The 51,833-nt window shown below is 64.8% G+C and carries 67 protein-coding genes (2 of these 67 only partly in view); 14 read left to right on the top strand and 53 right to left on the bottom strand.

All coding sequences use genetic code 11. The annotated features are described in order from the left end of the window. The 3 genes in view from HTY61_RS18010 to HTY61_RS18020 are tightly spaced (at most 60 nt apart) and all read right to left on the bottom strand, a layout consistent with a single transcriptional unit that may run on beyond the window. Positions 1-389: the start of a carbon-nitrogen hydrolase family protein gene (locus HTY61_RS18010; RefSeq protein WP_175278100.1), read on the bottom strand. It extends 457 nt beyond the left edge of the window; 389 of the gene's 846 nt are visible here — the first part of the coding sequence; the start codon lies at positions 387-389; the stop codon falls past the left edge of the window. 2 nt (positions 390-391) lie between these two features. Further along, positions 392-649, bottom strand: coding sequence for a glutaredoxin 3 (gene grxC / locus HTY61_RS18015; protein ID WP_175278101.1), 258 nt, complete (start codon positions 647-649; stop codon positions 392-394). A 60-nt stretch (positions 650-709) separates the two neighbouring features. Next, the gene (locus HTY61_RS18020) at positions 710-1,477 is read right to left on the bottom strand and encodes a ComF family protein (RefSeq protein ID WP_175278102.1); all 768 of its coding nucleotides are present in this window, start codon (positions 1,475-1,477) and stop codon (positions 710-712) included. 45 nt (positions 1,478-1,522) lie between these two features. Between HTY61_RS18020 and HTY61_RS18025 the strand changes: the two genes are divergently transcribed. Further along, the gene (locus tag HTY61_RS18025) at positions 1,523-2,374 is read left to right on the top strand and encodes a methyltransferase domain-containing protein (RefSeq protein ID WP_175278631.1); all 852 of its coding nucleotides are present in this window, start codon (positions 1,523-1,525) and stop codon (positions 2,372-2,374) included. On the opposite strand, the gene HTY61_RS18030 is transcribed toward HTY61_RS18025, so the two are convergent. From HTY61_RS18030 to HTY61_RS18055, 6 genes are all read right to left on the bottom strand, one after another. Further along, positions 2,371-2,538: a Flp family type IVb pilin gene (locus HTY61_RS18030; RefSeq protein WP_175278103.1), complete on the bottom strand. Its 168-nt coding sequence runs from the start codon at positions 2,536-2,538 to the stop codon at positions 2,371-2,373. The genes HTY61_RS18025 and HTY61_RS18030 overlap by 4 nt on opposite strands. Before the next feature lie 121 nt (positions 2,539-2,659). After that, positions 2,660-2,980: a hypothetical protein gene (locus HTY61_RS18035; protein WP_175278104.1), complete on the bottom strand. Its 321-nt coding sequence runs from the start codon at positions 2,978-2,980 to the stop codon at positions 2,660-2,662. Positions 2,981-3,094: 114 nt separating this feature from the next. Next, positions 3,095-3,529, bottom strand: a complete 435-nt coding sequence (locus tag HTY61_RS18040; protein WP_175278105.1) for a (deoxy)nucleoside triphosphate pyrophosphohydrolase — start codon at positions 3,527-3,529, stop codon at positions 3,095-3,097. Between the two features lie 7 nt (positions 3,530-3,536). Continuing rightward, positions 3,537-4,325 (bottom strand): GNAT family N-acetyltransferase, encoded by a 789-nt coding sequence (locus HTY61_RS18045; RefSeq protein ID WP_175278106.1) that lies wholly within the window; start codon positions 4,323-4,325, stop codon positions 3,537-3,539. After that, the gene (gene argJ, locus HTY61_RS18050) at positions 4,294-5,529 is read right to left on the bottom strand and encodes a bifunctional glutamate N-acetyltransferase/amino-acid acetyltransferase ArgJ (protein WP_175278107.1); all 1,236 of its coding nucleotides are present in this window, start codon (positions 5,527-5,529) and stop codon (positions 4,294-4,296) included. The genes HTY61_RS18045 and argJ overlap by 32 nt, the downstream gene beginning before the upstream one ends. Before the next feature lie 21 nt (positions 5,530-5,550). Next, positions 5,551-6,387: a peptidylprolyl isomerase gene (locus HTY61_RS18055; RefSeq protein ID WP_246272852.1), complete on the bottom strand. Its 837-nt coding sequence runs from the start codon at positions 6,385-6,387 to the stop codon at positions 5,551-5,553. Between the two features lie 315 nt (positions 6,388-6,702). Here HTY61_RS18055 and secA point away from each other — a divergent pair, with 315 nt between their 5' ends. The 3 genes from secA to HTY61_RS18070 all read left to right on the top strand — a co-directional run bounded on the left by secA (position 6,703) and on the right by HTY61_RS18070 (position 12,428). Further along, entirely contained in the window at positions 6,703-9,567 is a 2,865-nt protein-coding gene (secA, locus tag HTY61_RS19565; protein WP_175278109.1) for a preprotein translocase subunit SecA, read from the top strand. Between the two features lie 183 nt (positions 9,568-9,750). Further along, positions 9,751-11,160 (top strand): oligosaccharide flippase family protein, encoded by a 1,410-nt coding sequence (locus HTY61_RS18065; protein ID WP_175278110.1) that lies wholly within the window; start codon positions 9,751-9,753, stop codon positions 11,158-11,160. Next, the gene (locus tag HTY61_RS18070; RefSeq protein ID WP_175278111.1) at positions 11,160-12,428 is read left to right on the top strand and encodes a GNAT family N-acetyltransferase; all 1,269 of its coding nucleotides are present in this window, start codon (positions 11,160-11,162) and stop codon (positions 12,426-12,428) included. Before HTY61_RS18065 ends, HTY61_RS18070 begins: the two co-directional genes overlap by 1 nt. Here HTY61_RS18070 and HTY61_RS18075 read toward each other — a convergent pair. From HTY61_RS18075 to HTY61_RS18250, 36 genes are all read right to left on the bottom strand, one after another. After that, entirely contained in the window at positions 12,425-14,077 is a 1,653-nt protein-coding gene (locus HTY61_RS18075) for an AMP-binding protein (RefSeq protein WP_175278112.1), read from the bottom strand. The genes HTY61_RS18070 and HTY61_RS18075 overlap by 4 nt on opposite strands. 105 nt (positions 14,078-14,182) lie before the next feature. Continuing rightward, positions 14,183-14,995, bottom strand: coding sequence for a hypothetical protein (locus HTY61_RS18080; protein ID WP_175278113.1), 813 nt, complete (start codon positions 14,993-14,995; stop codon positions 14,183-14,185). 342 nt (positions 14,996-15,337) lie between these two features. Continuing rightward, entirely contained in the window at positions 15,338-15,910 is a 573-nt protein-coding gene (locus HTY61_RS18085; protein WP_175278114.1) for a hypothetical protein, read from the bottom strand. 9 nt (positions 15,911-15,919) lie between these two features. Further along, the gene (locus HTY61_RS18090) at positions 15,920-16,366 is read right to left on the bottom strand and encodes a hypothetical protein (RefSeq protein ID WP_175278115.1); all 447 of its coding nucleotides are present in this window, start codon (positions 16,364-16,366) and stop codon (positions 15,920-15,922) included. Further along, on the bottom strand, positions 16,363-16,641 hold the full coding sequence (locus HTY61_RS18095; RefSeq protein WP_428978270.1) for a hypothetical protein: 279 nt from the start codon (positions 16,639-16,641) through the stop codon (positions 16,363-16,365). The genes HTY61_RS18090 and HTY61_RS18095 overlap by 4 nt, the downstream gene beginning before the upstream one ends. After that, positions 16,616-16,984: a hypothetical protein gene (locus HTY61_RS18100; protein ID WP_175278116.1), complete on the bottom strand. Its 369-nt coding sequence runs from the start codon at positions 16,982-16,984 to the stop codon at positions 16,616-16,618. Before HTY61_RS18100 ends, HTY61_RS18095 begins: the two co-directional genes overlap by 26 nt. Further along, positions 16,984-17,136: a hypothetical protein gene (locus HTY61_RS18105; RefSeq protein ID WP_175278117.1), complete on the bottom strand. Its 153-nt coding sequence runs from the start codon at positions 17,134-17,136 to the stop codon at positions 16,984-16,986. The genes HTY61_RS18100 and HTY61_RS18105 overlap by 1 nt, the downstream gene beginning before the upstream one ends. A gap of 2 nt (positions 17,137-17,138) precedes the next feature. Then, on the bottom strand, positions 17,139-17,648 hold the full coding sequence (locus tag HTY61_RS18110; protein WP_175278118.1) for a lysozyme: 510 nt from the start codon (positions 17,646-17,648) through the stop codon (positions 17,139-17,141). 2 nt (positions 17,649-17,650) lie between these two features. Beyond that, positions 17,651-17,866 carry a DUF7940 domain-containing protein gene (locus HTY61_RS18115; protein WP_175278119.1) on the bottom strand — a complete coding sequence of 72 codons (216 nt, stop codon included), beginning with the start codon at positions 17,864-17,866 and terminating at the stop codon, positions 17,651-17,653. 63 nt (positions 17,867-17,929) lie between these two features. Next, positions 17,930-18,328, bottom strand: a complete 399-nt coding sequence (locus HTY61_RS18120; RefSeq protein ID WP_175278120.1) for a DUF4376 domain-containing protein — start codon at positions 18,326-18,328, stop codon at positions 17,930-17,932. A 13-nt stretch (positions 18,329-18,341) separates the two neighbouring features. Then, the gene (locus HTY61_RS18125) at positions 18,342-18,656 is read right to left on the bottom strand and encodes a hypothetical protein (protein WP_175278121.1); all 315 of its coding nucleotides are present in this window, start codon (positions 18,654-18,656) and stop codon (positions 18,342-18,344) included. Then, positions 18,656-19,375, bottom strand: coding sequence for a hypothetical protein (locus tag HTY61_RS18130; RefSeq protein WP_175278122.1), 720 nt, complete (start codon positions 19,373-19,375; stop codon positions 18,656-18,658). Before HTY61_RS18130 ends, HTY61_RS18125 begins: the two co-directional genes overlap by 1 nt. A gap of 57 nt (positions 19,376-19,432) precedes the next feature. Beyond that, positions 19,433-20,359, bottom strand: a complete 927-nt coding sequence (locus tag HTY61_RS18135) for a hypothetical protein (RefSeq protein ID WP_175278123.1) — start codon at positions 20,357-20,359, stop codon at positions 19,433-19,435. 10 nt (positions 20,360-20,369) lie between these two features. Further along, complete coding sequence (locus tag HTY61_RS18140) at positions 20,370-21,209, bottom strand: putative phage tail protein (RefSeq protein ID WP_175278124.1); 840 nt, start codon at positions 21,207-21,209, stop codon at positions 20,370-20,372. 6 nt (positions 21,210-21,215) lie between these two features. Next, positions 21,216-22,307, bottom strand: a complete 1,092-nt coding sequence (locus tag HTY61_RS18145) for a baseplate J/gp47 family protein (protein ID WP_175278125.1) — start codon at positions 22,305-22,307, stop codon at positions 21,216-21,218. After that, positions 22,282-22,812, bottom strand: coding sequence for a phage GP46 family protein (locus HTY61_RS18150; RefSeq protein ID WP_175278126.1), 531 nt, complete (start codon positions 22,810-22,812; stop codon positions 22,282-22,284). The genes HTY61_RS18145 and HTY61_RS18150 overlap by 26 nt, the downstream gene beginning before the upstream one ends. Continuing rightward, entirely contained in the window at positions 22,809-23,288 is a 480-nt protein-coding gene (locus HTY61_RS18155; protein WP_175278127.1) for a phage baseplate assembly protein domain-containing protein, read from the bottom strand. The genes HTY61_RS18150 and HTY61_RS18155 overlap by 4 nt, the downstream gene beginning before the upstream one ends. A 2-nt stretch (positions 23,289-23,290) precedes the next feature. Beyond that, entirely contained in the window at positions 23,291-24,346 is a 1,056-nt protein-coding gene (locus HTY61_RS18160; RefSeq protein ID WP_175278128.1) for a phage baseplate assembly protein, read from the bottom strand. After that, positions 24,343-24,927: a hypothetical protein gene (locus HTY61_RS18165; RefSeq protein WP_175278129.1), complete on the bottom strand. Its 585-nt coding sequence runs from the start codon at positions 24,925-24,927 to the stop codon at positions 24,343-24,345. Before HTY61_RS18165 ends, HTY61_RS18160 begins: the two co-directional genes overlap by 4 nt. A 12-nt stretch (positions 24,928-24,939) precedes the next feature. Continuing rightward, positions 24,940-25,401 (bottom strand): DNA circularization N-terminal domain-containing protein, encoded by a 462-nt coding sequence (locus HTY61_RS18170; RefSeq protein ID WP_175278130.1) that lies wholly within the window; start codon positions 25,399-25,401, stop codon positions 24,940-24,942. Further along, complete coding sequence (locus tag HTY61_RS18175) at positions 25,402-27,219, bottom strand: phage tail tape measure protein (protein WP_175278131.1); 1,818 nt, start codon at positions 27,217-27,219, stop codon at positions 25,402-25,404. 71 nt (positions 27,220-27,290) lie between these two features. Further along, positions 27,291-27,665: a hypothetical protein gene (locus HTY61_RS18180; RefSeq protein WP_175278132.1), complete on the bottom strand. Its 375-nt coding sequence runs from the start codon at positions 27,663-27,665 to the stop codon at positions 27,291-27,293. Then, the gene (locus HTY61_RS18185) at positions 27,665-28,036 is read right to left on the bottom strand and encodes a hypothetical protein (RefSeq protein ID WP_175278133.1); all 372 of its coding nucleotides are present in this window, start codon (positions 28,034-28,036) and stop codon (positions 27,665-27,667) included. Before HTY61_RS18185 ends, HTY61_RS18180 begins: the two co-directional genes overlap by 1 nt. Before the next feature lie 41 nt (positions 28,037-28,077). Next, positions 28,078-29,571 (bottom strand): hypothetical protein, encoded by a 1,494-nt coding sequence (locus HTY61_RS18190; RefSeq protein ID WP_175278134.1) that lies wholly within the window; start codon positions 29,569-29,571, stop codon positions 28,078-28,080. A gap of 10 nt (positions 29,572-29,581) precedes the next feature. Further along, a complete protein-coding gene (locus HTY61_RS18195; protein WP_175278135.1) occupies positions 29,582-29,803 on the bottom strand; it encodes a hypothetical protein in 222 nt (73 codons plus the stop codon). A gap of 6 nt (positions 29,804-29,809) precedes the next feature. Next, complete coding sequence (locus HTY61_RS18200) at positions 29,810-30,520, bottom strand: hypothetical protein (protein ID WP_175278136.1); 711 nt, start codon at positions 30,518-30,520, stop codon at positions 29,810-29,812. Between the two features lie 3 nt (positions 30,521-30,523). Then, complete coding sequence (locus HTY61_RS18205) at positions 30,524-30,919, bottom strand: head-tail joining protein (protein WP_175278137.1); 396 nt, start codon at positions 30,917-30,919, stop codon at positions 30,524-30,526. 8 nt (positions 30,920-30,927) lie between these two features. Beyond that, positions 30,928-31,260 carry a DUF2190 family protein gene (locus HTY61_RS18210; protein WP_175278138.1) on the bottom strand — a complete coding sequence of 111 codons (333 nt, stop codon included), beginning with the start codon at positions 31,258-31,260 and terminating at the stop codon, positions 30,928-30,930. A 103-nt stretch (positions 31,261-31,363) separates the two neighbouring features. After that, a complete protein-coding gene (locus HTY61_RS18215; protein ID WP_175278139.1) occupies positions 31,364-32,995 on the bottom strand; it encodes a phage major capsid protein in 1,632 nt (543 codons plus the stop codon). A gap of 98 nt (positions 32,996-33,093) precedes the next feature. After that, positions 33,094-33,744: an HK97 family phage prohead protease gene (locus HTY61_RS18220; protein WP_175278140.1), complete on the bottom strand. Its 651-nt coding sequence runs from the start codon at positions 33,742-33,744 to the stop codon at positions 33,094-33,096. Continuing rightward, a complete protein-coding gene (locus HTY61_RS18225) occupies positions 33,710-35,215 on the bottom strand; it encodes a phage portal protein (protein ID WP_175278141.1) in 1,506 nt (501 codons plus the stop codon). Before HTY61_RS18225 ends, HTY61_RS18220 begins: the two co-directional genes overlap by 35 nt. Continuing rightward, a complete protein-coding gene (locus tag HTY61_RS18230) occupies positions 35,215-35,412 on the bottom strand; it encodes a phage head-tail joining protein (protein ID WP_175278142.1) in 198 nt (65 codons plus the stop codon). The genes HTY61_RS18225 and HTY61_RS18230 overlap by 1 nt, the downstream gene beginning before the upstream one ends. Beyond that, positions 35,412-37,400 carry a phage terminase large subunit family protein gene (locus HTY61_RS18235; protein ID WP_175278143.1) on the bottom strand — a complete coding sequence of 663 codons (1,989 nt, stop codon included), beginning with the start codon at positions 37,398-37,400 and terminating at the stop codon, positions 35,412-35,414. Before HTY61_RS18235 ends, HTY61_RS18230 begins: the two co-directional genes overlap by 1 nt. Beyond that, positions 37,400-38,002, bottom strand: coding sequence for a winged helix-turn-helix domain-containing protein (locus HTY61_RS18240; RefSeq protein ID WP_175278144.1), 603 nt, complete (start codon positions 38,000-38,002; stop codon positions 37,400-37,402). The genes HTY61_RS18235 and HTY61_RS18240 overlap by 1 nt, the downstream gene beginning before the upstream one ends. A gap of 195 nt (positions 38,003-38,197) precedes the next feature. Continuing rightward, positions 38,198-38,725: a hypothetical protein gene (locus HTY61_RS18245; RefSeq protein WP_175278145.1), complete on the bottom strand. Its 528-nt coding sequence runs from the start codon at positions 38,723-38,725 to the stop codon at positions 38,198-38,200. A 200-nt stretch (positions 38,726-38,925) separates the two neighbouring features. Then, positions 38,926-39,798 (bottom strand): hypothetical protein, encoded by an 873-nt coding sequence (locus HTY61_RS18250; protein WP_175278146.1) that lies wholly within the window; start codon positions 39,796-39,798, stop codon positions 38,926-38,928. A 473-nt stretch (positions 39,799-40,271) separates the two neighbouring features. Between HTY61_RS18250 and HTY61_RS18255 the strand changes: the two genes are divergently transcribed. After that, positions 40,272-40,628, top strand: coding sequence for a hypothetical protein (locus HTY61_RS18255; protein ID WP_175278147.1), 357 nt, complete (start codon positions 40,272-40,274; stop codon positions 40,626-40,628). Positions 40,629-40,847: 219 nt separating this feature from the next. On the opposite strand, the gene HTY61_RS18260 is transcribed toward HTY61_RS18255, so the two are convergent. The 8 genes from HTY61_RS18260 to HTY61_RS18295 are packed head-to-tail and all read right to left on the bottom strand — an operon-like array spanning position 40,848 to position 46,343. Next, positions 40,848-41,012, bottom strand: a complete 165-nt coding sequence (locus HTY61_RS18260; RefSeq protein WP_175278148.1) for a hypothetical protein — start codon at positions 41,010-41,012, stop codon at positions 40,848-40,850. Between the two features lie 44 nt (positions 41,013-41,056). Beyond that, positions 41,057-41,308, bottom strand: coding sequence for a hypothetical protein (locus HTY61_RS18265; RefSeq protein ID WP_175278149.1), 252 nt, complete (start codon positions 41,306-41,308; stop codon positions 41,057-41,059). Beyond that, positions 41,305-41,763, bottom strand: coding sequence for a hypothetical protein (locus HTY61_RS18270; protein ID WP_175278150.1), 459 nt, complete (start codon positions 41,761-41,763; stop codon positions 41,305-41,307). The genes HTY61_RS18265 and HTY61_RS18270 overlap by 4 nt, the downstream gene beginning before the upstream one ends. After that, a complete protein-coding gene (locus tag HTY61_RS18275; protein ID WP_175278151.1) occupies positions 41,760-43,454 on the bottom strand; it encodes a DNA primase family protein in 1,695 nt (564 codons plus the stop codon). The genes HTY61_RS18270 and HTY61_RS18275 overlap by 4 nt, the downstream gene beginning before the upstream one ends. A gap of 11 nt (positions 43,455-43,465) precedes the next feature. Further along, complete coding sequence (locus tag HTY61_RS18280) at positions 43,466-44,323, bottom strand: DNA-methyltransferase (protein ID WP_175278152.1); 858 nt, start codon at positions 44,321-44,323, stop codon at positions 43,466-43,468. 10 nt (positions 44,324-44,333) lie between these two features. Continuing rightward, complete coding sequence (locus HTY61_RS18285; protein WP_175278153.1) at positions 44,334-44,810, bottom strand: hypothetical protein; 477 nt, start codon at positions 44,808-44,810, stop codon at positions 44,334-44,336. After that, a complete protein-coding gene (locus HTY61_RS18290) occupies positions 44,807-46,024 on the bottom strand; it encodes a DUF7146 domain-containing protein (RefSeq protein WP_175278154.1) in 1,218 nt (405 codons plus the stop codon). Before HTY61_RS18290 ends, HTY61_RS18285 begins: the two co-directional genes overlap by 4 nt. A 52-nt stretch (positions 46,025-46,076) precedes the next feature. Further along, the gene (locus tag HTY61_RS18295) at positions 46,077-46,343 is read right to left on the bottom strand and encodes a hypothetical protein (RefSeq protein ID WP_175278155.1); all 267 of its coding nucleotides are present in this window, start codon (positions 46,341-46,343) and stop codon (positions 46,077-46,079) included. Between the two features lie 122 nt (positions 46,344-46,465). Between HTY61_RS18295 and HTY61_RS18300 the strand changes: the two genes are divergently transcribed. The 9 genes from HTY61_RS18300 to HTY61_RS18340 all read left to right on the top strand — a co-directional run. After that, positions 46,466-47,122, top strand: a complete 657-nt coding sequence (locus HTY61_RS18300) for an XRE family transcriptional regulator (RefSeq protein ID WP_175278156.1) — start codon at positions 46,466-46,468, stop codon at positions 47,120-47,122. Positions 47,123-47,216: 94 nt separating this feature from the next. Continuing rightward, positions 47,217-47,486 (top strand): hypothetical protein, encoded by a 270-nt coding sequence (locus HTY61_RS18305; RefSeq protein ID WP_175278157.1) that lies wholly within the window; start codon positions 47,217-47,219, stop codon positions 47,484-47,486. A gap of 12 nt (positions 47,487-47,498) precedes the next feature. Further along, positions 47,499-48,026: a hypothetical protein gene (locus HTY61_RS18310; protein ID WP_175278158.1), complete on the top strand. Its 528-nt coding sequence runs from the start codon at positions 47,499-47,501 to the stop codon at positions 48,024-48,026. Next, a complete protein-coding gene (locus HTY61_RS18315; protein ID WP_175278159.1) occupies positions 48,023-48,646 on the top strand; it encodes a hypothetical protein in 624 nt (207 codons plus the stop codon). Before HTY61_RS18310 ends, HTY61_RS18315 begins: the two co-directional genes overlap by 4 nt. A gap of 18 nt (positions 48,647-48,664) precedes the next feature. After that, a complete protein-coding gene (locus HTY61_RS18320; RefSeq protein ID WP_175278160.1) occupies positions 48,665-48,976 on the top strand; it encodes a hypothetical protein in 312 nt (103 codons plus the stop codon). Positions 48,977-48,981: 5 nt separating this feature from the next. Further along, the gene (dnaN, locus tag HTY61_RS18325; protein ID WP_175278161.1) at positions 48,982-50,127 is read left to right on the top strand and encodes a DNA polymerase III subunit beta; all 1,146 of its coding nucleotides are present in this window, start codon (positions 48,982-48,984) and stop codon (positions 50,125-50,127) included. Positions 50,128-50,141: 14 nt separating this feature from the next. Then, positions 50,142-50,426 carry a hypothetical protein gene (locus tag HTY61_RS18330; RefSeq protein WP_175278162.1) on the top strand — a complete coding sequence of 95 codons (285 nt, stop codon included), beginning with the start codon at positions 50,142-50,144 and terminating at the stop codon, positions 50,424-50,426. After that, positions 50,423-50,611, top strand: a complete 189-nt coding sequence (locus HTY61_RS18335) for a hypothetical protein (protein ID WP_175278163.1) — start codon at positions 50,423-50,425, stop codon at positions 50,609-50,611. The genes HTY61_RS18330 and HTY61_RS18335 overlap by 4 nt, the downstream gene beginning before the upstream one ends. Next, a protein-coding gene (locus HTY61_RS18340; RefSeq protein WP_175278164.1) for a DNA cytosine methyltransferase crosses the window boundary here: on the top strand, positions 50,601-51,833 show its 5' portion. 330 nt of this gene lie beyond the right edge of the window; the window shows 1,233 of its 1,563 coding nt (coding positions 1-1,233); its start codon is at positions 50,601-50,603; its stop codon lies off the right edge, out of view. The genes HTY61_RS18335 and HTY61_RS18340 overlap by 11 nt, the downstream gene beginning before the upstream one ends.

Consider the following 51,833-nt stretch of genomic DNA (forward strand, 5'->3'; position numbering starts at 1 on the left):
CAGCTCTCGCCGTTGTCGAGATCGACATCGAACATGTGGATCTTGTCGTAGGCGGCGCGTCTCTTTCCGTCGGGTCCGAACAGAAAGGCACGGTTGGCGACCATCTCGCCGCCGAGCGCTATCGGCGTCGAGCCGACATGCAACCAGATCCCGAGTTCGCCCGAAAGCGCCGCCGCCGTCGCCACGATCGGATCCTCATCCTCCGGGAATATCGATTCGAGCAATGCGCCGCGATCTTTCTGGATCAGGCCGGTCATTTCCGGCGACTGCACATAGGTCGCGCCGCTTTGGGCGGCTTCGCGAACGAACCGCTCGAAATCGTCGCGATTGGCGGCGATCCCGGTCCCGGACCGCATCTGGATGGCGGCGCATTTGAGTGTGCGAGGCATGGTCAACTGCTCAGCAGGTTATCAAGTTTGCCCGCGCGGTCGAGGGCATAGAGATCATCGCAGCCACCGACATGGATGTCACCGATGAAAATCTGCGGGAAGGTGGTTCCGCCATGAGAGCGCTGGATCATTTCGCGTTTCAAAGCCGGGTCCGTGGTGGCGTCATGTTCCACATACGCCGCTCCCTTCCGATCGAGAAGCCGTTTCGCGGCGATACAAAATCCGCAGAACCGACGTGTGTAGATGGTGACATTGGCCATTGAAACATTCCTTTCCGACAGCGCTATATATGTGCGCCGCAATTTCCTGAAAAGACCGCCCTAGTATGCCGCCGGCCGCCGCGTGACGCCGGCAAAGTGGGGGACCACGCGCGAAAAGGTCAAAACGTCGACATGGGCAGCGCCCCCGCGCAATAGCGCGCGGGTCGCCGCTCCCAGTGTCGCGCCGGTCGTATAGACATCGTCGACCAGCAGGACCGACCGGCCGCAGACGGCGATCTCGTGGCCGGGCGGTACGCGAAAGGCGCCTCGCACATTGGCCTGGCGCTGTTTCGCGGTCAGACCGACCTGCCGGCGGGTCGGCCTGATCCGGACAAGCGCGGCGGGTTCGAAGGCGATACCGCCTTCCGCGGCGATCATGCGCGCGAGTTCTGCCGACTGGTTGTAGCGACGCGCCAAGTAGCGTCGTTTGTGCAGCGGTACGGGCACGACCACGTCGCACTCTTCCACCAGCAATCGGCCGGCGCGCAGCATCCATCGCGCCATCCAGGGCGCGAGTTCCGGCTGGTCGCCATATTTCAGCCGTTGCACCAGCTGGCGGGCGATGCCGTCATGCAGTACCGCGGCGCGGGCGCGGCGCCAGGGCTGAGGGTTGGCAAGCGCCTCGGCGCTGACCATGTCATCGCCGAAATCGTGCTGGAACGGGGTGCCGGTGACCGTGCATATGGGGTCGGCGATGAAATGAATCTGCCCCCAGCATTCGGGACACAGCGTCCCGCGTGCGGCAACGTGAGTGCGGCAGGCGAGACAGGTGTCGGGAAACAGTATCGAGGCGACCAGGCGACTTGCCTTTTGCACCGCGTTCTGCATGTGAACTCCAGGAAAAGTAACGTGAACAGTGTTACAGATGCCGGCATGACCGTCAAAACCATCATAGACTTGGGCCAAGTGCGGGCCAACCAGCGCCGCGCGGTCCGAATGGCGGCGGACGGCGCCGATTTCCTGTTCAGGGCGACCGCCGACGACCTGGCGTTGCGGCTGTCGGCGGTGACGCGGAAATTCGAGCGCGGAATCCTGTTCGTGCCGGATTCCGTGCCGGACAGCATTCTGCCGGAGATCGCCGGCCTCGAGAGATGGCGGGATCCCGGTGCCGGAGACGAGGTGCTGGGCCTGGAACCGGAAAGCCTCGATCTCGCGATCAGCCTGCTGACCCTGCACGAAACGAATGACACGCCCGGCGTTCTTGCGCAGATCCGCCGCGCGCTGAAGCCCGACGGGCTGTTTCTTGCCTGCGTTCCCGGCGGCGCGACGCTGGCGGAATTGCGGGACAGCCTGTTGGCGGCAGAGGTGGAACTCACAGGCGCGGCGAATGCGCGCGTGCTGCCGTTCATGGACGTGCGCGACGCCGGCGGATTGCTGCAACGGGCTGGGTTTGCTCTGCCGGTAGCCGATACGGAGCGACTGACTGTCCGTTACGATACGATGTTCGACCTGATGCGTGACTTGCGGTCGATGGGTGCCACCAATACGCTGGCGTCGCGCAGCCGCCGTTTCGCCTCTCCCCGGCTCTTCCAGATGGCGGCACAGCACTATGCCGGGAACCATGCCGACGCGGACGGACGGATCCGCGCCACATTCGAACTGTTGTGGATGTCGGGTTGGGCGCCGCACGAATCGCAACAGAAGCCGCTCAAGCCGGGCAGCGCCACGAAACGCCTCGCCGATTTCATCGGGGACAAGTCAATCCCGACGCGGGGCGGGCGCTAGTTCAGGCTCTTGGTGATCTCGGAATTGTTGTCCGACCAGAGCCACCTGACCGCTTCGAGAGCAAAGCCGATGCTACCGACGATGACAACCGACAGCACGGTGGCGATGATCCCGTATTCAACCGCGGTGGCCCCCGTCTCGTCGGCAATGAATGAATTCAGCATCGTACCACTCCCACAACATGCTACCGTGGTAAACGCACGTTATTAACGGCGTGTTGTGGAGAGGGTGACGTAACGTTATTTTTGGCGACTGTGTAATCGAACCGTTGCCGAAGACGGTTAATCAGCAGTCACCCGTGCGCCTGCCGTTCGTGTGGATGATGCACATCGAACCGGGATCGTTCTGCAGGACACTTCGGCGGATCGTATATTGGCGGGCGTTGTTGCGGATCGCGCCAGCCGTGGTGCGGTCGAGTCCGCCATAGACCACGGAAGCGGTAATGTCGGAGGATCCGCCTCGGTCGAGAAGCGGCGTCAGGAACATTGCGATTGCGACAGCGAGCGACCCGAAGAGAAGCGTGATCCGAATCATGCCCAGACCGGCTTCCGACACCGGAGAGCCGGATTGCGGGCGGATCTGTGCCCAATCACGATCATCACGCATTTCCCGATACCCCTTTTTGCCGACCAGACAATCCCCGTTTGCCCACCCGCGTAAACACACGCCAGCTTCATTTAAAATCGCACATTGAAATAAATGTTTGATTAACGACGTTTGTTAGCTGCCGCGAAAGGGTGGCAACAAGTCCTGAATTATTGGAACCAGCGGCAAATCTGCCGGTGGCATGGGGTAGTCACGCAATGCACTTGCACGCACCCATTTGAGCTTCTGGCCCTCGCGCGGGACCGGCATGCCCTGATACTTGCGGCACACGTAGAGCGGCATCAGCAAATGGAAGTCATCGTAGGCGTGGCTGGCAAAGCTCAGCGGCGCCAGGCATGGTTTCTCCGTGACGATCCCCAGTTCCTCGAAAAGTTCCCGGACGAGGGTGTCTTCCGGCGTTTCGCCGGCTTCCACCTTGCCGCCCGGGAACTCCCACAATCCGGCCATCGCCTTCCCCTCCGGCCGCTGGGCCAGAAGGATCCGGTTGTCGGTGTCGAGCAATGCGCAAGCGGCAACCAGCAGCAACGGCTTGTCGGCGGTATCATTCATGCGCCGGTCAGTCGCCTTTCTTGCGATACACATAGGTGTAGGCGGTTGCGAAGCCGAGCCGCTCGTAGAGGCTGACCGCCGGCTTGTTGGCGCTTACAACCTGGAGCCAGGCCCGCTGCGCGCCCTGCGCGGCGGCCCACCGCAATGCGACGCGGACGATGGAGCGTGCATATCCCTTGCCCTGCTGGTCGGCCCTCACGGCCACGTCGAACAGTCCGGCCAGATCGTTGTCATGGACGCAGAGCGCCGATGCCACGGGCCCGCCTTCGTCCTCCAGGACAAACATGCCGCTCGGAGGCCGGATCGACTCGACAACTTCGGTCAAGCCAGCCTTTCGGTCCGCTTCCGCCTGGCGAATGGCAATCGATGCATCGACATAGCGGCCTACATCCTTGAGCGGGATCTGGTCGAGACCGCTGTCCAGATCGATATCCTTCAGGTTCGCGATCATGACCCGGGTTTCGTCAAAGCGGCGCCAGCCATGAGCGTCGAAATGGGCACCGAGCTGAAGAGGCGCCAGCGGCGACAGGCGAAAGACGAGCGGACGGCCATAGGCGCCGAAACGCTTGGCCGCGCGGTTGATGCGCGTCTCTATGTCGCGATGATCGGCCGGATCGAGCGGGTTGACCGAATTCAGTCTCTTTGAGGGATGTCCGGCCGTAAGGCGCACGGCCCAGCTGCCGTCATAGTGTACCGATGCGGCCGGCCATGCCCTGAATCCGACCGCTTCCAGACGCCTGACGAGTGCTAGATCCGTCACCGGCTCAACTCCTGTAATCGCCGTTGATCGCGACATACTCCTTGGTGAGATTGCAGGTCCACGCCGTGAAGCGGCCGTCGCCCAGGCCGATATCGGCGCGGATCACGATCTCGTCGTTTTTCATGTAGGCGCTGGCCTCTTCCTCGGAATAGCCCGGAACGCGCTCGCCCTCGGAAGCGACAAGCAGGTCGCCGAACCAGATTGCCAGCCGGTCCCGGTCGGCCGGCTCTCCGGCCTTTCCGACGGCCATCACCACCCGGCCCCAGTTGGCGTCTTCGCCGGTGATCGCCGTCTTCACGAGGGGGGAATTGGCGATCGCCATCGCGATATTCTTGGCCGATACGTCCGATACCGCCCCGGTCACGTCCACACGCACGAGCTTGGTGGCTCCCTCGCCGTCACGGACGATCATCAGCGCCAATTCGTGCAGGCAATCTCCGAATGCGGTCGCGAATTCCGCCAGACGCGGGTCGGCCGGGTCGGTTATCGCGGGAGCATCTTTCGCCTGCCCCGTGGCGAACGCCAGCAGCGTGTCCGAAGTCGAGGTGTCGCTGTCCACCGTGATCGCGTTGAATGTCGTCGGCGTGAAACGTTCAAGCAAGGCACGCAGTACATTCGCGGAAAGCGCCGCGTCGGTCGCGACATAGGCCAGCATGGTCGCCATGTCTGGCGCGATCATGCCTGCACCCTTCGCGATGCCGTTGATGGTCACGGTGGCATCGCCGAGGTTCACCCGGCGCGTAACCAGCTTCGGGAACGTGTCGGTGGTCATAATGGCGCGTGCGGCGTCCACCCAGCCATCGGCCCGGGCACTGGCGGCCATGCCGTTCAGGTGGCGTTCGAAATGGGAATGATCGAGCGGCTCGCCGATCACGCCGGTCGAGGAAAGGAAGACCTCTCCCTCGTCGCAGCCGGCCGCTTCCGCCGCTGAGCGCGCCGCGACAGCCGTGGTATGGCGTCCCTTGCTGCCGGTGAACGCGTTGGCATTGCCGGCGTTGACGACAAGAATCCTTGCCTTTCCGCCGGGCAGGTTCTCCCTGCACAGCTCCACCGGCGCGGACGGACACCTGGAGCGGGTCAGCACACCGGCGACGGTGGTTCCCGTCTCGAAAAGCATTGCCAGGAGGTCGACGCGATCCTTGTACTTGATGCCTGCCTTGACAGTCGCGATGCGAACGCCGGGAACGACCGGCATCTCGGGTAGCGAAACGGGTGCTAGCGGCGAAACGGTACCGGACATGGGAAGATTTCCAGAAAGGCTCTACTGGGCGGACTGCTGGGAGGCTTGCGCCCTTTCATAGGCCTCCTTGAGGTCCGGATCGGTAATCTCGATCTCGGCCGCCTCGCGCAGCTCGCTGAGGACCTCGAAATAACGCTCCCGCAGCAGGACCGAGCGAATCTGGTTCTCTACCTCGCTGAAGGCCGGCGGCTGAACCTGGCGCTTGTCCTCAACCTTGATGACATGCCAGCCGAACTGCGTCTGCACCGGTTCGGTGGTATGAGCGCCGACATCGAGGGCGAACGCCGCTTCCTCGAATTCCGGTACCATCCGGCCGCGGGTGAAGTAACCGAGATCGCCGCCATTCGGTCCGGTCGGCCCGGTGGAATGCTCCTTCGCCAGCGCCTCGAAGTCGCCGCCATTGTCGAGTTCCTCGATGACCGCTTTCGCTTCATCTTCCGTCTCGAGAAGAATGTGGCGTGCATGTACTTCGTTCTGCGGTGGCGTGGCGGCTACTTCCTTGTCGTAGCGGGCACGGACGTCCTCGTCGGTAATCTTGTTGACGACCTCGTCGCGGAAATAGGCGTTGTGCAAGGCGCGTTCGCGCAGGAACGCCAGGCGGTCGATGAACTCCTCGGTCTTGTCGAGGCCTGCCGCTTCGGCCTTGGCAGCAAGTGCGCGGATGTCGATCAGGGCGGCAAGTGCGGCGGCGCGGCGATCCTCCGGCGGGACCTGCCCGAACTGATCCTGCAGGTCGCCCAGGGTCATGGCGAGATCGCGCTCGGTGATGGGGGCGCCGTTCAACGTGCCGACGACCTTGTTGGTTTCGTCCTGGGCCGCAGCCGGCAGGGCAATTGCGCCGATCGTCGCCAGCGCCATGACAGCGCGCCGGACGGCCGGCATTGCGGGAACTGCGGATCTGCTGCGGAGTAGGCTGGAAAACTGCATCGAAAACTCGCTTGGCTGCGTTTGAACCGTTCGCTTCGAAGTGACCGTGAGCCCCCGGAATACGCCGTCTTTCAGGCTATGCGGCGACGTTGACATCACTATTTGCCCCTCTTATCTGTCCTTTGCTATCGCGTCCACCTCCGAAACGTGGGGAGCGGGGCGCCATGGCCCCGGGAGAAGACGCTTACACGTGAATTTCAAAGGCCCGGCGAGAGCCGCGGCCCATTCGAAGAGAGGACCATTTTCATGGTCAATTTCGGCGGCCTAGCCCGCAAGATTTTCGGTTCCGTCAACGACCGCCGCCTGAAGTCCCTGCAGCCCAAGGTTGCTGCCATCAACGCGCTGGAAAGCGAGATGCAGGCGCTGAGCGACGAGCAGCTGCGTGCAAAGACGGATGAGTTTCGCGCGCAGATAGCCGAAGGCAGGTCCCTGGACGACCTGCTGGTTCCGGCGTTCGCTGTCGTGCGCGAAGGCGCGAAGCGCGCACTCGGCCTCAGGCCGTTCGACGTCCAGCTGATCGGCGGCATGGTGCTGCATGAAGGTTCCATCGCCGAAATGAAGACGGGCGAGGGCAAGACACTGGTCGCGACCCTGCCGGTCTATCTGAACGCGCTTGCCGGTCGCGGCGTCCATGTCGTCACGGTCAACGACTACCTTGCCCAGCGCGATGCCGAGTGGATGGGCAAGCTTTACAACTTCCTCGGTCTCTCCGTCGGCGTCATCGTCCATGGCCTGGACGACGCGCAGCGCAAGGCGGCCTATGATTGCGACGTAACCTACGGCACCAACAACGAGCTGGGCTTCGACTATCTGCGCGACAACATGAAGTACGAGCGCGCGCAGATGGTGCAGAGGGATCACGCGTTCGCGATCGTCGACGAGGTGGATTCGATTCTCATCGACGAGGCGCGTACGCCGCTGATCATCTCCGGTCCGCTCGACGACAAGTCCGAACTTTACATTACCATCGACAAGTTCATTCCCAAGCTGTCCGCCGAAGACTACGAGATCGACGAAAAGCAGCGCACCGCGACCTTTACCGAGGAGGGTACCGAGAAGCTGGAGCTGATGCTGGCGGAAGCCGGGCTGCTCAAGGACGGCGGGCTGTATGACGTCGAAAACGTCGCGATCGTGCATCACGTCAACAACGCGTTGAAGGCGCATACGCTGTTCCAGCGCGACAAGGATTACATTGTCAGAAACGACGAGATCGTCATCATTGACGAGTTCACCGGCCGCCAGATGCCCGGCCGTCGCTTTTCGGAGGGCTTACACCAGGCGCTCGAGGCCAAGGAGGGCGTGGCAATCCAGCCGGAGAACCAGACCCTCGCCTCGGTGACGTTCCAGAACTACTTCCGCATGTATGACAAGCTGGCCGGCATGACCGGCACGGCGGCGACGGAGGCCGAGGAGTTCGGAAACATTTACGGGCTCGACGTGGTCGAAATTCCGACCAATCTGCCGGTGCAGCGCATTGACGAGGACGACGAGGTCTATCGCACGGTCGAGGAAAAGTATGTCGCCGTGGTGATTGACATCATCGCCGCGCAGAAAAAGGGCCAGCCGGTACTGGTGGGCACGACCTCGATCGAGAAGTCGGAGTTGCTGTCGTCGATGCTCGGCGACGTGAAAAAGCTCAAGCAGATTCGCGATACTGTCCAAGGCCGCGTTGACGCCCTCAAGCCCGGGAAGGAACCCGAGCTTCGCGAATATCTCGAAACCGCAGTTGCGAATCTCGATGCGGCCATCAAGGCGGGCGGCGTAAAGCATGAGGTTCTGAACGCGCGCCAGCACGAGCGCGAGGCGCATATCGTCGCGCAAGCCGGCGTCCCGGGCGCGGTGACGATCGCGACCAACATGGCCGGTCGCGGCACGGACATCAAGCTCGGCGGCAATGTCGAGATGCGCATAGCCGACGAGCTTGCCGATGTGCCGGAAGGCGAGGAGCGCGACCGCCGCATAGCCGAGATCGAGGCAGACGTGGAACGGCTCAAGCAACAGGCGCTCGCGGCAGGCGGCCTCTACGTGCTCGCCACGGAAAGGCACGAAAGCCGACGCATCGACAACCAGCTGCGCGGCCGGTCCGGGCGCCAGGGAGATCCGGGGCGCTCCAAGTTCTTCCTGTCGCTGCAGGACGACCTCATGCGTATCTTTGGGTCGGATCGCATGGACGGAATGCTGCAGAAGCTCGGGCTCAAGGAAGGCGAGGCGATTGTCCATCCCTGGATCAACAAGGCGCTGGAAAAGGCCCAAAAGAAGGTCGAGGCCCGCAACTTCGACATTCGCAAGAACTTGCTGAAGTTCGATGACGTGATGAACGACCAGCGGAAGGTCGTGTTCGAGCAGCGCAAGGAACTCATGGACGGTACCGGACTGTCTGACACGGTCACGGAAATGCGCCATGAAGTCATCGAGGAGATGGTCGCCAAGCATATCCCGGAGAAGGCATATGCCGACCAGTGGGATATAGAGGGCCTGAAACAGGCGACGGTGGCACTGCTCAATATCGACGCGCCGGTCGACGAGTGGGCCGCCGAGGAAGGCATCGCGGATGACGATATCCGTGAAAGGCTTATCGAGGCGGCCGACAAGGCCGCGGCCGAACGGGCCGAGCGTTTCGGCCCGGAGATCACGGAGTATGTCGAGAAGTCGATCCTGCTGCAGACGCTTGACACGCTCTGGCGCGAGCATCTCGTCAATCTCGATCACCTGCGCTCGGTGATCGGTTTCCGCGGCTATGCCCAGCGCGATCCGCTGCAGGAATACAAGCAGGAAAGCTTCGAACTGTTCCAGGCCATGCTCGCCAACCTTCGCCAGGCGGTTACGGCGCAGCTCATGCGCGTCGAGGTCGTGCGCGAGCAGGCGGAAGCGCCGCCGCCGGAGATGCCGGCGATGGAGCCGCATCATGCCAACGCGACCACCGGCGAGGACGAGTTCGGGGCCGCGGCGCCCGAATACGGAGCGGCGATCGTGAGCGGCCAGGTCGATGCCGCCGACCGCGATCCGAACGACCCCTCTACCTGGGGCAAGGTCGGGCGCAACGAGGCGTGTCCCTGCGGGTCCGGAAAGAAATACAAGCATTGCCACGGCGCCTTCGCCCCGACGGCGTAGGCATCCGCGGGGAGGCGTGGCCCCGCGGCGCCCGGGATGGCTGCGCGCGGTCCCGGCGAAGTCCGCTCAATCCCGTGCTTGCGGCAGACCGACGACCGTCGATGCAGGGAATGCCAACGCTTTCTTAAGCCCAACCCGCTATTTCTCGGCAAGATTTGACCATCAGCCAGCGGACTTGCCGTCTTGCGTTTTTCTGCCATCGAAACAGCAGAGCATTGGCTCTCCACACCGTTGTTCGAGCGGGTGCGGCCATTCGCCTCGCGCATCGACGCAATAGCCAGCGGGGAGGATGATGCCGCAGTGGCCCAGCGCATGGCGGTCGTCGCCTTCGCGATCCGGGTTGCCAGTGCCGGGCTCCTGTTTCTATCCCAGGCCATCATCGCGCGATGGGCGGGAGCATTCGACTATGGAATCTATGTCTTCGTCTGGACCGCGATGATCATCCTGGGCAGCCTGTCCTGCCTCGGTTTCCAGACGGCGGTCATCCGGTTCCTGCCGGCCTATCGCAAGAATGGCGAGACGGACCTGCTGCGCGGCCTGATGACAACCAGCCGCCTCTTCGTGCTCGCCGTGGCGACGCTCATCGCCGTCGCGGGCGCGGCCGTCGTGTGGCTGCTCGGCGAGCGTATCGAGTCCTACTATGTCGTGCCTTTCGTGCTGGCATTCACCTGCCTGCCCATGCTCGCGCTCGGCGAGGTGCTGGAGGGGATCGCGCGGGCGAACAACTGGCCGATTCGCGCGCTGGCCCCGACCTATATCGTCCGCCCCACCCTCATGCTCGCGATCGTCGCGGCAACGCACGTGCTGGGATTCGAGGCGACGGCTTCCGCCGCGGTGTTCACGGCAGTGGTGGCGAGCTACCTGACCACCATACTGCAACTCTTCGTCGTCTCCCCTGACCTGGGGGGTACCGTCCCGCCCGGCCCGCGCAAAACCGACCTGGGCCAGTGGGTCACGGTCGCGCTGCCGATCTTCCTGGTCGAGGGCTTCTTCTTCATGCTCACAAATGCCGACGTGCTGATGGTCGGCTTCTTCCGCTCGCCGGAGGAGGTCGCCGTCTACTACGCCGCGGTCAAGGTTCTCGCGCTCGCGCATTTCGTGTTCTTCGCGGTGAAGACCGGCGTCGCGCAGCAGTTCGCCGCCAACACCGCCCCGGAGGAACGGGCCGCGCTGCGCGCATTCGCCGGCCAGACCGTCGGCTGGACATTCTGGCCGACCCTGGCGATCGGCGTCGTGATTCTCGTGTTCGGAAAATTCCTGCTGTCGTTGTTCGGATCGGGCTTCACCGAAGGGTATCCCCTGCTTTTCGTCCTTATCGCCGGGGTGGTCGTGCGGGCCAGCGTCGGGCCGGCCGAAAGCCTGCTCAACATGACCGGGCACCAGAATGCCTGTGCGGCGATTTTCGCCATCGTCCTGCTGCTCAATATCGTTCTCAACATGCTGTTCATACCCGTCTACGGGCTGATGGGAGCTGCCGCGGCGAGCGCGATCGCCACGGTGCTCGAGGCCGCGTTGTTGCTGCTGTTTTCATATCGTCGGGTCGGCGTGGTGATGTTCGTGTGGACGCCGAAACGGAACGCGGAGGCGGCCTGATGCACACATCCCCACTGTTGCGGCAGGACATCGAGCCGACCGACGCCTTCGTGATCCCGGCGCGTATGCAGACGGAGGCCGGGCCGCAGGAGACAAGCCGCCTGATCAAGGGCGACCGCCGACTCGTCATCTATCCGGCCGACAGCGGCTTCGACATCCTCGAGGACATCGACCGGGTGACGGACTACGCGCTGGAACCGAACATCTTCTTCGCGCCGCGCTTCCTCGTGCCCGCCATGCCTCGCGTCGACAACCGCGACGTCCGGCTGCTGCTGTTGCAGGACGGAACGGAGGCCGATGCCGAGACGCGCCTGCTGATGCCGTTCTCGGTGGAGAAGTCCGGCTTCAGGATCGGCCCGGAGGTGATGCGGGTGTGGGCGAACGAATTCGGCCCGAGCGGCGTGCCGATCGTCGAGCGGCGCGAATCCTCGCGCATCATCGACGACCTGCTGGCGACACTGGCCGATCCCGGCCTTGCTCTGCCGAAAATTCTCGTCCTGCCCGACGTCATGATGGACAGCGCCGTGATCCGGACGCTGCGCGGCGTCGCGATAGGGCGCGGACTGCCGGTACTGACGACGGGATCGGTCCAGCGGCCGTTCCTGCAAAGCGAACTCGACAGCATCGATTACCTCAACGCGAACATCAGCAAGCGGAGCCTGCGAAACTTCAGGCGGCTGCGGCGCCATCTCGAGGAGATGGGACGGTTCGAATACGAGATCGCACGGTCGCCGCGGGACGTGCGCATCGCCATGGAGGAATTCCTGCTGCTGGAGAATGCCGGCTGGAAAGGCCGGCAGCGGACCTCGCTGGCCGCCGACCGCTACCGCGCAGCCTTCGCGCGCGAGGCGGTCAACAACCTGGCCGAACGCGACCTCGTGCGCATCCATGCCTTCAAGCTGGACGGTCGGGTAATCGCCTCGCTGATCGTCTTCGTGCAGGCCGGACATGCATGGACATGGAAGACGACCTATGACGAGAGCCTCGCCCAGTATTCGCCGGGCACGCTGCTGATCATGCAGTCCACCGAGGTGCACCTTGAGGATCCGAACATCCAGGTGACCGACTCCTGCGCCGTCGAGGACCACCCGGTGGTGGGGCGGCTGTGGTCGGAGCGGCGGGAGTTCGCCACAATGGTGATCGGGCTGCGGCCCGAACTGGACCGCGAAGCGCGCCAGATCGTGCAGCAGATGGAACTGTACCGCTCCACGCGCAACGCGGCCAAGACCGTGCGCGACCGGCTGAAACAGGCGGTGAAGCGGCGCTAGCCGCCGCCGCGCCCGCGTTCCTTCTCCGCTTCCTCGCGCGCCCGCTCGCGAAAGACGCGGCGAATCACCTTGCCCGTCGTGGTCAGCGGCATCCCGGAGACGAACTCGATCTCGCGCGGGTATTCATGCGCGGACAGCCGTTCCCTCACATGGTCGCGAATCGCTGCCTTCAGTTCCTGCGACGGTTCCGCGCCCTCGCGCAGCACGACATAGGCCTTGACCAGCTCGCCGCGCACCGGATCGGGCTTGCCGACGACGGCGGCGAGCGAGACGTCCGGATGGCCGACCAGGCAGTCCTCGATCTCGCCGGGGCCGATTCGGTAGCCGGCCGACGAGATCACGTCGTCGTCGCGGCCGACGAAGAAGAAGTAGCCGTCGGCGTCCATCACGCCGCGGTCGCCGGTCAGCATCCAGTCGCCGACGAACTTCTCGCGGGTGGCGTCCGGGTTTCCCCAGTATTCGAGAAACATCACGGGATCGGGCCGGCGCACGGCGATCTCGCCCTGTTCGCCGGGCGGCAACTCGTTGCCCTCCCCGTCGATGACCGCGACGCGGTGGCCGGCGACCGGCCGTCCCATCGAGCCGGGGCGGACGACACCGAGCGCATCGCAGGCCGAGAGGACGAGATTGCACTCGGTCTGGCCGTAGAACTCGTTCACGGTGACGCCGAGATTCTCCCGCGCCCAGGCAAGGGTGCCGCGGCCGAGCGCCTCGCCGCCGGAGCCGACGGTGCGCAGGTCCAGCCTGAAATCGCGGGCGCGGGAGCCGAGCGCGGCCAACATGCGCAGCGCCGTCGGCGGCATGAAGGCGTTGCGGATGCGGGCCTTCTCCATCAGGGCCAGCGCCCATTCCGGATCGAAGCGGGCGGCGCGGGCGGCGACAACCGGCACCCCGCAATAGAGGCCCGGCAGCAGGACGTTCAGCAGCCCGCCCGCCCATGCCCAGTCCGCCGGCGTCCATAGCAGGTCGCCGGGCCGCGGCAGGAACTCGTGATGGGTCTGCACGCCCGGCAGGTGGCCGAGCAGGACGCGATGGGCGTGAAGGGCGCCCTTGGGATGGCCGGTCGTGCCGGAGGTGAAGATCATCAGGGCCGGGTCGTCGGCGGCGGTGTCCGCGGCGGCAAAGCCCGGCCGGGCATCGTCCAGGAGAGCGTAGAAATCATGCGCTCCCGGCGCGCCGCCGACGCAGACGACCGCGCGCAGTTGCGGGAAATCCGCATCGGCCCCGTCGAGTTTCGCCATGCCTTCCGGATCGAGGACGATGGCCTTCGCGCCCGACAGGTTCAGCCGGTAGGCGATCGCTTCCGGCCCGAAAAGGACGGCCATCGGCACGGCGACGGCGCCGAGCTTGTAGACGCCGAGATGGGCGATCGCGGTCTCGAAGCGCTGCGACAGCAGGATGGCGACGCGGTCGCCGCGCGTCACGCCGAGGCGGGCCAGCGCGGCGGCGAAACGGTCGGACCTTTCCGCCAGCTCGCCGCGGGTCAGCGTGACCGGCTCGCCGTCCGTCCAGTCGACGATCGCAGGGGCAGCGGGATCGCGCCGCGCCGGTTCGTCGGCACAGGCCGTCCCGATGTTGAAGCGGTCCGGAATCCTCCAGCGGAAGCGGGAATGGAGGTCTTCATGGGAAACGGGATCGTCCGGCAACATGGCAAAGCTGATGCATTGTTTCGGAATCCAGTCAAGCGCCGCGCGGCATCGGCCCCGCGGCGGCCGGGCGGGGATCGCGGTTCGCGCATTCCGGCGACACCGCGCTCACGACGTGTTCCAGGCGTCGAGGGCCAGGGTGTGGCATTCCTTCAGCACCTCCCCGATCTCGTTTCGCGGCCGCCTTCTCCATCCGGGCGGCAGGCCGGGCCGCAACGGGCGGAAACGCCATGGTGCGGGCTTGCGGACGGCATCCGGCGTCATGCCGGCGATCTCGCCTGCGTCGGCGGCGCGGATTCTCTCGATGGCCCGCTCGAAACGGGCCTTCCAGCGGGCAAGGCGGGCGGCCTGGCCGTCGAGATCGTCCAGCGCCAGTGCCAGCGCCCGGATGCGCCGCGACAGTCCGCGGGCGTCCACCAGCTCGTCGGGATCGCGCTCCGGGGCGGGCCAGCCTTCTTCCGGGTCGTCGTATTCGAGGAAGGCATGGCCGAAGGGGCCGTCCAGCCCGGTGACGTCGAAGAGGAAGGGCGCGTAACGCTTCCACGGGTCGAAGAGTTGGAAGGACGGACGGTCGCGGTACAGGTCGAGCAGCTCGGCGTCGGACGGTTCTGCGTCCGGCTCCCTGTCCGTCCCGGCCTCTGGCGCGATGTCCGATTGACCCTCACGGCTGCCTTCTGGCCGCTCGCCGCGTTCCGGGGAAAGCGCCACGTCCCGCTCCAGCTTGCAGGCGGCCATGACGATCAGTCGCCGGGCGGCGAACTCGGCGGGGCGCAGGATGGCGAGAATCCGGCTGCGCAGGGAACGCGGCAGGAAGACCAGCGACCGTCCGGTCCTTATCCCCGCCACCAGGAACAGCTGCGTGACGATCCGCAAGAGATCGTCCAGGTTCCTTTCCACCGCCCTTGTCCAGTCGAACTCCATGACCTTCTCCGTGACACCGGGGAGAAGGGTAAGGGAGGCCGTTGCGAGGTGGATAACTTTGCGCGGAAATGCCGGAAATTCGGGAAATCGGCGTCGAAATTATGCAACGGAACGGGCGGGTGAGGGTAAATCTCCTCTCTCGGGAGACACGGAGGAAGCCGGGCCTTGCCGGCGTGGCCGGTCGCATGCACCGCGACAAGGGATACAGGTCGGAGAAGAATGGTGCCTCTGGCCGGCGCGTTAGACGCCCTGAAACGCAAAAAATGTCAATAAAAACAATGATCGCTATTCGGGAATGTTGCCCGTTTTGTTGCCCGTTTTCGATCGCTAGACCCGGCGAAGCTATCCGGTCGGGCCGGCACGCGCAATCCGCTCGATCGCGGTGCGCAGCTTTTCAATGTCGCCATCATTGACGATCTCCGCGTCGACCGCGATCGCTCCCTGCTCGGCATCGGTGCAGATGCCGACCGGGCCGTCGACGCCCGGCCGCAGGATGCGCACGATGACCCCGCCGGCGGCGCGGATCGTCGGCGCTTCATACACAACCGACTCGACGACGATCGGCACGCCGGGATCCGACCGGCTGGCCGCGGCGAGTTCCGCGCCAAGCGTCCAGGCGCTACCCATTTCGACGCCCATGAACCGGCCGAACCGCTCGAGGAAATGGCGCGGTGGGACGCGATCCGGCAACAGGTCGGACGGCGCGTCGCGCAAATCGCCGTGAACCATGCGACATGCCTCGTCATGCGTCGCGCCAAGGTGCATGAAATAGCCGATCGCCGCGGCCTTGCCGCCGCCGAATGGATGAATTCGACCATAGCCGAGCATATCGACAAGGTGATTTGCGGCCTCGGTCTTGCCGACGCCGCGCTTGCCGGTCAGGCCGATCAGCGGCAGAAGGTGGCTTGCCCGCATTTCGGACTCCTATTCGGCCGGCGGAATGCGGTGCGCGCCGCTGGCCTGCGCCTCGACAAAGCGATCGAACTTGTCGCCGAGCCTGTTGACCGCGTCGAGGAGTCTATCCTCGAGCGCGGCCAGCGCCTCGTTTGTCGGAATCGATCGCGCGACCTCGATCCGAAATGCGTCGAGTTCCTTCGCGCTTTTTGCGCGAACGCTTTCGACGCGCTCGGCAACGAGCTTGATCTCGGCCTCTCTTGCCGCGACGTCCGTTTCCAGGTCGTCGATCGCGGAAGCATTCGCCTGCACCTGGTTCCGCACGGTTCCCCAAGCGACCAGCCCGCCGCCGAGAACGACCGCGACCGTCAGGATCGCCGCCATGTTGATTGTCAGGTCGACCTTGATGCCGCCCTCCTGCGCCAAGGCCGGCGATGCGGCCAGCATGGCCGCGAACAGCAGAATGCTCCGGATCATTCGTCGCCGATCCCCCCTTCGCCGGCCAGTGCGGCCATGATGTCGTCATGCGCACGCGCGCAGCGCAACGTGCGCGCATTCTGTCGATCGAGCGCATCCCGCTCGCGGTCGAGAATCACGATCTTGTCAACGCCCTCGACAAGCGCGGCGTGCGGCTCGGTACGCCTGCAATCGTCGGGCAGGCTCGCGGGTTCGATGCCGGCCGCAACCGCGCCGATACGCGCGGAAGCCGTGTCGATCCGCGCGAGATCACTCGCCGCGCCGCAGCCAGTCAATGTCGGTGCGATCAAGCAGGCAAGCACGGCCCGCACGTTCCAGTTCCCCGGCATAATTCACCCTTTCACTTTCGCGAATTCGTTCAAGGTCGGCGCGTTCCTTTTCGGCCCTTGCCAGCGCCACGGCATATCGGTCGCGCCATGCTGCGATTGCGTCCCGCTGGCGGCGCAGTTCCTCGAGTTCCGCCTCGAGCGCGATCATTTCGGCGCGCGCGACATAACCGGCCCGCGCTTCGCGCCGGACGCCGGGATCGTCAATCGAGATGTCGTAAAGCGAGAAAAGGCCGATGCCGGCAGTGACGCCGGCGGCAAAGGCTATGGCGGCGACTATCCGATCAAACATCACGGAACCAGGCGCACGGCGGCGTCGAACAGGCCGGACGGATCGACGCCCGCCGCCCATGCGCCGACAACGGCGACAAGCGCAATGACCAGCGACCAGACGTCGGCGCGTTTCCAGAACGGGCGCCCGGCATTCTCGATTTCATCTTCCATTGTCACAGCCCCTCGACACAAAGTTCGTATTCGCCGATGCGTTCGGCGTCGCCGGTCGTGCGGCGCAGGACGAGGCCGCGAATTCGCTTGCCGCCGGCCCGGTTAAACCAGGTCATCGCCTCGCAGCTACCGAGCCAGTCGCTCGACCGCGCGCGGCGGGCGGCTGTCGAACTGCAGAAGGCACCGGTTCCGATGTTCCACGACAGCGAAATCGCGGCAGCCTGCCAACTGACCGGCGCGGCGTCGAATGTCGCAACGCATTTCCGCAGCGCAGGCACGAATTCGCGCGTGATCCGGCGATGCGTTCGCTCGTCGCATCCCGCGTCGGTCTCCACCATGCCCGGCCGGACGTTTTGCGTGTCGCCGTCGCAGATGGTCAGGACGCCGACAATGTCGCGATAAGCGACATATTCGCGACCCTCCCAAGGCTGGATCAGCGCGGTCGTCGCAACCGCGATCGCGCCGGCGAGACCGGCAGCGCCGGCCAGCGCCTTTCTTGCACGCTTGCTCATGGTCAATCCTCCTGTTCCTGTTGCGCGAGAAGCCGCGCGACGAATGCGGCGGCGGTGACGAGGCCCGACGCGGCAGCGAATGCGCCGGGCGGAATGGCGGCCGCCTCGCCGATCAGCGGCAGGGCGACCTCGGCACCGGACAACAGCCCGGCGACGACGATCAGACGGATTGACCAGGCGCGCCGCAGGACGCGGCGCCAATCGCTCGAAAGGCGCATGCGATCTCCTCCGCCGGTCGCCCGGCGATGTTTCGAAATTTCAGCTTCGTGAAGGTTCGCCGATTACGGCCAGTAACGATCCGCGGCGAAGTCGGCAGGAATGCCGTCGGTGAAATCCCCGACGCCGTCTTTCATGGCCCATGAGACTGCCATCACAGCCTCGATCCAGGCCATGCCCGCGTCAACAAGCGCGACCATCTGCTCGGGCGTCAGGCTATGCGTCACGTTATCGGCGCCGCGCAGCGTCATGACCGGATCCGTTACGCCGGAATCCTGCAGGTCGCGCGCTTTCGATCGCAGCGCGTCCAAAACGATCTGATCCCGCACGGTGCCGGTAATCGGAATGTCGCCATAGCCGGCGATCGTGAAGGTGTTTCCTGCAGCGATCCGACGGTCGCGCTCGGCATTAACGGCAGCCCACAAGGCCGCCCGCTCCTGCTCCGCCTTCTTGTCGGCGGTCATGATTATTTCCGGGTCAGGCGCCCACATAGCCACCTCCATCGTGTCCGGGTAGATCGACCGGCCCGTTCGTCGCGACGACGGGCTCGGGAAACGCCACGTCATGCGAGGGCATCGGGCCGTGCGGCAAGATCAGCGTGACGCCAATTTCACCGCCTGTCCGCGCGATCGAGCCGATCACAAGATCGCAAGGGACATCGGCCGCGTCGATCGACGCGCCATCCGGCAAGGATGAAAAGTCGAACTGCTCGCCGTTGACGGTCAGGACATCGCCGGAAACGCTGGCCGTGACATGGTCGTCGCGCCGCTGCGGGCAAAATGAAATTCGCATCAGAACCACCTCCCGATTGCGACCGTGTGAACTGTTCGATTGGTTGCAAAAGAGCCGTAGGAATATGCCCTGACCGCCACTTCTCCGGTGTTTACAGGTGCGGCCGAAACCCAAATGCCATGCGATGCCCTGTCGCAAGCATAAACACCGTAGTCATCCGATATGAAAGCGGCAGGAAGAACAATCGTCACGGCGGACGCGCTGGCCTTTATGCTCCCGACCGTTGTCTCTATGGTTCCGACGCCAGTCGAGGGAACCAGGCATATCTGCGTCCCGTCCGCATAACGCACATATTCGCCGTTTGCATTGCTGCCGCGCTCGATGATTGCGCCCGTTGGCACGCCACCCGACTGGCCTACTGTGCCAATCAGATCACGGATGGCTGAATCGCCCAACTCCAGGGCGCCGCGCGCCGTCGCGGCATCATCGGCGCCAAACACCGCCGCGCCGGTTGTGCCCACGCCGAGAACGGCCAGAACCGCCGCCGCGGTTTCCGCCGCCGCAATGAGCGCGCCCACCGAACCGAAATCATCCGGCTGGATGGCGCTGTCAGCCTTTGCCCCCTGCGCGGCGCTCGCGTAGAGCGCGCCGGCGACGGCGGTGACGATATCGTGCAGGGTTGCCTTGCGGCAGCCTTCCGAACCGCTGTCGATGACGGCGAAATCGCCGCCATTCGGGGAGCCCTCGCCGGGCAGATCCTTGATGCGAATTTCTTCCATGTCCCGTTATACCCGGATGGTTTCTGTTTGGTTTGCCCGGTAACGCCTGCGCGCGCGTCAGGCCGCCGCACCGCCGCGAATTGAGGCCACCAGGCTACCAAAGCCAGCCGGCGTCGAATTCCAGTCGGTCATGGAGGAATGGCTGATCGCATAGCGCGTGAAGCTTTCCGCGATCACCCGGTTCGCCCCGCCCTGGACATAGGCCGTAGCCGCCTGTTGCGCGTAGACCTGCGACGCCACCGCCACGAAATCCGGCCGCCGCGACCAGTCGAGGGAAATCGAGAAGTCAGCCCGCCAGGAATTGTTTGAATACAGTTCCGGCTCCGCAGTTTCATAGACATAGGCGCGCAGCGACGCCCGGTTCGCAAGATTCGTTATCGTCGCGACGTTGCCGGCATCGGTCACGATGCGGGCGACCAGCATGTCGTCGTAGGTGGAATCGAAACCTGCATCGGATTCCGCCTTCACGTCAGGATTATAGGCGCCGTCGGCGAGATCCTGCAGGGCAAACCCGTCAACGGGATTCCACCGCAGATGATAGGTCTTGTTCGCATTCGTCGCGAAGGTCCGGTCGGCGAGATCGAAGTCGCTGGTCGACACGGGGAAAATCCCGCGATGCATGAACTGCACCGCCTCGGGGACAAGGATCGTGCCCGCGCCCGGACTGGTTACATTCATGCGGCCGTCACCGGTCATTATCTCGGGAAATATCGGCAACCGGGCACGCGCCTGCGACATCAGGATATAGGTTGACGATCCGCCGCCGCCCGTCGCAGCGTCAATCAGCGCCTCGATCGCCTTGCGCACCTGCTCGAGATCGGTCGCCGACGGAGTCAGGCCGGCATGCTCGATCAGGTGCGCAAGTTCGCGCTGCGGATGCTCGATGGCCGCCGCGGGAACGATCGAGCCCTTTTCGCCGGTATTGCGATTGCCGTCGACATAGGGCGCGCCGGGCAGCGCGCCGGCGGGTTGATTGTATTTCATCGGAAACCCCTTAGGACAGGTTTGAAGGCAGGAGGGAGACGACAAGGCCCTTGCCCGTCTCCGTTACGATCGCCGACCCGTCGCCCGTCTCGAGCGCGAGCCCGATCGGCTGTTCGGCATAGTTGAAAACAACCCGCGTCCAAGCGGGCGCGATCCGTCGGATTGCGCATTCAAGCCGACCGTTGTCGAAATCGAGAAGCCGCGACACGCCGGTCTCCGCGATCCCGGCCTCGAACTGCGAGGCCGGAACTTCCCGAACGATTACGACCCATTGCTGTTCCAGGTCGGAATTCGACAATTCGCCGAGCCCGGCGAGCGATGAAACGCCGGCGATGAATGCGTCCGGCTCCTCGATCGCCACGACGTAGCCGAGCCGGGCAGCTAGCATGACGATGTCGGCCGGCGTAACGCTTGGCAGCCCAGCGACCCGCGCCCGCAATGTCGCCATGCGGTCGGCCGCGGTCATTTCACCTGTCGAGCATGGATCCGGCAGGCCGAATTCGGCCTCCCATTCCTCCAGGCTGTCGACAATGCTTGCCGACCGCGCCTCCTCGGTCAGCCGCCATGCCCGCGCATAAAGGTCGGCGAACAGCGCCAGAATTGCGCTTGTCAGCCGTGCGAAAACGCTCGTCAGGGACGGCGCCTCCCCGTCGGGCGTCCCCCACGCCGCACCGCGCGGCCACAATGCGAGACCCGACGGCAACAGATCGTCGACGGTCGGGGCGGTCAGCGCATCGTCGGCAGTCACATTCGGATCCGCGAAATCTGCCGTCGCGTCGATCCATGTGACAGGACCGCCGTCGACCGCATGGAAGTCTGCCCATTCGCTGTTTACATGCCAGGTCGACATTTCGCCTCACGACCAGGTTATTTCGCCGAGCACAGGCAATTCGCCCGGCTGGAAAACAATATCATCAGCCGGGGACGCGAGAACGTGACTGGCTTCGCCGGCGACCGTCGAAATCGTTTCGGATATCCACGATCGCGACAGGGTGAACGGATCGTCGGGCAATCCGGGTCGGAGCCGGGTATCGGATCGCGTCGCATCAAAGAATTCGGCCAATGCCGCCGAAACGGCCGATCGCATCGCAACCGAGTCAGGTGTCAAGCGGATATCCATGTCGACAGGTTTCGCGATCGGCGCGGCCGCAGAGAAGCGCGCGCGGACCAATCGCTTGTCGGCAATATGCGCCTCGACCGCGGCAAGGTCCGCATCGGTCGGGATGCCATTCTCTCGACCGGCGAAAAGAACCCATGCGCCTATATGACCGAAGCCGCCGGAATAGTTGGCGGCCCACGCCGAAACGACGCCCGGAACCTCGAGCGCCCATGCCTCATAATCGGCCAGCGCGCCGCCCTGCGGCGGCGACGCCTTGCGCTTCAATGCACGTGCGCGCAAAGCCTCGATCGATTCCGTGTCCGCACCGCCGCCAAGCCCGCCGGCCGCAACCGTGACGACATCGGAAAGAGTCGGATAGAGCGCAGGATCGGCCAGCAACAATTGCGCGCCTTCGTCGCGGTTCGTATCCTCGCCCCCTGTCTCGGCCGTCACCGAGGCCGTGAATTCGCCAATCGCGTTGACCGTGAACGGCTCGGCCGTCAGGTAATTCACGCCTGCCGATGTGAAACGGATCCCGGCGGGATATGTCGCATGCGGCGTTCCGGCGCCCGAAATGTTGCCGGACGCCGGCGACGCCGGCTTGCGCAAAATCCCGTATTCGGCCGCATGCAGGCGGATGATCGCCTCGCTCGTCGCCGTCGTCAGAAAGATTTGGCGAAAAATCCATTGCAGCCGCAACTCGTATTCATAGCCGAGCAGCGCGACGACCTTCGCGATCACCGAAAGAACATTCTGTTTCAGGCTGGCGTCGGTACCCGGAAGATATTGCCGGAATGCTCCGCGCAGGCTGGCCGCGATCTCGTCAAGCGAGCGGATTTGATATGCCATTCAACTGATCCCAAAGAACCGCAAACTTCTGGTTGTAGACCTCGGCGCCTGCGCGGCCGTATGCCGTCACCTCGAGATCGAGGCGCCCGGCCGACCGGTTGGCCGTCGCCGTCACGTCGAATCGGGCGACGGCGCCCTGGTCGACGAGCGTCTGCAGCGCCTCGCGCGCATAGTCCTCCGCCAGCGTCTCGATTTCGGCGGTCAGTGCGCGGCGACGCAAAATCCACAACTTGGAACCGAGCGGCGGGTCGCCCGGATCGACGCCGAAGCTGTCGCCCGGCCAGCCTCGATTCTCGTCGCCGTCGCGCAATTCGCTTTCGTCGACGCGACGATCGGTCATGAGGCAGATCAGGACCGCCGTCGCCAGCGCCTGCGTTGCGCGCAGGCCGCCGGGATTCTGTTCGTCATCAAGCGATGTCGTCGCAAGGTCGCCGACAATCCCGTTCCAGGCGATATCGGGATCGAGCAACGGCTCGCGTCCCTGTTCGATCGGTATGATCTTCATTCGACGAAAACCTTTGTCGCGAGATTCGACACGTCCTCCGCGCCGGCCGTGTCGACCGTGCCCTGCGCGGATGCCGGGCGACTGGCCGATGCGCTTCCAAGCCTGACATTCCCCTCGAGAACGATCTCCGGCGCGACGATATGAATGCCGGTCGCGTGCACGATCCGCATTTCGCTGGCGACAATCGAAACGATGTTGCCGAGATGGTCATAAATCGCCGTTCCTCCCGCCTCGATCGAGGGGCGAAGCGAGGGGTTTTCGCCGCCGAACGCATAGGCGGAATCGCGACTCCCGCGCGCCGAGAACACGGCGGCGATCCCGCCGGCGACGGGATGGCTTGCAAATCCGTGCGGCTCGACCCGGTGCACGCGCTCGAAAGCGTCGCCGGCAAACCCCGTGCCGTTGACGAATTGCTGTCCGCCGCGATGCTCGACGGTGCCGTCGAGTTCCAGTCGCGTCAGGTTCCCGTCGAACATCGTCACCCCTCGCGATAGTCAGGCTCGAGCGTTTCCGGCGACGCCCATGCCGTATTCGACTGGCCGCGCGGGTTTTCGCCGCCGAGCGCGCGCGGATCCTTCAGTGTCAGGCGAGCGATCGTGCCGGACATCACGTCCTGCTCGAGCGACGCCGAGGCAATCACCATGTCCTGCGCGATACCGAGCCAGTCGTCGTCGATCGCGACAAGCCAGTTCGGCGACCATATCCTGCCGGCGGAATCGCGAAAGCCGGGAACGTCGACGGTGCAGGACACGCCTTGACCGGATGCGCGGCGCGCCTCCCAATCGGCGCGACGCTTCAGCCTGTCGGACGTTGCCTCACCCTCGAGCGTCAGGATCAGCGGTCGGGCGCGTGACGCCGTACCGCGCGCGACACCCTCCGGCCGCAAGGCCGCGCCGGTCGTACCGACCGACGCCTGCCCGCGTACCTTGACCGACGAGAAGTTTCGCGCACCCGACAGGCTGCCGGATGCCTGCAGGATATTGATGCCACGCGCCAGGCGACCGGCATGCCGCCCCTCCGCCTTGGCCGCCAGTTTCAACCTACCCCGCGGCGTGTCATAGACAAGCACGCCCTGCGCGCGAGCGTCCCGCTCGATCGTTTCGAACAACGTCTCCCCCGGCCGTATCTTGTGAACAGACTTCACAAGCGTCGCGACGCCGTCGGCCTCGATGCCGATGCCGAGCGTATCGAATTCCCGCGCAATATCCGCGAGATCTGCGTCACGCTTCAGCCCGGTCGGATGGTCAATCGAACATTCGGTCGCATCGCATGTTCGTGAAACCCACGTAACCTCATAATCCCGGTTATTCGCGCCGTGACGGCCGCGCACGTCGCGAACGTAGCCTGTTCCCCACAGTTCACCCGACACGGCTATTTCGGCCGGCTCGTCTGGAATGCACGGCAGGCCGCCCCCTGTCCACGCGACAGAGAATGTCGCCATCCTGACGACCTGCTCCGCCGAAGCGGATAGCGCGGCGCGCGTGTGCTGCAATGGACGCCCGTTGACCGTAAACGTAACCGTCTCGGTCGTCATTGTGTGACCGCCTCGAATTGCGTCGGCATCACAAGCGGCGTCGACACGCCGTTGCGGTCGACCAGTTCATCGGCTCGACTCGCGTCGCCGTAAAGATCGAAGGCGAGCAAGGTCGATGGCAGCGAAATTCCAGTCTCGACACGCACGACCGGCGCCCGCCGCGCCGCTACTGCGGAAAGATGCTCCACCGCCGCGCCGGCGAGCCCGACAAGCCAGTCGACAACGTCGGCGCCGAATTCGCCGGCGACCGAATAGGCGAGATCGGCGCGCGCGGACATGCGCGAACGTGCCGCCTGCGCATCCTGCCGCGCGGTGAAATCAGCGCGGACAACCGCAAAGCAGGCGACGACAAGACAGGCGACATGCGAAAACGCATCGACTGGCGGATACCGGTCAAGGGCGGCGATCGTACCTGCCGGATCCGCCGCCTCGCCGACCAGGCGGGCAAGGTCGAGGGCCGCTTGCGCCGCGCCGGCGTCGCCGGCGCCAGCCGCGACGGCTAGCCGATCGGCCCGGATCGCATCGTCGCCGGAAAGCAGATCGCCGGCAAGCGCGACCAGAATGTCAATCGTATCCTGCATGCTCGACCTCGATCAGAAACGGGCGGCAATGGCGGATGCAACGGCCGACAGGTCGACCGCGAACCGCTCGCGCAACAGGCCAAGGCCGGACGCGGCGAACCCGACCGCATCGGCCGCGACGATGAATTCAAGGTCATAGGCGACATACCCCATGCGATCGCGCCTGCGATTGCGGCTGCATGATGTGCAATGCGCCATCCGCGCCGGATCCATCGGCAGCACGAGCAGGGCGGCGCCCGCCGCCGAACACGCCGCCTCGAGCGCATGGCCGGCGGCGTCGGAAACGTCGCCGACAACATAGGCCGAAACCCATATGGTCGGCGTTGCCCGGCCCATATCTTCCGTTAGAACCGTTTCGCCGCCGGAAATTTCGTGCGCGACGACACGGCGTCCGACATTCGGCGAATCGCTGTCGACGTGAAACGGCACCCCGCGAAACGACGCGGCGCGCAATGATGCCTGCCAGTTCCGCATTTACATCCCCCCGGCGCTTTGTGGCTCGCCCGCATTCGGCATGGTGCGACCGGGTACGCCGGAAACATTCTGCCCCGAAGCGCCTCCGGCAAACCCGGACAAACGGGATTTGAAGCTTTCGGCGGCCAAGGCGCCGAAGCGGGCCGCGGCGCCCTCGATCGTCATGGCGAATGCGTCGCCCGCCCTCGATCCCGACCGCGTGATTGCCTCGGCTGCCCGGTTGCCGCCATCTGCAATGCCCTGCTCGACCTTGTCGGCAGCATCCTTCGCGGATGATGCCGTCGCGCTATAAAGATCATCGCTGGTCGTGTGCGCCAGGTCCGGCGTCGCGCGTGATCCGAAAATCTTGCTTTCGGCCCCCGCTAGGACATTCATGCCGAGATAGCCAGGCTGCACCGCCGCGCGCTCGGCAAGGCCGCCAGACGGCCCCGAATAGAGACTCGACGGCGGCGCGGCGGGAAGGCGCGGCGGCATCGCTGCAAAGGCCGTCGCCCGGTACATGGCCGGATCCTGCTTCGCCAACGCTTCGTCGCCGGGGATGACATATCCGCCAGACCGCGCAATCGCATCGCGCTCGGCCGCGCTCTTGTGGAACGTGAACGTCATGCGCTCCATCAGCGACGCATTCTGCCAATAGGTCGAGTTCCTGATCGCCCGGTCTTTCGTAAGCGCATTCGATGCGCCCTTCATGGCGGCGACAGCGGTCGGCGCGATCGACTTGCCGAAATCCTCCTTCAACGTTCGCCAGGCATTGCCCATTTCATCCATCGCGGATTGCGTGTCCGACTTGATGCGCTCGAGGTCGCGACTGACCGTCCCGGCCGCATCCGACATCGCCGCTTCATATTCCTTGATCGCATCCTTGTTCCGCAGGATTGCGCGCATGGCGATCAGCATTTGCTTGTCGGTGAACAGTTGCGGCAGCTTCGCAAGATCGCCGTTGACCGCCTCCTCGGAAAGCCGGATGAATGCGTCGAGAATATCCTCCCCTGCATCGCGTGCCGCTTGCAATTCCTCGCGCAGATCCACGCCGAACCGCTTCGCGAAATTGTTCGCGACCGTCTGCGATTCCATCTTCGTAAGAACATCCATGAAGGCGGTTGCCGCCTCGCCGGACGTGCCCGTTTCCCGACGAACGGTTTGCAGCATGGCCGCCAGGCGCCGAAGGCCGGCTTCGCCATCATAGCCAAGCGCGGCGAAGGCCGGGGCGAGCGACGGCAGATAGGACGCCATGTCCTTCAGTTCGAACTTGCCCTCCTTGCCGCCCTTGGCGACGATGTCGAACGCGCGCTCCATTTCGCCGGCAGCAATGTTGAACGAGTTCGCGATAGCGTCGGCCGTCGTCGCCATGTCGAGGAAATCGGCGTCGGCGGCCTGCGCGGCGGACGCAACGGACGGCAGAAGGTCGAGCGCCTCCTGCATCGTCGCGCCAGCGGCGACCATGCCGTCGAGCGCGTCGACGACGCCCTGCACCGGCGCCTGAACATCATTGGCGATCGAGCGCACGCGCTCGAGCGCGGCCTCGGTCTCCTCGGCAGATGCGTCGGCCGTGATCCCGATACGGTTCATGCGCCGCTCGATCGAGGCGAAGGATCGCGTCGCGGCCGTCGCGCCGGCCGTGATCGCTGCCGGTGCGGCATAGGCCAGCATCGCCGTGCGGACGCGGCCCGCTGTCGCGACAATCGCGGATTGCGAGCGATTGTAGGCTTTCGCCTTGCGGTCGATCTTGTCGAACTCGCTCGACACGCGGCTGAATGCCTGCATGTTGCCAAGCCGCGACGACAGCCGCAGGATCGCCTCGATCGTGCGATTTGCCATGATGCGCTATTTCCGGTTTTCGCGTTCCCAGGCGGCGGCCATGCCGCCATATGTGACGATCTGCCCGAACGTCAGTCGGCCGACTTCGTCGAACCCTTTTCCGTGCCGCCAGAGGAGGCGGCTTGCGGCGTCGTAGACGCGCGGGCCGTCGCGAAAAAATCACGAATGACCCCGTGAACCGAAAGCGCATCTTTCAGGTCAAGCACCTGCAGGTCGGCGGCCGTGCGCGGCGGCATGACCAGCCGCTCGGCATAGGCAGCGACGACGTCGTGATGTCGAATGACCATCGGCCGATGCGTTCCGTCGTCGCCCCCGACCGGCTGCCATTCCTCGATTTCTCCTAGATCGACGAAATCCTGCCATCGCGGTTCGCGGAAGGTCAGCGAGGAAAACGGCTCGCTGCCTTCGCCATAGGTGCGCGACAGTTCGATGGTTGTGCCCGGCATCACGCGATTTTCCGATATGCTTCGGCCATGATGCCAACGCCCGTTACCTCGCCGGTCAGCCTGTTGGCCGCAGGTTCACCGGTATAGAATGCCCGCGTGAACTGGTGAATAACCCCGGTGAATTCCTCGGTGATCGAGATATCTCGCCGCTCGTCGCCCATGAGGGCGGCGAGATCGACATTCTTGTCCGCGAATGCGATTTCGCAGCGCGGCGAGGTCGGCGTCGCGACCCGGTCGGCGCTTCCGTCCTGGTTTGTCATGCCCTCGATCGACGCCGTCGAGGGATAGACGGTGAAGGTGCCGCGCAGCGAAACATTGCGGCCGGCGGAATCGCGAAATTTCATCACGCCGCCGAAGTCTTTTCCGGCCATTGTGGACTCCTGTTTTCAGCGAAGGAAAGGGCGGGCGCCGATCAGGCGCTCGCGAACTGCGAATAGATGACCGCGTTTGCGGCGATCACGTCGAGCGGCTGCACCATGTCGAGCGGAGCATGGATGTCGACCCGGTTCGGGTTGTCGGCGTTTCGAGAAACCTCGATCACGTCTGCCGCCTGGCCGGCGTTCTCGAGGATGCCGCGCAAGACGAGTTCGTCATAGGCGTGCATGAATGTCGCCTTGATGTCGGTCGGCGTCGATACCGTGTCGAGGTTCGCGGGATTGTCGTCGGCAATCGCCTTCTGCCCGTGTTCATAGGTCAGACGCGAGCGGAAGTACCGCAGCGAATAGACGATCTGTCCGATCTTCTGAATATCGCGAAACGTCGTATCCGGCACGTCATTGAAGGTCCGCGCGGTCGTGATGATCTTGTCGATCACGACGTCGCCGCCCGTGTTGACCTTCCATGTCGACAGCCCCGAACCGAGAAAGGTTTCGCGCGTCGCGTAGTCGAGCCAGCCGGCCCGGTCGCGCGGCGCCTGCAGCCCCTCGACGACAAGGCCCGTCTGGTTTCGCGATGCGTTGCCCGTTCCGCCATCGGACAGCCACGGCACGATGCGGCCCGCAATCGCCGCCGCCCATTGCCAGACCGGATTCGGAGCGTTCGACGATGCAATGACCGGAATGACGGTCAGGTGCCGGTCGTCGAGCCCGAGGCCGTGCGTCGTCAGATTGGAGATCGTGTCGGACATCGGATAGAAAACATGCCCGTAAATCTGGCGGTTCCAGGCCCACCGACCGGACACGTCTGACATCAGGTCGGAATAGCGCCCGACATTGGTCGCATCGGAGAACGGCGACACGATCCAGTCGAATTCGTCGTCGCCGAGCGCCGCAAGAGCCGCCGAAAGATCCGGCGTTCCCGAACCGGACGTCGGCGCCGCGATCGAAAGCTTGCCCGAGGCGACATTCCCGCCGTCGAGCGCGGGAACGTGAATATCGATTCCGTTCATGATCGCGCCGTTATGGCGGGGCGTCAGCGTCACGACCTCGTCGGTCGCCGATGCCGTAAAGGGCAGGCTCGCGCCCGACAGGCCGTTGAAATAGCCATTGACGGCTGCCGCGATCGCGGCGGCGACATCGGAGTCCGCATCGCCGTCGGCGACGGTGAACTGCACCGGCTCGCCAGCAATCGAAACGACACCGAGACCGGCCGACGGGACGGAATCAACCGTGATCGTGCGGCTGCCTTTCGTGCCGCTGTCCGGCACCGCCATGATCCACAATTCTTGCGCCGGCGCGTTCTGGCGCACAAGCCGAACCATGTCGTCGAGCATGGATCCGGCACCGGCCAGGCGACGCCCCTCGGCGATCGACGGGCAGACGGTCGGCGTGTTTGCGTCGATCACGGCGCCGGAATTGGCATGGCCGATCAGGAGCAGGCGGGACCGGCTTTCGAACTGGCCGCCGGAATTGACCTCGAATGCGACGAGCGGCGCGACGATATTGCCGGGAATGGTGTTGAATTCCATGACGGTTTCCTCACTTGCGGTTGGCGGTGCCGCGCTTTGCACGGGCGGAATGATCGGGTTTCGTCTGCGGTCTCACCTCGGCGATGTCGCCGTCGGCCAGCAGGCGCGCGTAGTAATGTTTCGTGATGTCGACGGGCGCGCCGCTGGCCGGCATGATCCGGCCGCCGCGATCGGGCATCGGTATGCGCGCACCCTGTCGCGTCGGCGCATACAGTTTCGACTTGTGCGTCATCGTGTGTCACTCCGTTTCGACGGTGAATCCGGTTTGCCCGCCATCGCTGAAATCCACGCCGGCCAGCGGCGTTCGGCCAAAGGCCGAGAAATGGCCGGCCAACGCTTCAAGCTTCGCGCGCGCCGGCGATGTCGCCGGCAGGATCGCGGACAGCGTCGCGATCGGCTCCGGCAAGCCGCTGGCCTCGTCGAAAGTGTCGTCGGGCAGGGACAGTTCGAACCGCATCGTCACCCGGTGCCAGCGCGCGCCGATCTGCGGAACGGAAAATGTTTCCTCCGAAACCTGCCTCACATGACGGACAAAGCGGCGGAACAGATATCCGCGCTCGGTGAACTGCAGCGCCCGGCGGACCTGCGCGCAAAGCGCGGCCAGCACCAGCCGCGCATCCCAATCGTCGGCCGGCATGGCGTCCGCAAAGGCGTCGCCGTTTTCATCGGTCGCCGCGACGGCCAGTTCCGCCACCACCTCGAGCGTCGAGACGAGATCGACGTCGTCAGATGCCGCGATGTCGCCGCGCAATTGCGCGCTTGCGTCGGCGGTGAACAGCGAAACGACCGGCGTGAACTTCTGTTCCGGGTCCAGGTCGTCGATTACAGCCAGGCGCGTGTCGAGAATACGATCGCCGGCGAGCGTCGGAAAATCTTCGTTCCCCTCGAGCGCGGCCGTCGGGCAAAGTACCTCCAGGGCGGCAAGCCGTGCGCATTCTGCGGATAGCATGCGTTACCCCTTGGCGGCCGACAGGCCGAGAATGATGTTTCCGTTTCCGTCCGGGTCGCGCGTCTCGACCTGGTAGGTCGCGCCGGTCCCCGTCCGAACGATCCGGTCGCCCGTCGCGATTTCCGCGGCCGTCGAAACCGACGCAAAAATTTCAGGCGTCCGGTTCATGAGGCGGTCGCCCGATCGGCTCACAAGAGGTTGCGCCCGCTCGCGCGCCGCCCGTTCCGTGTCCTGGTAAAAGACCGCGGTGATTTCGACCTCGGGCCGCGTATCGGACGCCGAAAGCCTGCCATGCGGGCCGCGGGCGCGATCGAACGGTTTCAGGATCGCCGGCTCGCCGAGAACCTTGTCGACCGCATTGCGCGCAAGGCCGGCGAGCCGGGCGAAGTTGCTTGACACGGCTGCGCCTACAGCGTGTCGCCGAGGCAGATTTCGCCGGTCGTGTCGGCGGACGCGGCGGCGGCGGTGGCGAAGCCGAACAGGGTATTGCCGGATGCGGTCTTGTTGAACTCGGTGCCGCCCGACTTCAGATAGACCTTGTCGCCGACACTCCATGCCGTGCCGGCTTCCTTCGTGACGGTGAAAACACCCGCGCGCACGATCGCGACGTCCTCGCCCTCGGCGGCCGTTGCGGCCGCAAAGCCGCGCAGCGAACCCACGGCGACAGGCTGGCCGGACGTAACGCCGCCGGCAGGCGCCGGAACCGTGATCGTGTTTCCGGGCTCAACATAGTTTTTCATGGCTCGATTCCCTTGTCAGGAGCGGAAATGGTGAAGCGCGCCGCAGGCGCGTCGCCGGCGGATCACGCGACCCGCCGACGGCTCGATCGGTCAGGATGCCGGATCAGTTGCCGGGGTTCTTGTAGCCGAACCGGTAATCGGTCGCGCCGACACCGAAATCGTGTTCGACCGACATCGAAAAGCCCTGGCGGCCGAACGGCTCGTCCATGCGGACGCGCGGGGCTTCGTATCCCTCGAGCATGCCATAACGGTAATTCGACCAGCGGGAAGATGCGTCCGGCAGGAGATACCAAGCCTTGCTCGAGATCTGCGCCGTCTCGATCGGCGTCAGGCGGCCCGAGAAGATATTCACGTTCGACATGGTCGCCGGCGTGATCGAGGCGACCAGCTTTTCGGCCTCCGTGATCTTGTCCGGGCCGCACAGGATGATGTGCGGTTTGTTCTCAAGAAGCGGATATCCATTGAGCGATTTTTGCTTGGACATAGACGCTTTACCAAGCGCAACGCTGTCGACCGTGATCGCGGCAGCGGTGCCGATATTGTTGTGGTCGGCATGGTAAACCGCCTTGTTGTCGGAAAGCTTGCCCTCCAGCGCCTCCGCGTAGAACATGACCTCCTCGAACAACGCCACCGTGTCGCCATAGGATGCCAGTATTTCCGCGATCGCGCCGAGATCGTCATTGATGATCATCTGCCGCGAAACGGAAATCGCGCGGGCATAGGAGAACGCCTGGATCTGCTCGGCCCCTTCGCCGAAGGTGCCGTGCTTGATTTCGCCGTTCTCGGCGACTTTCGCCAGCATCGGGAAATCGCCGATCTTCACGGTCTTGTGCGGGCGGAAGTCGCGGAAGTCCGAACGCCTCGCGATGCGGCGATAGGTCGGCTCGGCAAGGGCGTAACGGGCCTCGAGCGCGCGATTGACCGCGCCCTCATAGATCGCCGGAAAGTCGCCGGTCGAATGCGCCGCACGATCGAACAGGTCGTCGATCGACCGAACGCTGTCGATCCTGCCCTCGTACCCGATCGCCTCCGCGATGAACGACGAGAACCGGCGGAATTGCATGAACTCGCGCGCGGGTTCTGTCGGGCCGTTTTCCGGCATCGGTGCGCCGAGGCGATAGGACAGCGCCTCGGTAAGCGCATCGCGGCGGGTTTCATCCTCGTCGCGGATGATCCGCGCCGGGGCGGTCGGATTGCGGCGCGACTGCTCGGCCAGGTGATCGAAGGCGCGAACCCGGAAATCCTCGACACTCTCGCCGGAACGGACGGCTGCGACGATGTCGTCATGCGCCATGCCTGCGCGGTTGCCGATTTCCATGATTTCCGCCGCCTGCGCACCGGTGAGGCCGCCGGCACTGCCGTTGCGCGCGCCGCCGGCGGGCATGTCGCGCCTTTCGTCGTCGGCCTCGGCCGATGCGATCTCCTCGTTTACCGCCTCGAGTTCGCGCAGGATTGCAGCATGTTCGTCCTCGATCGACCTGACCTGATCGGCCGTCATATCGTCGCGGATCTCCTCGAGCTTCCGCCGCGCCTTTTCCTTCAGCGCAGACGCCTTTTCGCGCAGCGCGACCAGGCCGACAGCATCCGCGAGGTTGAGATTGGAGAGCGCATCGCGCAGGCCGTCGGCGTTGTCGAGCAATGGCGCGGCATGCGCAGATTCGGGCATGAGCATGACAACCGCGCCGGCGATCAGCAGGGCGACGGCTGCCAGGTTAAGGAAAGCCATCCTTTTCATGGATTTCTCCTCTTGTGTGTTGTCCGGGGCGTAAACAACCGTCGCCCTGCGGCCCCGGTGGAGCGCAGGCGGTGTTCGGAAACTGGATGCGGCTTGCGTCAGTCGACGAGGCCGGCGGCCGCGGCCCGCAGCCGCATGCGGGCACGTGCGGCAGGGCCGGACGGTGCGCCGATCGTGCGGAACTCGCATGCGCTGGTCGGCACCTCGTCGGCGCGCACCTTTGCGGCCGGATCGGCCGGAACGGAAACGAACGATATTTCGAACGGCTCCCATTCGACGACCCGCCAGACTTTCGGGTCTTTCGACTTGTCGACCTCGATCTTCAGGCGACGGTAGCCGCATGACAGCCGCGTGATGATGCCATCGGCGATCTTGCTGAAAATCCGGTCGATCTCCTCGTCGAGACCTTCCTTGGGAAATCGAATCTTCGCGAGCCCCTTTCCGCCCTCGATCCATGCGCGCTCGACAACCGCAATCTGCGAATTGATGCCGAACCGAAAATGCGAGTCGAGAACAGGGCCGCCATTGTTGAGGCGATCGAGCTTTATCGCCTTGTCCGAAACGACCAGTTCCTCGACATAGCGGTCGCCCGTCCAGGGATCGACCCGCGGCACCGCCGCGCCGGCTGTCCAGACAACCTCGACCGTCCGCTTTTCGGCGTCGATCGAGTTGACCGGCGCCTCGCGCGTCTCGAGCGGGAGATCAGCCGAACCGTTAGTCGGCATCTTTCGCGTTTGCCTGTCCGTCATTGGCAGATCCTTTCATCTGTTTTCGCCCGTCTATGTCGAGCGACAGGTGATCCTTGTATTCGTCTACCGCCTTCCAGAAAGCCGCGGAGTCGGCCACGACCTTGCGCCAGTCGTGACCCCAGGCCGACACGAATTCCTGCGGCGACATGCGACCGGCCCTGACCGCCAGAATGTCAGCCTCGAGATCCTTTTTCGGGTCGATAGGCTCGACGGCCGGCATGATGTGATCGAGCGGATAGCCCGCGCGCCGATAAGGGAGCCGGCCGGCAATCACCGCCCGGTCGATCACCCGCTGCGCGACCGGCGCGATCAGTTGCGGAACAAGGACGGTCCATTGGATTTGCTCGACCAGTCGCCGAAACTCGATCTTGCCTGCGCGCAGCGACGAATAGTTCGCCTGGCTCAAATCGCCGGTAAGCTGGTCATATGTCAGCATCGCGCCGGCGGCCATCGCCTGCATCGACGTCTTGTAGACCTCGCCGAACGCCGTCTGCGACGACGGATTGGCAAAGGATATCTCGTCGTCTCCGATGTCCGCTATCATGCCCGGCTCGATCCGCGTGATCTTCTTGCCGTCCGCGTCGTCGTGCTGGCGGGACGCAAGCGGGCCGGGACCGCCGGACGCGCCGCGCCGGCGAAAGGCCGCGAAACACGCCTCGACGCGCGCCTTGACCAGAGTCGCGTCCATCAACTCTTGCACCTCGCGCGCGTTCAAAAGGATTGCAGCGAACCACGGCACGCCGCGCACCTGGCCGAACCGCAGCGGTCGATAGACATGCGACAGGCTTTCCCATTCGACGAGGTTCGACCGGCGCGACGAAAGCGTCATTTCGCCAGGATGATTTTCGAACAGGTGCAGACCGATGCGGCGCCCCCATTCGCCGAGTTCGACGCCAAGGCGAACGGTTCGCCCCTGCTTGCCGAAGGTGATATCGCGCGTCGTGTCGATCACGTCGCCCTCGAGCCCTTGCAGCCTGACGGGCACGGTGCGACCGGCATCGGCCAGCGGAATGTCGACATGCCTGACGACGACGTCGCCACCTTCGACCATCGACCGGACGGCAAGCGCCTGCATGCCGCCCCAATCGAGAACCCCCTCGACATCGGCATTCGCGGACCATTCCTCGAGAACGGCATTGACGCGACGGTCAATGCGATCGGACCCGGTGTTCGCAGTCGTCACGATGCCGGTTCCGACGACATGCGATGTCAGCACGTCGAGCATGCGAGCGCCGGCCCAGGAATCGCGAACAAATTCGCGCGACCGGTTGCGCAGTTGTGTCAGCGACGATCCGATTTCGGCATTCGCCGAGGTCGATCGCCCGGACCATGACTTGTTGCGACGGCCGTTGCGCGCGGCGGCATACGCCCGTTCGTGATTGTAGTGCTCGAGCAGTTCGCGCGCACCGGCCCGGCGCAGGCCGGCCTCCGGCGAGAAAAAGCCGATGACGCGGTCGATCGGGTTCGCCATCATTGCCCCCCGTCATATTCGGCGAAGGAAACCGACGGCCGTCGCGTTTCGTCGAGCGCGGCCGCGATCACGTCACGCGCCTTCAGCATGTCGGACATGGAATGATATTCGACCTCGTGATTCTGAAACTTCACGCGGCGCGCACCCGTCGCGATCGCCTCGTCGAGCTTGTCGAGGTCAGCTTGCGTCCAGGCCATCAATAATCATCCCAATAGGAACCGATGTCATCGTCGTCGCGATCCGTTCCCCGCGACGCTGGCGAAGCGATCGACGCGGCGTCCGGCGCCGGCGGTTTCTGCACCGCGAGCGGATCCGGCGAGAACAGATCCGGCCGCTTCACGACTTCCGGCGCGCACCGATCGGAGGCCAGCGCGGCCCATTCTTCCTGCGTCATGCGTGACAAGCCGAGATAGTCGGCCAAAGCGTCGTTATAGATCGTGCAATCGAGAAAATGGTTTTCCTCGCCGTTGCGCACCTTCCAGACGCGACGGACGCGACCGCGATAGTTTTCGTTCGCGAGGTATTCCGACGTGATCTGCCGGAAATAGACCTCGTCGAGCCATGATCCGAAATGGACATAGCCCGGCGGGTCGGTTTCCTTGCCAGACTTCTTGCCCTCTTTTCGCAGGTCGTCGTAATGCGCCGCCTTCAGCGGCCAGGTTCCGACCCCCCACACATGGACGCCGTTACGAATGCGCTTGCCGTTATAGTCGATGTCGACCGCCTGCCCCGTGCCAAGCGCAGGCCGCGACCATCCGTCCAGTCCTTTCAGCGCGAACGCGCCAACCCGGCCGCGAACCCACGTATAGACGACATGCGACCGGTAGCCGGAATCGACTCCGAACGCATCGACACGACGCGATCCGCCGTAAGCGTCAGGATAGGACCGCTCGAAAACCTCGGTCAACTTCAGGAACGCGCCGGCATGCGGATCGTTCGTGTCGCCCTCGAGGATCCCGGCATCGACGATCCATTTCTGCCGATCGGGACCGTAAGCCTTTATTTCGTAGTAGATGCCCCGCAACTGCACGTCGGCCGCGCCGGTCAGGATCAGGCCAAGCGGCGGAATATGCCCCCTGACGAGATCGCCGTCGCGCCGCTCGAGGAGGCGAACATGATCCGGCGCGTCGCCGCGAACCTCGTAGGGCAGGCCGAGCCAAAGATTGTAGAAGGTCTTTGCCTTGACCGGGTCGCCGTCGATCCCGCAGAACTTCTTGGCAATTTCATCCCAGGGCACAAGCGGCGACGACATCGCGTCGAAATGGTAGCTGCGGCCCGCGCCCGGCCGTTCGGCCGTCGGGATCCATTTGCCCGTCCTGTAGACCGCGTTCTTTTCGTGCCCCTCTATGATCGTTCCGCAGCACGGCGTGACGTAGTGCGCATTATAGGGCGGCTCGTCATTGAACCGAAAATGCTCGCGATCGAACTCGAAAACGAACCGGTCGCCGCAGCCCGGACATTTCACGTGCCAACGCCGTTGATCGCCGGCGAGATAGGCCGCCTCGATCTTCGACGCGCCCTTGATCGTCGGCGTCGACGCCTTAAGCCGTTTCCAGTCGCCCGACGCCAGAAAGGAGATCTGGCGCGCCTCGATCATGTCGATCGGGTCGCCCTGTCCGTCAAGGTCGTCGGGATATTCGTCGATCTCGTCGAGTAGCGTTTTCTTGATCGTTTTCGATCGCAGGTCGGCCGCCGACGAGGCGATTGCCAGGATCAGCGACCCGCCGGCGAACTGTTTTGACGTCGCCGTCGAGCCGTCGCCGGATCGCGACGATTGCGGCCTGACCTTTCTTGCCAGGACCGGCGACGCCTCGATCGCCGGCTGCAGCTTCTCCTTGTTGAAATCGTAAAGCGCGCCGGATGTCGGCTGCACAAGCATCATGCGGCACGGATCCCGGTCGATCGAGTATCCGGCCGCGATTATCAGCGCAGTCGTGAACGCCGTCTGCGCGGATTTCATGACCGCCGCCTCGTTAACCGGATTGTCCGGGTCGAACACGTCGACGATCTCGACCGTGTGCAGCGCCATGTCGCGCCGCCAGAATTCATTCGCGAGCGGGCCGTCGGGCAACTTCAGGTTCTTTTCGGCCCAGTCGGAAGGCGGCATCGGTGCCGGCGGCGCAACGGCCGTCGACATGGCGCCGGCCATGACGGAAAGCGCAGACCGCGCGAGACTGACCTGCATCATTCTTCCGGCAACAGTGTTTCGATCGGCCCGGCCTGTTCCGCCGCTTCGCCAACGGATGCGATCGCGGCCAGCATGTCCGCAATCTTTTGCCGTTCGGAGCGTGCAATGTCCTTCAGCACGCGACGCGCGCCGGTCGTTCCTTCCTTGCTGACGGCCGCCGCGATGTCGTCAGCGTACCGGGCGAGGCCGTCGAAGGATTTTGCCAACGCGACGCCAATGCGTGTCGCCGCGGCCTCGATCCCGTGTTCGCCGTCGATCGGCAACAGCTTGCGTTCACGCTCGGCAAGGTCGAGCGCCTTCAGCCGCGCCTCGTATTTGGCGCGCTCGGCCTGATGATCGCGCAGCGCAGGCGACGCCGGCTGGCGCGTCGTCTCGGCCGCCGATTCCTTCGCCGCGTCTCCGACCTCGTCGACGGCCCGGTCATAGGCGGCCAGTTCGACCAGGCGCGACCGGCCGCGCTTGCGTGTCTCGATCTTGCCTGCAGCCTCGAGACTGGCAACTCGTTTCGCAGCGGCTTGGCGTGATACACCCTTCCGCTTTGCTAGCTCGGCGACGGTGATCCAAACGCCGCCGTCATCGGCATCGGCGATCGGATCCATGCGCAGCCTTCCCCTTTCCATGTCAACCCGACGGCCGGATCGTCAACCTTGTCAACCCAAGATTCCGGCAGCCTATCTAGCGAAATTCCGGGCTCGCCCCGGCCCGTGCGGCGGGGGCGGCCCGGAAGGACCCGCGCGCCCTCGACCCTCGCCTGAAGCGGGGAACGAGGGGAGGGCGCGCGCACCGCTGCCCGGTCAGTCTGGCAGCAGCTGTTCGGTTTCGTGCAGGACGCGCGGCGCAAGCTTTTCCTCGATCACCTCGGCCAGCACCTCGAGATAAACCCGGTCATTGTTCGTGATGTCGTGCGCCGGGTTCGGGCCGAACAGTTCGCGGATCGGCAGCCTTGCAGCGCCTTTGCGCATGAACACGCCCCTGTGACCCGACGCCATCGTCGCCAGGAACGCATGACGATACGAACCGCGCGGCCTCACATAGACGCCGCGTGACGTTTGCGTTGCACTAAGCTTCGCAAGAGGTATCCATCCGGATTTGACGATTACCTCGCTCGTATTCCCACCCGCATTGAACCGGGCCGTAGTTAGATCCTTGATCACCTTCTGCGTCAGCTTCAGTCGCGGCGATGCCCGGCGCAGATATTGCGTCCGCGCCTGTTGCGTCACCCGACGCCCGGCCCGCGCGAATGCCTTCGCCTTGATGTCGCCGGGCAGGCGACGGAATGCACGCGACAGCGCGATATATTCCGTTGCGTCGGCGTAGATCATCGGCGAAGGCGTTCGGCGGTTTTGGCCGCCGGCATCATGACGACCTCCTGCGGCTCGGTTTGCGACAGGCAACAAAAAACCCGCCGGGCCGATGGCCGGGCGGGTTTTCGTGCTTTTCCTGCGTGACAAACAATGCGCCAAATTCCGGTCGCAGGTCAAGCCCGTTGCGGCGGCTTTTCACCATTTGCCTAAGCCATTGATCATAATTGCCTTTTCGGCGCGCCGCCGGGCCGCTTCGCCGCTTCCAGGTCCGGAAGGATTTTCGGCGTCCGGCGATTTTGCGCCGAATCCGGCGACTCGCACCACGGGCGCGCCGGCCATTCGTCGGCGACGATCTCTATTGTCTCGAGCCGGCCGGAAAGATCGCCCGCGAGATGCGTCATCGCCGCGGCAAAAATCTCGTATTCCGCCCGCTCGACCATCGCCGGCACCGGATCCGGGTCGAACTTCCGGCGCTGATAGGCGCCGGGCAGCGGCCGCCGCTTGCGCGACGACCAGCCGTCGACCTCGATCGTTTCCGTAACGATCCGGTCGCTGCCGTCCGGGTTCGTGCCGACGACGGTCGGGATTTCGCGCAGCACATACCATTTTGGGCGTCCGCCCTCGCCGATCTCGACCGTCGCTTCCGGCAGATCCATGCGCCATTGCGGCACCGTGCCGAGGATTGCATGCCGCACGACCAGGACGTCGGCGGCGACGCGGAACACCGTTTCGCCGTCGCGCTCGACAATCGCCGCGCGCAGCGTGTCTTCGACCGCCTTTCGCGCGAGGTCCGCGTCGATCGCCACCAGTTCCGGCGCCGGGTTCCATCCGTCCGGCACCTCGACGACAAGGCCGGCCAGCGCCTCGACGGCCTCGGCGATGCGCAATGCGTCCGCATGCGGCCAGCCCGCCACGTCGAACGGCACGCATCCGTACCGGTTCGGCTGGCGATCTATGACCGAATGCAGTTCGCCATAGCGCAGGATCGAGGCCCACGCGCTGGCCGCAGACAGCCCGGCGGGACGCTCGGCGGCGGGCATTTTCGGCAATTCGTCGCGCCAGGCCCATTGCAGCGCCGCCGAAACCGTCATTTTTCGCCGTTTCGCGCCCCCTTGCGTCCCTAGCGTCCCCGAAACCGGCCTTCCGTCCCTGTCATCCATCTTCCTTAACCTCCTGTTTTCCATAAGAAAAAAAATCGAATAGGGACGCTAGGGACGCTAGGGAGGGTAATTCCCGTATTACGTGAGAAAAATTTTCGCGCAGAAAACCCCGAACCCCCATACACGCGCATATAAAAAAGGTTCGGAACTTGCGTCCCTAGCGTCCCTATCGTCCGAAACCATTGAATTTTCGTGCTTTTCTCGCCCCTATCCCCGTTATCTTGCGTCCCTGACAGGGACGCTAGCGCCCCTATCGACCCTGTCAGGGACAAAAACCGCCCCTCGTCTCGCGGTGACGGCCGAAAGGGGAGAAGGGCAAAAGACGGCGCACAAGGCGCAGCAAGCGGCGGCTCGACATGCGCGAGGCAAGGGGCGATATTGCGAGCGCACGAAAGGAGACAGCGATGAAAGCCATGATCGCGGCAATCGCCCTGGTCGCATCGACAGCATCGGCGTCGGCGATCGAGGCGACGACCGAACAGCGAAACGTCATCGTCAACATAGCCGCAGCGACGGTGATCGCCGGCAAATGCGAAAGCGCGACGGTGAACACGCAGGTCGTCGCGGCCGTCATGGCCGCATGGCAGATGCCGGCCGACAGCTTCTCGCCCGGCGGCCCGTTCGAACCGGCCATGATCGAGGCCATGCAAAAGGCGCATGACGATGCGGCCGCGATCGACGGCCCGGCCGCCTGCGGAGTCGCGCGCGCCATGTTCGGACCGGACGGCGCCAACGTGCCGAATTTCGTCAGCTTCGACTAGCACGGCGCCCGCCTTTCCCGTCCCGAGACAGTTCGAAGGCAACGCGGTTGCGGATCCTGTCGGCGCAGGCGGCGACCGCGTCGCATGGCCGTTCGCGGCCCGTCGCGGCGCAGACGCACGCCCCGCCATTGGCGAACTCGCAGATAATGCGCCAGACGGGCGGCGGTTCTGGCGCCCCGGTCGAAAGTCGGCGCGGCCGACGAGGGGAAAGGGCCGACATCACCACAGCGGCTCCCGGCACGCGATCCCGTGCCTCTTGTAGAGAAAATGCAGCCGCCGGAAATGCGCCTTGCCCGGCAGGTTGCCGCGCCGCCGGGCGCGCAGATAGGGAACGATCATGCCGCCCTTGCGCCGGTGGATGACGACGGCCGACTCGTATGTCATCCCGCCCCGGCGGAATATCCGCCTTGTCCGATATGCCGCAAACATCACGCGGGCCCGCCGCGCGGTTGCCGGCGCAGCCGGTCGCCGATGACCGGCAGGATCGCATCGAGCAGTACGGATGCACGGTGCCTTGCGCTGGCGACGGCATTGACCAGGCGCGGGTAATTCTCCGGCGCGGCGGCCGTCATGTCGCGCGCCTGTTGCCACGTGCAGTTGAGCCCCGCACCGGCCGCCCAGGCGGAAAACAGTTCGCCGGCGGCGAGGTCGATCAGTTCCGGTGTCTTGACGATCTTCATTCCCGACCACCTGTCTTTTCCGGGCCGTAAGCCCAATCGTAAAGGGAGCCGCGATCGACGATCGTCAAAGGCTCGACCGGACCGGAGGCGAACTTGTCGCCGCGCGATATATCTGCGGCAGCGGCCATAGCGCGGGCCGCCCTGTCGATCGCCACCTCGAAAAACCCGATTACCCAATCGGACTCGAAATACACCCCTCCGTGCCGCAGCACGGCAAGCGCCTGCACCGTTCCAGGCTCGCAAAGAAGCACGCGGACACCAGGCTTGCCGACCTCGCGCAGCCTCTCCTCCAGGTGCCGCGCCACGGGGCGCGTCGCGCAATAGACGACATCACCATCGGATACCCGATCGACAAGGCGCGCTGTTCTGCCCGTCCGCCTGCAGCCCGCCTCGAATGCCGCCAACGCCGCGCGCAATGCCGCGGCGCACCCGAAATCGTCAATATTCCCGATCATGCGCTTTCCTCCTTTCCTGTCTGTTCGGCCACGCCCTGCGGCCACCATTCATGCTTGACGCGAATGCCGCGATAGATCGGCGCCCCGTTCGTCTTCGCCTTGTGGAATTGCTGCATGGTCTCGCCGTCGGGCGACGGCCATGTGCGCCGTGCGGCGTCCGGCAGGCGGCGATAGAAGGTCGTGTCCCGCACCTTCACCGTGCCGGTTTCCATCGCGTAGCGTTCATATGAGCGGTACAGGTCGAAGGGCTTTTCGCTGTCCTGGTCGTCGCCCGTGACCTCGCAGGCATTGCGGATGAACGATCCGATCGGATCCTCCTCCTCGCGATATTCCTGCGTAGCGTCGAGAATGTCGCGCGGCGGATTGAGCCCGCCGGAATTGAGCATCGCCAGCGCGCCGTCGACGGCCCATTTCAGGATCTGCGGCGCCTCGGCCAACAGCTTTTGCGGCAGTTCCTTGTCGACCTCGTCTTTCGCGATCTGGACATTCCAGGGCACGAGGTGGATGCGCCGCCAGATGCCGTCGTCATTGCCGACGATCACCGGCTTGTGGTTTCCCGAGACAATCAACGTGAATTGCGGATCGAACTCGAAAAAATCCTGGTGCAGACGCCGCACGGCCAGCGGCTCGCCGCCGGTCAGCCGTTTGATAAGGGCCTCCTTGAAGCGCACGCCCGATTCCGGCTCGGAAGCGGCGACGAGGCGGGCGCCGGGAAGGCGGGCAAGGTCGGGCGTCGCCTCGGAACCCGACCGGCGGTCCTCGCCGGCAAAACTGTCGATCGACAGCGTGACGGCATAGTCGGACAGGATCTTCGCCAGCGTGTCGACGAATGTCGACTTGCCGTTGCGTCCGATGCCATAGAAAAAGGCGATCATCTGCTCGGTATTGATGCCGAGCAGGGCATAGCCGGCCAGCCGCTGCAGATATTGACGCATTGCCGGCGACGGCTGCACGCGCGCGAGAAATCGCTCCCATTCCTTCGGTCGCGGCGCGTCGAGGTCGACATCGACGGGCGCGACCTTGGAAATCAGGTCGTCGCGGCGGTGCGGATCGAGGCGGACATTCCAGACCGTGCGGCCATCATCGCCGGGAAAGTCGCTTTCCTCGCGATAGAAGCGCAGCGTTCCGTTGCCGACATTGAGCGCGTAGAGGTCGCGATTGAGGTCGTCGACCGATGCCGGTCGATAGGCTTGCGCCTCGGTCAGCATGTTCGAAATCTTCGACGAACCGCATGACGATTTGGCATGCCGGATCCGGCTCTTGTGACGGTCGGCAAGTCGTTCCTTCACCTTCTCCGCCGCGGCGACCTGATCGTTCCACACCTTGCGGTCGGCAACATTGGCCTGCAGTTCCTCCCGCGTCGCCGATTTTGCGTCGAAGGGCGCGGCAAGGCTTTCCTGCGCAATGCGGCCGGCATCGAGGATTTCGCGATCGCGTTCCGGTATGTCGAGGAAATCGACCTCGCGGAAAATGGCCTCGGCCGCGCGGTGCGCCAGGCGCCGCACGATCGCGCCGGATTCATCCTCCTTCCACCGCCTTCCGTCATAGGCATGCCAGCCGACATGCGTGACGTGGCGCACATCGTTTCCCGCCCATATCAGGAACCGCCGGGCGTTGCCGATGTCGTGTTCCGGCTGCTTCGCGCATTCGGCGATGATTTCGCGCTCGGCGTCCTTGTCCGCTTCAGTCATGACGCCCCGCCTTACGTGTCGAGCCGGGCGAGCAGGTCGTCGCCGTCTGCAGCCCCGGAACCTGCGCGCCAGACCGATCGAGCCCGGCGCCGGTCGACAGGCCCGGCCGGGTCGAGGATCCATTCGATCCGCTCGCGCGCGATGGCGAAATATTTCGGGTCAGATTCCACGCCGACAAACCGGCGCCCCTCGAGGATGCACGCGATTCCGGTCGTGCCGGAGCCCATGAACGGGTCGAGGACCATGTCGCCGGGATTCGTGAAGTCGCGCAGGATTTCGCGCATCAGCGCGACCGGCTTTTCCGTCGGGTGCCGCCCGTCTCGATCGGGGGCGTTCGTGAGGCAGGTATAGACGCCGCGCTTGCCGCCGCCGTTCCAGCGCGAATGCCCCTTGCCGCACCATGCTGCAACGAACATTTCGACGCCCATCGCCGGACCCTGACCATTGAATTGAGGCGGCGCATCAGGTTTTACCCAGGCGCATGCGCGCTTGTATTTCGCTTCGGCGTCCTCGATCGCGTCCCGCCACGGGGCAACACCTTCAGGTGTGCAGAAAGCTATCAGCCAGCCGCGGGAAACCTTGACCATGAGGGGCGTTACTTTTGGACGGATGCTCTCGACAGATGAGAAGTCTAGAGTCTTCAATGCATTTCTTGCGTTCCGGCGAGGTGTCCGACCGACCTCGAGATCGCTTGCGACCTTGCCCCCTCGAGCCCCGGCCTTCGCCTTGTGCATGTTGGATTCATATGGCGGATCGCCGATCACGGCATCGGCGCTGTCCGCCCCCATGTCGCGCAACACCGCGCAGCAGTCGCCGCGAATGATCGTGACATGCTCGCCGAGCGAAACAGTTTCATGGCCGATCGTCATGCCGCGACCCTCAAATTTCAGGCATGCGGCAGATGGTGAAGGCGCGGCGGCCGCGGCCCGTCGAGGGCGCGACGGCAATGAACCCCTTGTCAAGCAGCACCTGATAGGCGGCCTCGACATGGGATGCGGCAACGCCCGACCTCGTTTCGATGTCCATTGCCATCGGGCGCACGATGCCGCCGACGCCGGCCATGTCGGCCAGCGCACGAAACACCTTCAACTCGCGCACCGAGAGTCCGACCGATTTTGCCCGCTCGGCGAGTTCGCGCGTCGTTTCGCGCGTTTTGGGGAAAAGGGCCTTGTGATGCGCGGCCGCCTTGGCGACCTCGCCATCGAGCGCGGTCAGGTCGATGCGATCGAACAGCGCCTGCACCATCTGGCCGGGCGTCATGCCGTGACGGGCGGCGGCGAGGCGAATTGCGTTGTGCCGGCTTTCCGGCGCGCGCACGGTGAAGCGGTAAATCGGCGGGTCGAATGTCGCGCTCATCTGTCATCCTCGCGAATGCGTTGCAGGTAGGAGTTGAAGTCGTGCCCGGCCGGCGCCCATTCCGTTGCGACCGCCAGGGCATCGGAAGAAAGCCGAGCCTGCGCGCGCAACATCGCCGCGCGCGTCGCGAAGGTGTCGGAATCGGAGTCGCCGAGCAGCGTCAGCCGGGCAACGCCCGCAGGCGGGGCGTAAAGCTTCGCCGGGTCGTCGTCGGGCCGCGGATCCGGGCCGGGCACGCGCACGGGCATGCGGCGCCCGTCGCGACGCTGAAACGTCTGCGTCGGATGGCGGACGGTGCGCGCCGCGCGGCCGGCAAGGTTGCCGAGGTCGACGGCGCAATCGAGAAACACATCGCGGCGATTGATGGCGAACCACGAAAGGCAGGTCTCGATTCCCTCGCCGGCGACCGCCTCGTCGCAACCGCGCCAATCCGGCAGGCGCAGCACGATGCGCCCGCCCCTTTTCGATCCGCGCACCTTTTTCGCCGGCAGCTGCTCGCCCGTGTCGGGATCGAATATTTCCGCCTTGCGGCGCGTTTCCGGGTCGATCCACGTCGCATGAATGCCAAGGAACCGCCCGTCGCGATCGACGATCGGCCAGACCATTGCCGGGCCGACATGGATGACCCGCCATTCCTTGACCGGCCGCCCGTTCGTGTCGACGCGGCCGGTATCGACGAAATGCCAGAACGGCAGCGCGTCATGTTCGCGGCAATGCGCGCCTTCCATGCGCGCGAGATCCGGGTCGATGGCGCGACCGGCGAGATAGGACTCCACCATGCCGCCGAACCGCTCCGGCACATGAGACTCGCGCCATAGCGCGAAAGCCCGGCGGCGTTCCTTTTCGCGGAACTTGTCGGCCTCGCGCCGCGCCTTTTCCCGTGCCGCGGCCTGCGCCGCCGGATCGGGCGCGGCCGGCACCTCCTCTCCGGTCAGTATCTCGACAGCGCGAACGAACGAACAGTTCTCGACATGCTGCACGAGCGCGATCGCATCACCGCCGATCGGGTCGCCGCCGCCCTGACGGCAGCGCCAGATGTTCTTTCGATGGTTGACGGAAAACCGGTCTCGCCCGCCGCAGCCGGGGCAGGGGCCGACCGCCTCGCCGCCGGCATTGGCACGCGCAGAAAAGCCGTAACGCGCGGCCAGCGCGGCGACGTCCGCCTGCCTGGCGGCGGCGACAACCCGGTCGGGGAAACGCTGCGCCGCGCTCATGTCCGCGCCGCCTGTTGCGCGTCGAGGCCGGCGAATGCTATCCGCGCCGCGATCATGTCGCGCCCTCCGCGCCGTTTTCGCGCGGGCGGTCGCGGCCGGCCAGCCAGTCAAGGGAGACGCCAAGTTCATCCGCCAAAAGCGCAGCATCGACGAGCGCAAGCTTGCGCTTGCGTCCATTGAGGAAATCTCGCAACCCGTCGCGCTTCAGGCCGGCGGCGACCTCGATCGTGGCTACGCGACGCCCGTCCGCGGCCACGGCCTGCGCCACGCGGGCGAGGGTGGTTTGCTCGTCGGGCAATGTCTTGATCGGCGATTCCATGGCCGCCGAAGGAATACGGAAAGTTCCGTATTGTCAACGGAGAAATCCGTAAAATTGACTTTACGGAGATTTCCGTATTCACTTGTGGGCAACATAACAGAACGAAAGGCAGGGGCTTGACAATGACGAACAGGGAAATCGTTTCGGCCCGAATCCGCCAGCGCCTCGAGGAAACCGGCCGCAGTGCGGCCAGCGTGTCGCGTGCCGCCGGTCACGGTGTCGACTTCATTCGCGACTTCCTGACCGGTCGAAAGAAGCGCATGAGCGCCGATGCCCTGGTCGCGATCGCCCGCGAGCTTGGAGTCACTGTTGCTTGGCTCCAGGGGAATGACGAGGCGGTGATGCCGGATGGTGAAGGCGAGGAGCGCCCGGCGCGCCCGCGAACGGTCCCGGTCTATGGCACCGCGGCCGGCCGCGACGACGGCGCGATGCATCTCGGCACCGATGTCATCGACTGGCTATCCTGTCCGCCGGGGCTGGAAGGCGCGCGCGATGCCTATGCGCTCTATGTCGTCGGCGAATCCATGCAGCCGCGCTACTATCCCGGCGATGTCGTGATCATAGCGCCGCACCGCCCGCCGCGCGCCGGCGATTGCGTCGTCATCCAGTGCAAGTCCGCAGATACCGGCGCGACGGAGGCATGGGTGAAGGAATATGTCGCGACGACGGCCGACGAGATCGTCGCGCGGCAATACAACCCGCCGGCCGAAATGCGCTTTCCGCGCGCCGAGGTCTCCGCCGTCCACCGCATCATGACCCTTAACGACCTGCTTAGCTGATACGTAAAAATTACGGAAAATTCCGTTTTACTGTTGACGATACGGATTTTTCCGTTATCAATCCCGCCCCATGGTCAATCATGGAGCGGGAATCATGCAGACACCATCCACCATCCACCCGAAACCCTTCGGCCGTCTCGCCTTCGATCCGGCGAAAGCAGGCCGTCGGCTGCGCGAGGCCGTTGACCGCCTTGACGCGGCGCGCGGGGCGGACAGCATCTTCGACGACGACGCCGGCCTGACCGGTGCCGCGGCCGAGCGCGCAGCGCGCTACAATCGACATGCCGCCTTTGTCGAGGCCGTGCTGATCGCCTCCATTGCCATCATCGGCATTGCCGCCTGCGCGGCGACGCTTCCCGCCTGAAGGGAGGTCGCGATGCACGCGCTTCAATCGAGAACCAGCGCCGCCGAGGTGGCGCATCCGCCGGCGGGTATCTCCTCCCCGCCCGCCGGCGGCGTTGTCGACCGCATGGCGGAATTCATGCGCGAACACATTGCCGCGGCCGGCAGCGTCACATTCGACGATCTGGCCGGCGCAGGCTTCACGGCAGCGGAAATCATCGAGCATGCATACACGGCCGCCTATCATGCCGAGTTGCGCATGAACCGGCGCGACGACGGCCTCGACCGGATCGACGGCATCATCGTGAAGGTGCGGTCGGCAAACCCCGACGCCATGCCGTTGACCGCCGGCGCGACGGACAGCCCGACCATGCGCAGCGAATGGCGCGCATATTGCCGGGCTGTTGCCGCCTACAGGGTCGACCCCTGGTCATTCCAGTTGCGCCGCGTCGAGGAGCGCCTCGACCAGTTTCTCCGCCGGCTGCCCCTTCTGAAATCCGAAAGGCAAAAGGCCGCCCGCGCGGCCGTGAACGAACTCGCGAAAGGAAAGGCTGCGCGATGACAAAAGCATGGAAACAGAGTCTCACCGGCCGGGCGATCACGGTGTCGCGGCCCGCCGCCGGTGAAATCGACGTCATGATCGACCTGCCGGAAACGCTGGCGCGCATATCGCGGTTCGACGGCGCCGTGCCCGGCGGCGTTTATACCGTCGCGCAGCATTGCGCGGTCATGGCCGACGTCATTCTCGAGGAAACCGGCGACGCGCATCTCGCCGCAATCGCGCTGCTCCACGACGCGCATGAATTCATCATCGGCGACATCACGACGCCGGCGGTCGAGGGGCTGGCCGAGGTCGAGATCGAACTGTTCGGCGACAGCCGCATCATTTCGGTGATCGCCGAGGCCAAGCGTCGCGCCGACGCGGCGATCTTCCGGGCATGCGGAACGCCGCTGCCGACTGCCGAACAGGTGCGCATCGTCAAGGCATACGACACGCGCATGCTGGCAACCGAGCGCCGTCACCTGCTCGCCAACTGCCCGCGGCGGTGGAATGCCGCGATCGAGAAGGCCGAGCCGCTGCGCCTGCGCGGCGCGCTGCGCATCTGGCCGACGGCCAGGGCCGCCGACGAATACCGCGCCCGCCTGAAAACCCTATGCCCGGCCGCCGGCCGCATCGCCTGATCCGAAGGGAGAACCGTCATGGCAAATCCGAAGCTTGCAGAAATGGACCTGTTTACCGTCATCCCCGATGCCCGCGTGATCGTTTCGGAAAAGGGCGTCTACAGGCAGGTGCCGCTCTATCAGCGCGCCGGCGGGCTCTATGCCGAACACCGCAGCGGGTTCGCCCGGCTGATCGTCGGCGGATCGACCAGCGTCCCCGCCATGCGTTGGGAGGAGGTCGTCGGCGTCGAACTCGAGAACGACAAGCCGGCCCCGCGCGAACGGATCAAGGCGACCGGCCTTCGCCTCGCTGCCCCGCATGCCGTGATCGAGCACCGGGCGGGGGAGTGATCGGCATGACATTCACGATCGAACCGAAAGCCGCGGCCGGCGTTCATTCGGCGCTGAAGGGCGTTCCCGAGCGCAGAAACACCATCCCGATTGTCGGCATGTACCATTTCCAGCCGGGCGAGGGCACCGTCACGGTAACGGCGAGCGACCTTGACCTCGAATGTTCGCTGACCGTGAAGGTCGAGCCGGGCGACGGCTTCGACGCCATGCCGGCCGCCTGCGTGCCACCCTACATCGTCGAGGCGGCGGGATCCGTGAACCGCGCGGAAGTGAAATTCGCGATCGACGAACAGACGGTTTGCGCGCGCGCCGGCCGGTCCCGCTTCCAGTCGCAGATCCTGCCGGGCGGGGATTTCCCGCGGCTGCAACAGGCATTCGACGGCGCGGCGGAAATCGAGGGCAATGCGCTTGCCGGGCTGATCGCGGCCGTCGCCCCGGCCGCCCCGCTCAAGGACGAGACGCGATACTATCTCGAGGGCATCAACCTGCAGGTTGCAGACGGGCGGCTTGTCGTCGCCGCGACGGACGGGCACCGGCTGCACACGACCTCGATCGAGGCGCCGGAAGGCTTCGCGACGAACGGCTTTGCCAGGGACGGAATCATCGTGCCGAACAAGGCCGTCGCCGAGATCCGGCGCCTCGCCGCCAAGGCCGGCGACGCGCCGGTAACGCTGCAGATCGGCGACCGGCTGATCGCGGCCGAGGCCGGCGACGAGCGGATCGTGTCGAAGCTGATCGACGCGACCTATCCAGAGTGGCGGCGCGTTATCCCGAAGGCGCGTGAAATCACCGCGACATTCGATCTTGCCGAGATGATCGCCGCGCTCGACCGCGTGCTGAAGGTGCAGGCGGCCAGCGACGACAACAAGGAAAGATCCGGCCTGAAGCTTGCCGAGGATGGCGACGTCATGACGATCGCCGTCCAGGGCGACCGGTCGGAGGCAGCCGACGCCGTGCCGGCCGAATTCGCCGGCGCATGGGGAGCGCGCGGAGTCAACGGAAAATATCTGCGCGCGACACTGGCGACGATGAAGGACCGCGGCGCCGAGGTCGCGATCATCGACGCCGCCGATGCCGGGTCGCCAATGCGGATCGAGAACCCGAACGACGAGGATTTCCTCGCCGTCGTCATGCCCATGCGGATCAGGTGAGGAGGTCAAATGACATGGCTGACAAGACCACGGGAGCGCCGGACCTGAAATCGGCGCAGATCGACCTCGAGGAAGCGATCGCAGCCGTCGAGGAGGCAGAAATCGCCAAGGCCGAGGCAAACCGCATGGCCTGCGACCGGATCAACCGGCTGAATGCCGCACAAAAAAGGTTCGACGAGGCGGTCGCAGCAATGCGCAAGCGCGGCGCGCGATCCGGTAGCGACTGGCAGACAGCCGTCGACAGACAGCGGGAAGCCGGACTGCGCGTCCTGCAGCGCGACAATGGGGCGCGGCGATGACCGGCACCGGATACCTGACTGGCAATCACGCGGTCGCGGCGATCGTTCTTTGGGCAGGTGGCCAATTCAACACGAAAGAAATCGCCGACCTTCTGAATGTACGCGAGGACGCCGTTTGCCGGACGTTGCATCTTGCCAAGGAAGGCGCCCGCGCGGACGCCAGGAGGCGCGGCGATGATGGATGATTACCTGATCGTCGACAGCTTTGCCGGCGGCGGCGGCGCATCGACGGGAATCGAAATGGCGCTCGGCCGGTCGCCGGACGTCGCCATCAATCATGATCCGGTGGCCCTCGCCATGCACGCGGCGAACCACCCCGAATGCGATCACCTGCCGGAAAATGTCTGGCAGGTCGACCTCGACAGATATGCGCGCGGGCGGCCGATCGGCCTGCTATGGGCCTCGCCGGATTGCCGTCATTTTTCCAAGGCCCGCGGCGGCGCCCCGACATCGGTTTCGGTGCGCGGTCTTGCCTGGACGATCGTCAAGTTCGTCTGGCAACTGAAGCGAAAAAAGCCGCGCGTCATCATCATGGAAAACGTCGAGGAGTTCCGCACATGGGAGGATTTCGACGCATGGAAACGGCAGCTTAGGCAGCACGGCTATCGCATCGAAATGCGCGAACTGCGCGCATGCGATTACGGCGCGCCGACGATCCGCAAGCGCCTGTTCATCGTCATGCGGTGCGACGGGAAGCCGATCGTCTGGCCGAAGCCGACACATGGCGCGCCCGACGATCCGCGTGTCCTCGCCGGAAAACTGAAGCCGTATCGCACGGCTGCCGAAATCATCGACTGGTCGGTCCCGTGTCCCTCGATCTTCGACACGTCGGAGGAGATCATGCGCAAGCACGGCGTGCGCGCCGTGCGCCCGCTGGCGCCGGCGACGATGAAGCGCATTGCACAGGGCGTGAAACGATACGTTCTCGACGCGGTCGATCCGTTCCTTGTTTCCGTCGCGCACGGCTATTCCGGCGGCAAACGCGATTACCCGCTCGGCGAGCCGATCGGCACCGTCACCGCGTCGCCGGAAAAGGCGCTTGTCGTGCCGATCATATCGGCCGCGCAGCATGGCGGTTCGACGCGGCCGGCGACGGCGCCGATCCATACGATCGCCGCAAGCCCGAAGGACCAGAACCAGGTCGTCGCGGCGTTCCTCGCGCAGCACAATTCCGACATGGTCGGCCGCCCGGCACGCGCACCGCTGTCGACGATCACCACGCGCGGTACGCAACAGACGGTCGTCGCGGCGCACATGCTTTCGATGAAGGGCAGCGACCGCCGTGACGGCTCGCCCGGCGAGCCGCTTCCGACCGTTTGCGCAGGCGGAACGCACGCCGCCCTCGTCGCGTCCTTCATGGTGAAGTATTACGGCGCCGGCATCGGCCAGGGCGTCGACGAGCCCTGC

The sequence above is a fragment of the Oricola thermophila genome (assembly GCF_013358405.1).
Classification (GTDB): domain Bacteria; phylum Pseudomonadota; class Alphaproteobacteria; order Rhizobiales; family Rhizobiaceae; genus Oricola; species Oricola thermophila.

What these genes read in the sequence shown, in the direction of transcription:
- grxC (WP_175278101.1), bottom strand. Translation starts at nt 649, where the DNA reads ATGGCCAATGTCACCATCTACACACGTCGGTTCTGCGGATTTTGTATC.
- HTY61_RS18020 (WP_175278102.1), bottom strand. Translation starts at nt 1,477, where the DNA reads ATGCAGAACGCGGTGCAAAAGGCAAGTCGCCTGGTCGCCTCGATACTG.
- HTY61_RS18025 (WP_175278631.1), top strand. Translation starts at nt 1,523, where the DNA reads ATGACCGTCAAAACCATCATAGACTTGGGCCAAGTGCGGGCCAACCAG.
- HTY61_RS18030 (WP_175278103.1), bottom strand. Translation starts at nt 2,538, where the DNA reads ATGCTGAATTCATTCATTGCCGACGAGACGGGGGCCACCGCGGTTGAA.
- HTY61_RS18035 (WP_175278104.1), bottom strand. Translation starts at nt 2,980, where the DNA reads ATGCGTGATGATCGTGATTGGGCACAGATCCGCCCGCAATCCGGCTCT.
- HTY61_RS18040 (WP_175278105.1), bottom strand. Translation starts at nt 3,529, where the DNA reads ATGAATGATACCGCCGACAAGCCGTTGCTGCTGGTTGCCGCTTGCGCA.
- HTY61_RS18045 (WP_175278106.1), bottom strand. Translation starts at nt 4,325, where the DNA reads ATGTCGCGATCAACGGCGATTACAGGAGTTGAGCCGGTGACGGATCTA.
- argJ (WP_175278107.1), bottom strand. Translation starts at nt 5,529, where the DNA reads ATGTCCGGTACCGTTTCGCCGCTAGCACCCGTTTCGCTACCCGAGATG.
- HTY61_RS18055 (WP_246272852.1), bottom strand. Translation starts at nt 6,387, where the DNA reads ATGGCGCTGGCGACGATCGGCGCAATTGCCCTGCCGGCTGCGGCCCAG.
- secA (WP_175278109.1), top strand. Translation starts at nt 6,703, where the DNA reads ATGGTCAATTTCGGCGGCCTAGCCCGCAAGATTTTCGGTTCCGTCAAC.
- HTY61_RS18070 (WP_175278111.1), top strand. Translation starts at nt 11,160, where the DNA reads ATGCACACATCCCCACTGTTGCGGCAGGACATCGAGCCGACCGACGCC.
- HTY61_RS18075 (WP_175278112.1), bottom strand. Translation starts at nt 14,077, where the DNA reads ATGTTGCCGGACGATCCCGTTTCCCATGAAGACCTCCATTCCCGCTTC.
- HTY61_RS18080 (WP_175278113.1), bottom strand. Translation starts at nt 14,995, where the DNA reads ATGGAGTTCGACTGGACAAGGGCGGTGGAAAGGAACCTGGACGATCTC.
- HTY61_RS18085 (WP_175278114.1), bottom strand. Translation starts at nt 15,910, where the DNA reads ATGCGGGCAAGCCACCTTCTGCCGCTGATCGGCCTGACCGGCAAGCGC.
- HTY61_RS18090 (WP_175278115.1), bottom strand. Translation starts at nt 16,366, where the DNA reads ATGATCCGGAGCATTCTGCTGTTCGCGGCCATGCTGGCCGCATCGCCG.
- HTY61_RS18100 (WP_175278116.1), bottom strand. Translation starts at nt 16,984, where the DNA reads ATGTTTGATCGGATAGTCGCCGCCATAGCCTTTGCCGCCGGCGTCACT.
- HTY61_RS18105 (WP_175278117.1), bottom strand. Translation starts at nt 17,136, where the DNA reads ATGGAAGATGAAATCGAGAATGCCGGGCGCCCGTTCTGGAAACGCGCC.
- HTY61_RS18110 (WP_175278118.1), bottom strand. Translation starts at nt 17,648, where the DNA reads ATGAGCAAGCGTGCAAGAAAGGCGCTGGCCGGCGCTGCCGGTCTCGCC.
- HTY61_RS18115 (WP_175278119.1), bottom strand. Translation starts at nt 17,866, where the DNA reads ATGCGCCTTTCGAGCGATTGGCGCCGCGTCCTGCGGCGCGCCTGGTCA.
- HTY61_RS18120 (WP_175278120.1), bottom strand. Translation starts at nt 18,328, where the DNA reads ATGACCGCCGACAAGAAGGCGGAGCAGGAGCGGGCGGCCTTGTGGGCT.
- HTY61_RS18125 (WP_175278121.1), bottom strand. Translation starts at nt 18,656, where the DNA reads ATGCGAATTTCATTTTGCCCGCAGCGGCGCGACGACCATGTCACGGCC.
- HTY61_RS18130 (WP_175278122.1), bottom strand. Translation starts at nt 19,375, where the DNA reads ATGGAAGAAATTCGCATCAAGGATCTGCCCGGCGAGGGCTCCCCGAAT.
- HTY61_RS18135 (WP_175278123.1), bottom strand. Translation starts at nt 20,359, where the DNA reads ATGAAATACAATCAACCCGCCGGCGCGCTGCCCGGCGCGCCCTATGTC.
- HTY61_RS18140 (WP_175278124.1), bottom strand. Translation starts at nt 21,209, where the DNA reads ATGTCGACCTGGCATGTAAACAGCGAATGGGCAGACTTCCATGCGGTC.
- HTY61_RS18145 (WP_175278125.1), bottom strand. Translation starts at nt 22,307, where the DNA reads ATGGCATATCAAATCCGCTCGCTTGACGAGATCGCGGCCAGCCTGCGC.
- HTY61_RS18150 (WP_175278126.1), bottom strand. Translation starts at nt 22,812, where the DNA reads ATGAAGATCATACCGATCGAACAGGGACGCGAGCCGTTGCTCGATCCC.
- HTY61_RS18155 (WP_175278127.1), bottom strand. Translation starts at nt 23,288, where the DNA reads ATGTTCGACGGGAACCTGACGCGACTGGAACTCGACGGCACCGTCGAG.
- HTY61_RS18160 (WP_175278128.1), bottom strand. Translation starts at nt 24,346, where the DNA reads ATGACGACCGAGACGGTTACGTTTACGGTCAACGGGCGTCCATTGCAG.
- HTY61_RS18165 (WP_175278129.1), bottom strand. Translation starts at nt 24,927, where the DNA reads ATGCAGGATACGATTGACATTCTGGTCGCGCTTGCCGGCGATCTGCTT.
- HTY61_RS18170 (WP_175278130.1), bottom strand. Translation starts at nt 25,401, where the DNA reads ATGCGGAACTGGCAGGCATCATTGCGCGCCGCGTCGTTTCGCGGGGTG.
- HTY61_RS18175 (WP_175278131.1), bottom strand. Translation starts at nt 27,219, where the DNA reads ATGGCAAATCGCACGATCGAGGCGATCCTGCGGCTGTCGTCGCGGCTT.
- HTY61_RS18180 (WP_175278132.1), bottom strand. Translation starts at nt 27,665, where the DNA reads ATGCCGGGCACAACCATCGAACTGTCGCGCACCTATGGCGAAGGCAGC.
- HTY61_RS18185 (WP_175278133.1), bottom strand. Translation starts at nt 28,036, where the DNA reads ATGGCCGGAAAAGACTTCGGCGGCGTGATGAAATTTCGCGATTCCGCC.
- HTY61_RS18190 (WP_175278134.1), bottom strand. Translation starts at nt 29,571, where the DNA reads ATGGAATTCAACACCATTCCCGGCAATATCGTCGCGCCGCTCGTCGCA.
- HTY61_RS18195 (WP_175278135.1), bottom strand. Translation starts at nt 29,803, where the DNA reads ATGACGCACAAGTCGAAACTGTATGCGCCGACGCGACAGGGTGCGCGC.
- HTY61_RS18200 (WP_175278136.1), bottom strand. Translation starts at nt 30,520, where the DNA reads ATGCTATCCGCAGAATGCGCACGGCTTGCCGCCCTGGAGGTACTTTGC.
- HTY61_RS18210 (WP_175278138.1), bottom strand. Translation starts at nt 31,260, where the DNA reads ATGAAAAACTATGTTGAGCCCGGAAACACGATCACGGTTCCGGCGCCT.
- HTY61_RS18215 (WP_175278139.1), bottom strand. Translation starts at nt 32,995, where the DNA reads ATGAAAAGGATGGCTTTCCTTAACCTGGCAGCCGTCGCCCTGCTGATC.
- HTY61_RS18220 (WP_175278140.1), bottom strand. Translation starts at nt 33,744, where the DNA reads ATGACGGACAGGCAAACGCGAAAGATGCCGACTAACGGTTCGGCTGAT.
- HTY61_RS18225 (WP_175278141.1), bottom strand. Translation starts at nt 35,215, where the DNA reads ATGGCGAACCCGATCGACCGCGTCATCGGCTTTTTCTCGCCGGAGGCC.
- HTY61_RS18230 (WP_175278142.1), bottom strand. Translation starts at nt 35,412, where the DNA reads ATGGCCTGGACGCAAGCTGACCTCGACAAGCTCGACGAGGCGATCGCG.
- HTY61_RS18235 (WP_175278143.1), bottom strand. Translation starts at nt 37,400, where the DNA reads ATGCAGGTCAGTCTCGCGCGGTCTGCGCTTTCCGTCATGGCCGGCGCC.
- HTY61_RS18240 (WP_175278144.1), bottom strand. Translation starts at nt 38,002, where the DNA reads ATGGATCCGATCGCCGATGCCGATGACGGCGGCGTTTGGATCACCGTC.
- HTY61_RS18245 (WP_175278145.1), bottom strand. Translation starts at nt 38,725, where the DNA reads ATGATCTACGCCGACGCAACGGAATATATCGCGCTGTCGCGTGCATTC.
- HTY61_RS18250 (WP_175278146.1), bottom strand. Translation starts at nt 39,798, where the DNA reads ATGACGGTTTCGGCGGCGCTGCAATGGGCCTGGCGCGACGAATTGCCG.
- HTY61_RS18255 (WP_175278147.1), top strand. Translation starts at nt 40,272, where the DNA reads ATGAAAGCCATGATCGCGGCAATCGCCCTGGTCGCATCGACAGCATCG.
- HTY61_RS18260 (WP_175278148.1), bottom strand. Translation starts at nt 41,012, where the DNA reads ATGACATACGAGTCGGCCGTCGTCATCCACCGGCGCAAGGGCGGCATG.
- HTY61_RS18265 (WP_175278149.1), bottom strand. Translation starts at nt 41,308, where the DNA reads ATGAAGATCGTCAAGACACCGGAACTGATCGACCTCGCCGCCGGCGAA.
- HTY61_RS18270 (WP_175278150.1), bottom strand. Translation starts at nt 41,763, where the DNA reads ATGATCGGGAATATTGACGATTTCGGGTGCGCCGCGGCATTGCGCGCG.
- HTY61_RS18275 (WP_175278151.1), bottom strand. Translation starts at nt 43,454, where the DNA reads ATGACTGAAGCGGACAAGGACGCCGAGCGCGAAATCATCGCCGAATGC.
- HTY61_RS18280 (WP_175278152.1), bottom strand. Translation starts at nt 44,323, where the DNA reads ATGACGATCGGCCATGAAACTGTTTCGCTCGGCGAGCATGTCACGATC.
- HTY61_RS18285 (WP_175278153.1), bottom strand. Translation starts at nt 44,810, where the DNA reads ATGAGCGCGACATTCGACCCGCCGATTTACCGCTTCACCGTGCGCGCG.
- HTY61_RS18290 (WP_175278154.1), bottom strand. Translation starts at nt 46,024, where the DNA reads ATGAGCGCGGCGCAGCGTTTCCCCGACCGGGTTGTCGCCGCCGCCAGG.
- HTY61_RS18295 (WP_175278155.1), bottom strand. Translation starts at nt 46,343, where the DNA reads ATGGAATCGCCGATCAAGACATTGCCCGACGAGCAAACCACCCTCGCC.
- HTY61_RS18300 (WP_175278156.1), top strand. Translation starts at nt 46,466, where the DNA reads ATGACGAACAGGGAAATCGTTTCGGCCCGAATCCGCCAGCGCCTCGAG.
- HTY61_RS18305 (WP_175278157.1), top strand. Translation starts at nt 47,217, where the DNA reads ATGCAGACACCATCCACCATCCACCCGAAACCCTTCGGCCGTCTCGCC.
- HTY61_RS18310 (WP_175278158.1), top strand. Translation starts at nt 47,499, where the DNA reads ATGCACGCGCTTCAATCGAGAACCAGCGCCGCCGAGGTGGCGCATCCG.
- HTY61_RS18315 (WP_175278159.1), top strand. Translation starts at nt 48,023, where the DNA reads ATGACAAAAGCATGGAAACAGAGTCTCACCGGCCGGGCGATCACGGTG.
- HTY61_RS18320 (WP_175278160.1), top strand. Translation starts at nt 48,665, where the DNA reads ATGGCAAATCCGAAGCTTGCAGAAATGGACCTGTTTACCGTCATCCCC.
- dnaN (WP_175278161.1), top strand. Translation starts at nt 48,982, where the DNA reads ATGACATTCACGATCGAACCGAAAGCCGCGGCCGGCGTTCATTCGGCG.
- HTY61_RS18330 (WP_175278162.1), top strand. Translation starts at nt 50,142, where the DNA reads ATGGCTGACAAGACCACGGGAGCGCCGGACCTGAAATCGGCGCAGATC.
- HTY61_RS18335 (WP_175278163.1), top strand. Translation starts at nt 50,423, where the DNA reads ATGACCGGCACCGGATACCTGACTGGCAATCACGCGGTCGCGGCGATC.